The organism is Gracilimonas sp. (assembly GCF_017641085.1).
Taxonomy (GTDB): Bacteria; Bacteroidota; Rhodothermia; order Balneolales; family Balneolaceae; genus Gracilimonas.
In genome coordinates, this window is record NZ_JAEPPI010000001.1 from 807,400 (window position 1) to 865,070 (window position 57,671).

50 protein-coding genes (2 of these 50 only partly in view) are annotated in these 57,671 nt (G+C 44.9%); 27 read left to right on the plus strand and 23 right to left on the minus strand.

The features are described 5' to 3' along the window. Together JJ941_RS03385 and JJ941_RS03390 are read right to left on the minus strand one after the other, a co-directional pair. Window positions 1-2,051 carry the start of a DUF2341 domain-containing protein gene (locus JJ941_RS03385; protein WP_290962276.1) on the minus strand. 5,524 nt of this gene lie to the left of the window's left edge, so the window shows 2,051 of its 7,575 coding nt (coding positions 1-2,051); it begins with the start codon at window positions 2,049-2,051; its stop codon lies off the left edge, out of view. A 113-nt stretch (window positions 2,052-2,164) separates the two neighbouring features. Then, window positions 2,165-7,138 (minus strand): invasin domain 3-containing protein, encoded by a 4,974-nt coding sequence (locus JJ941_RS03390; protein ID WP_290962277.1) that lies wholly within the window; start codon window positions 7,136-7,138, stop codon window positions 2,165-2,167. Window positions 7,139-7,491: 353 nt separating this feature from the next. Between JJ941_RS03390 and JJ941_RS03395 the strand changes: the two genes are divergently transcribed. The 5 genes from JJ941_RS03395 (at window position 7,492) to JJ941_RS03415 (ending at window position 11,165) form a co-directional block, all read left to right on the plus strand. Further along, window positions 7,492-8,193, plus strand: coding sequence for a sugar phosphate nucleotidyltransferase (locus JJ941_RS03395; RefSeq protein ID WP_290962278.1), 702 nt, complete (start codon window positions 7,492-7,494; stop codon window positions 8,191-8,193). 2 nt (window positions 8,194-8,195) lie between these two features. Then, on the plus strand, window positions 8,196-9,059 hold the full coding sequence (gene rfbD / locus JJ941_RS03400; RefSeq protein WP_290962279.1) for a dTDP-4-dehydrorhamnose reductase: 864 nt from the start codon (window positions 8,196-8,198) through the stop codon (window positions 9,057-9,059). After that, a complete protein-coding gene (gene rfbC / locus JJ941_RS03405) occupies window positions 9,056-9,601 on the plus strand; it encodes a dTDP-4-dehydrorhamnose 3,5-epimerase (RefSeq protein ID WP_290962280.1) in 546 nt (181 codons plus the stop codon). Before rfbD ends, rfbC begins: the two co-directional genes overlap by 4 nt. A 1-nt stretch (window position 9,602) precedes the next feature. Then, window positions 9,603-10,610, plus strand: a complete 1,008-nt coding sequence (rfbB, locus tag JJ941_RS03410; RefSeq protein ID WP_290962281.1) for a dTDP-glucose 4,6-dehydratase — start codon at window positions 9,603-9,605, stop codon at window positions 10,608-10,610. An 81-nt stretch (window positions 10,611-10,691) separates the two neighbouring features. Further along, entirely contained in the window at window positions 10,692-11,165 is a 474-nt protein-coding gene (locus JJ941_RS03415; RefSeq protein ID WP_290962282.1) for an EVE domain-containing protein, read from the plus strand. Between the two features lie 29 nt (window positions 11,166-11,194). On the opposite strand, the gene JJ941_RS03420 is transcribed toward JJ941_RS03415, so the two are convergent. Then, window positions 11,195-11,347 carry a hypothetical protein gene (locus tag JJ941_RS03420; RefSeq protein WP_290962283.1) on the minus strand — a complete coding sequence of 51 codons (153 nt, stop codon included), beginning with the start codon at window positions 11,345-11,347 and terminating at the stop codon, window positions 11,195-11,197. A gap of 380 nt (window positions 11,348-11,727) precedes the next feature. Between JJ941_RS03420 and JJ941_RS03425 the strand changes: the two genes are divergently transcribed. Further along, complete coding sequence (locus tag JJ941_RS03425) at window positions 11,728-12,603, plus strand: bacteriorhodopsin (protein WP_290962284.1); 876 nt, start codon at window positions 11,728-11,730, stop codon at window positions 12,601-12,603. Between the two features lie 56 nt (window positions 12,604-12,659). Here JJ941_RS03425 and JJ941_RS03430 read toward each other — a convergent pair whose 3' ends face one another. Next, window positions 12,660-13,589 carry a Brp/Blh family beta-carotene 15,15'-dioxygenase gene (locus JJ941_RS03430; protein WP_290962285.1) on the minus strand — a complete coding sequence of 310 codons (930 nt, stop codon included), beginning with the start codon at window positions 13,587-13,589 and terminating at the stop codon, window positions 12,660-12,662. A gap of 101 nt (window positions 13,590-13,690) precedes the next feature. Between JJ941_RS03430 and JJ941_RS03435 the strand changes: the two genes are divergently transcribed. Continuing rightward, window positions 13,691-14,503, plus strand: a complete 813-nt coding sequence (locus JJ941_RS03435; RefSeq protein ID WP_290962286.1) for an alpha/beta fold hydrolase — start codon at window positions 13,691-13,693, stop codon at window positions 14,501-14,503. Window positions 14,504-14,643: 140 nt separating this feature from the next. Here JJ941_RS03435 and JJ941_RS03440 read toward each other — a convergent pair whose 3' ends face one another. Continuing rightward, window positions 14,644-15,693, minus strand: a complete 1,050-nt coding sequence (locus tag JJ941_RS03440; RefSeq protein ID WP_290962287.1) for a hemolysin family protein — start codon at window positions 15,691-15,693, stop codon at window positions 14,644-14,646. 154 nt (window positions 15,694-15,847) lie between these two features. Here JJ941_RS03440 and rmuC point away from each other — a divergent pair, with 154 nt between their 5' ends. From rmuC to JJ941_RS03455, 4 genes are all read left to right on the plus strand, one after another. Beyond that, on the plus strand, window positions 15,848-17,188 hold the full coding sequence (gene rmuC / locus JJ941_RS03445) for a DNA recombination protein RmuC (protein WP_290962288.1): 1,341 nt from the start codon (window positions 15,848-15,850) through the stop codon (window positions 17,186-17,188). 59 nt (window positions 17,189-17,247) lie between these two features. Beyond that, a complete protein-coding gene (locus JJ941_RS15280) occupies window positions 17,248-17,532 on the plus strand; it encodes a hypothetical protein (protein ID WP_366069222.1) in 285 nt (94 codons plus the stop codon). A gap of 2 nt (window positions 17,533-17,534) precedes the next feature. Next, a complete protein-coding gene (locus JJ941_RS03450) occupies window positions 17,535-18,101 on the plus strand; it encodes a transglycosylase domain-containing protein (protein ID WP_366069223.1) in 567 nt (188 codons plus the stop codon). An 80-nt stretch (window positions 18,102-18,181) separates the two neighbouring features. Continuing rightward, on the plus strand, window positions 18,182-20,041 hold the full coding sequence (locus JJ941_RS03455) for a histidine kinase dimerization/phosphoacceptor domain -containing protein (protein ID WP_290962289.1): 1,860 nt from the start codon (window positions 18,182-18,184) through the stop codon (window positions 20,039-20,041). Between the two features lie 9 nt (window positions 20,042-20,050). Here JJ941_RS03455 and JJ941_RS03460 read toward each other — a convergent pair whose 3' ends face one another. Beyond that, the gene (locus JJ941_RS03460; RefSeq protein ID WP_290962290.1) at window positions 20,051-20,743 is read right to left on the minus strand and encodes a pseudouridine synthase; all 693 of its coding nucleotides are present in this window, start codon (window positions 20,741-20,743) and stop codon (window positions 20,051-20,053) included. 568 nt (window positions 20,744-21,311) lie between these two features. Here JJ941_RS03460 and ppk2 point away from each other — a divergent pair. From ppk2 to tkt, 10 genes are all read left to right on the plus strand, one after another. Beyond that, window positions 21,312-22,133, plus strand: a complete 822-nt coding sequence (gene ppk2, locus JJ941_RS03465) for a polyphosphate kinase 2 (protein ID WP_290962291.1) — start codon at window positions 21,312-21,314, stop codon at window positions 22,131-22,133. A 39-nt stretch (window positions 22,134-22,172) separates the two neighbouring features. Further along, on the plus strand, window positions 22,173-24,014 hold the full coding sequence (gene uvrC / locus JJ941_RS03470; RefSeq protein WP_290962292.1) for an excinuclease ABC subunit UvrC: 1,842 nt from the start codon (window positions 22,173-22,175) through the stop codon (window positions 24,012-24,014). 203 nt (window positions 24,015-24,217) lie between these two features. After that, window positions 24,218-24,859: a sigma-70 family RNA polymerase sigma factor gene (locus JJ941_RS03475; protein WP_255131784.1), complete on the plus strand. Its 642-nt coding sequence runs from the start codon at window positions 24,218-24,220 to the stop codon at window positions 24,857-24,859. Next, the gene (locus JJ941_RS03480; protein ID WP_290962293.1) at window positions 24,846-25,394 is read left to right on the plus strand and encodes a hypothetical protein; all 549 of its coding nucleotides are present in this window, start codon (window positions 24,846-24,848) and stop codon (window positions 25,392-25,394) included. The genes JJ941_RS03475 and JJ941_RS03480 overlap by 14 nt, the downstream gene beginning before the upstream one ends. 140 nt (window positions 25,395-25,534) lie before the next feature. Continuing rightward, entirely contained in the window at window positions 25,535-26,332 is a 798-nt protein-coding gene (locus JJ941_RS03485; RefSeq protein WP_255131781.1) for an AAA family ATPase, read from the plus strand. Between the two features lie 16 nt (window positions 26,333-26,348). Next, the gene (locus JJ941_RS03490; RefSeq protein ID WP_290962294.1) at window positions 26,349-27,269 is read left to right on the plus strand and encodes a ParB/RepB/Spo0J family partition protein; all 921 of its coding nucleotides are present in this window, start codon (window positions 26,349-26,351) and stop codon (window positions 27,267-27,269) included. A 91-nt stretch (window positions 27,270-27,360) separates the two neighbouring features. Then, window positions 27,361-27,876 (plus strand): DUF5683 domain-containing protein, encoded by a 516-nt coding sequence (locus JJ941_RS03495; protein ID WP_290962295.1) that lies wholly within the window; start codon window positions 27,361-27,363, stop codon window positions 27,874-27,876. Between the two features lie 12 nt (window positions 27,877-27,888). Beyond that, entirely contained in the window at window positions 27,889-28,590 is a 702-nt protein-coding gene (locus tag JJ941_RS03500) for a TIGR00730 family Rossman fold protein (RefSeq protein WP_290962296.1), read from the plus strand. 130 nt (window positions 28,591-28,720) lie between these two features. Next, the gene (locus JJ941_RS03505; protein ID WP_290962297.1) at window positions 28,721-29,752 is read left to right on the plus strand and encodes a tetratricopeptide repeat protein; all 1,032 of its coding nucleotides are present in this window, start codon (window positions 28,721-28,723) and stop codon (window positions 29,750-29,752) included. Window positions 29,753-29,925: 173 nt separating this feature from the next. Continuing rightward, entirely contained in the window at window positions 29,926-31,920 is a 1,995-nt protein-coding gene (gene tkt, locus JJ941_RS03510) for a transketolase (RefSeq protein ID WP_290962298.1), read from the plus strand. 26 nt (window positions 31,921-31,946) lie between these two features. Here the strand turns inward: tkt and JJ941_RS03515 are convergent, their stop codons facing one another. The 5 genes from JJ941_RS03515 to deoC all read right to left on the minus strand — a co-directional run bounded on the left by JJ941_RS03515 (window position 31,947) and on the right by deoC (window position 37,078). After that, window positions 31,947-33,089, minus strand: a complete 1,143-nt coding sequence (locus JJ941_RS03515) for a PP2C family protein-serine/threonine phosphatase (protein ID WP_255131769.1) — start codon at window positions 33,087-33,089, stop codon at window positions 31,947-31,949. A 102-nt stretch (window positions 33,090-33,191) separates the two neighbouring features. Beyond that, window positions 33,192-33,737 carry an SPOR domain-containing protein gene (locus JJ941_RS03520; RefSeq protein ID WP_290962299.1) on the minus strand — a complete coding sequence of 182 codons (546 nt, stop codon included), beginning with the start codon at window positions 33,735-33,737 and terminating at the stop codon, window positions 33,192-33,194. A gap of 4 nt (window positions 33,738-33,741) precedes the next feature. Beyond that, window positions 33,742-34,611, minus strand: coding sequence for an aldehyde dehydrogenase family protein (locus tag JJ941_RS03525; RefSeq protein ID WP_290962300.1), 870 nt, complete (start codon window positions 34,609-34,611; stop codon window positions 33,742-33,744). A 17-nt stretch (window positions 34,612-34,628) separates the two neighbouring features. Next, window positions 34,629-36,131 (minus strand): aldehyde dehydrogenase family protein, encoded by a 1,503-nt coding sequence (locus JJ941_RS03530; RefSeq protein WP_290962301.1) that lies wholly within the window; start codon window positions 36,129-36,131, stop codon window positions 34,629-34,631. 47 nt (window positions 36,132-36,178) lie between these two features. Continuing rightward, window positions 36,179-37,078, minus strand: a complete 900-nt coding sequence (gene deoC / locus JJ941_RS03535) for a deoxyribose-phosphate aldolase (RefSeq protein ID WP_290962302.1) — start codon at window positions 37,076-37,078, stop codon at window positions 36,179-36,181. Window positions 37,079-37,297: 219 nt separating this feature from the next. Between deoC and JJ941_RS03540 the strand changes: the two genes are divergently transcribed. After that, window positions 37,298-37,711 carry a DUF1761 domain-containing protein gene (locus JJ941_RS03540; RefSeq protein WP_255131611.1) on the plus strand — a complete coding sequence of 138 codons (414 nt, stop codon included), beginning with the start codon at window positions 37,298-37,300 and terminating at the stop codon, window positions 37,709-37,711. Between the two features lie 116 nt (window positions 37,712-37,827). Here JJ941_RS03540 and JJ941_RS03545 read toward each other — a convergent pair whose 3' ends face one another. The 10 genes from JJ941_RS03545 to JJ941_RS03590 all read right to left on the minus strand — a co-directional run bounded on the left by JJ941_RS03545 (window position 37,828) and on the right by JJ941_RS03590 (window position 49,821). Beyond that, window positions 37,828-39,855, minus strand: a complete 2,028-nt coding sequence (locus JJ941_RS03545) for a monovalent cation:proton antiporter family protein (protein ID WP_290962303.1) — start codon at window positions 39,853-39,855, stop codon at window positions 37,828-37,830. 115 nt (window positions 39,856-39,970) lie between these two features. Then, window positions 39,971-42,013, minus strand: a complete 2,043-nt coding sequence (locus tag JJ941_RS03550) for a S9 family peptidase (RefSeq protein ID WP_290962304.1) — start codon at window positions 42,011-42,013, stop codon at window positions 39,971-39,973. A gap of 71 nt (window positions 42,014-42,084) precedes the next feature. After that, window positions 42,085-42,639: a DUF427 domain-containing protein gene (locus JJ941_RS03555; protein ID WP_290962305.1), complete on the minus strand. Its 555-nt coding sequence runs from the start codon at window positions 42,637-42,639 to the stop codon at window positions 42,085-42,087. Window positions 42,640-42,654: 15 nt separating this feature from the next. Beyond that, window positions 42,655-43,176, minus strand: coding sequence for a TspO/MBR family protein (locus tag JJ941_RS03560; protein ID WP_290962306.1), 522 nt, complete (start codon window positions 43,174-43,176; stop codon window positions 42,655-42,657). 139 nt (window positions 43,177-43,315) lie between these two features. Beyond that, complete coding sequence (locus JJ941_RS03565) at window positions 43,316-44,014, minus strand: hypothetical protein (RefSeq protein WP_290962307.1); 699 nt, start codon at window positions 44,012-44,014, stop codon at window positions 43,316-43,318. A 197-nt stretch (window positions 44,015-44,211) separates the two neighbouring features. Continuing rightward, window positions 44,212-44,337: a hypothetical protein gene (locus tag JJ941_RS03570; RefSeq protein ID WP_290962308.1), complete on the minus strand. Its 126-nt coding sequence runs from the start codon at window positions 44,335-44,337 to the stop codon at window positions 44,212-44,214. A gap of 60 nt (window positions 44,338-44,397) precedes the next feature. Continuing rightward, window positions 44,398-45,441, minus strand: a complete 1,044-nt coding sequence (locus JJ941_RS03575) for a WG repeat-containing protein (RefSeq protein ID WP_290962309.1) — start codon at window positions 45,439-45,441, stop codon at window positions 44,398-44,400. 12 nt (window positions 45,442-45,453) lie between these two features. Then, window positions 45,454-46,518 carry a WG repeat-containing protein gene (locus tag JJ941_RS03580; protein WP_290962310.1) on the minus strand — a complete coding sequence of 355 codons (1,065 nt, stop codon included), beginning with the start codon at window positions 46,516-46,518 and terminating at the stop codon, window positions 45,454-45,456. Further along, the gene (locus tag JJ941_RS03585; RefSeq protein ID WP_290962311.1) at window positions 46,515-48,164 is read right to left on the minus strand and encodes a DUF1501 domain-containing protein; all 1,650 of its coding nucleotides are present in this window, start codon (window positions 48,162-48,164) and stop codon (window positions 46,515-46,517) included. Before JJ941_RS03585 ends, JJ941_RS03580 begins: the two co-directional genes overlap by 4 nt. Window positions 48,165-48,186: 22 nt before the next feature. Beyond that, window positions 48,187-49,821 carry a DUF1800 family protein gene (locus tag JJ941_RS03590; protein ID WP_290962312.1) on the minus strand — a complete coding sequence of 545 codons (1,635 nt, stop codon included), beginning with the start codon at window positions 49,819-49,821 and terminating at the stop codon, window positions 48,187-48,189. Between the two features lie 285 nt (window positions 49,822-50,106). On the opposite strand from JJ941_RS03590, the gene JJ941_RS03595 reads away from it, so the two are divergent. The 5 genes from JJ941_RS03595 (at window position 50,107) to purB (ending at window position 56,111) form a co-directional block, all read left to right on the plus strand. Continuing rightward, window positions 50,107-50,583, plus strand: a complete 477-nt coding sequence (locus tag JJ941_RS03595; protein WP_290962313.1) for a single-stranded DNA-binding protein — start codon at window positions 50,107-50,109, stop codon at window positions 50,581-50,583. A gap of 145 nt (window positions 50,584-50,728) precedes the next feature. Continuing rightward, entirely contained in the window at window positions 50,729-52,120 is a 1,392-nt protein-coding gene (locus JJ941_RS03600) for a CNNM domain-containing protein (protein ID WP_290962314.1), read from the plus strand. 2 nt (window positions 52,121-52,122) lie between these two features. Continuing rightward, window positions 52,123-53,151, plus strand: a complete 1,029-nt coding sequence (gene murB / locus JJ941_RS03605) for a UDP-N-acetylmuramate dehydrogenase (protein ID WP_290962315.1) — start codon at window positions 52,123-52,125, stop codon at window positions 53,149-53,151. Between the two features lie 76 nt (window positions 53,152-53,227). Beyond that, on the plus strand, window positions 53,228-54,718 hold the full coding sequence (locus JJ941_RS03610) for a M48 family metalloprotease (RefSeq protein WP_290962316.1): 1,491 nt from the start codon (window positions 53,228-53,230) through the stop codon (window positions 54,716-54,718). Window positions 54,719-54,815: 97 nt separating this feature from the next. After that, window positions 54,816-56,111 (plus strand): adenylosuccinate lyase, encoded by a 1,296-nt coding sequence (gene purB, locus JJ941_RS03615; protein ID WP_290962317.1) that lies wholly within the window; start codon window positions 54,816-54,818, stop codon window positions 56,109-56,111. Window positions 56,112-56,268: 157 nt separating this feature from the next. Here purB and JJ941_RS03620 read toward each other — a convergent pair whose 3' ends face one another. Next, complete coding sequence (locus JJ941_RS03620) at window positions 56,269-57,345, minus strand: DJ-1/PfpI family protein (RefSeq protein WP_290962318.1); 1,077 nt, start codon at window positions 57,343-57,345, stop codon at window positions 56,269-56,271. A gap of 92 nt (window positions 57,346-57,437) precedes the next feature. Beyond that, a protein-coding gene (locus tag JJ941_RS03625) for a hypothetical protein (protein WP_290962319.1) crosses the window boundary here: on the minus strand, window positions 57,438-57,671 show its final stretch. It continues 1,065 nt past the right edge of the window; the window shows 234 of its 1,299 coding nt (coding positions 1,066-1,299); the start codon falls outside the window, past its right edge; its stop codon occupies window positions 57,438-57,440.

Here is a 57,671-nt window from a genome sequence, read left to right on the forward strand (position 1 = left end):
TGCGCATCCACATTGTTTAAAGTGATGGCGCTGTTATCATTAATTCTGGCCGACCAGGTTCGGTCTATCAGCGCTCCGGCTGTGGCATCGTGGCTTGCAACGATAATGTAACTTTCGTTGGGCTGAACGGCTCCGAGGTTAATTGATTTATACTGATTACCAACACCCCATTCAGCATTATTCCAAACAAAGGCATAGGCGTTGCCATCTTTGATGCTTATCTGATATCCCCGTGTACCCCCACCTTGTTCGTAAATTATCTGTAAGCCGGCCGTAGAGGCTCCTGTTCTGAATACAATGGCAAATGATTTTTCATCATATGTACCGGTGTTCAAAATAGCATTGTTGGGTGGGTCAAGGTTATCATCGGTTCCATCCCAGAGAATTCCGCCTCGCTCCCCAAAATAGTTGGAATCGAAAATAGGCTGTTGGGCTGCTGTTCCGTTTGATGCCGAAATATCGGTTCCGGAGCCAACGGCGTTATCCGACCGGTCTCCCCAGGTAGCAACCGAAGTTCCGTCTCCGGGTTGGTTGCCCAGGTTTAAATCCCCGTTTACATCCAGCGCATCATAATGAAAAACAGGGTTGGCTAAATCGGTGGATAAATCAGAGAGCGTGGTTATGATATTGATGTCCCGAGTCTGAGTATTACTATCATTCGACCCGTCATTTACCGTAAAAGAGATAGTTCGCGTACTTTGGTCAGGGGTTGAACCATTTGTATTCTCATAAGTTACATCGCGCAAAGCCGCCTGATATTGAGCTAGCGTCGCTGAACCTGAAAGTGACAAGATTCCCGTTCCTGAATTCCAGCTGCCGGTAATTCCATTCTGATCGGTGAAATCGAGCACGTCTTCAGAGGCATTATAATTTCCGGTAATTTCAATCTCAGCACTGGAAAGATTTGATGTATATGGGTGATCAATTGTAATTGCAGAGGTGACAAATACCGGTGAGCCTCCTGCAAAAAAGTTCTGGGGAGAAGATTCAATATCGGCAAGGGTGGGGGGATCAGGAATCTCAGAAATAAAGCTTCCCGGAGCGTTCTGGTTATTATACTCGGTGGAAATCCAGTCAGCGGAACGGGCGACGTTCGAAATCCGCACTTCGTCCATCATGCCATCAAACTGGTAACTACCACTGGAGAGGGTGAGGTTGTCGCCATTTGGGGTGAAATTGAAAGCCGTTGCGTTGGTGACGTCCTGGGCACCATCAATATAAATGGTTCTTCCATTAGCAGTGCTGTTGGTGAAAGTGACGTAATAATCCTGCCCGTCGTTCATCGCACTACCATCAAAGGCCGTTCCGTCGTCATTCACGGTAATGTTGTTGAAATAATAGACGGCATAAGAACTGTTGTAAGCGCCTTTGGTCACTAAATCAGGCCCCACAGAATTAAGGTTAGACCCGTTCATCCAAAATGAAATGGTGATGTCATCTGTAATTTCAATGGAGGGGTCGTCGGCTATGGTAATAATATCATTGGCGCTGCCGGCATTAAAATCTCGTCCGTCTCCTATTATACCATTTACCACAGACGTTCCGCTGGTGGTTGCATCATTGCCATTTGAGGTTGCATCACTTAAATCACTGTCGAGATGAAGCACCATTTGGTAACCGGAATTCCAGGTTGTGTTTACGGACTGATCGGTTGTTTGGCTGGAATTGCCGTAGTAAATATAAAATTCGGTATCCGAAGTGGCGTTGAGGGTAGGGAAGCGGACCCAGAACAAAATCTCTCCGGTGGTGGCATTGTAAGATTCCAGTTCATGGTCCAAAATGGTGGAACCGTCGGATGAAGTGAATACAATATCGTACCCGTTTGCATTTTCAACATCACCGCCATTGCCGGTAGTTCTGAAATCGTTGTCGGTAAGAGAAATGAGAACCGGAAAATCAGTCAGATTGGTTGCGCCTGAAACCTGTCCATTGTTTACTGCAAACTTTTTGCGATGGGTATAGCCCGGAACCTGTGCGGATAAACTTTCCACACTGATGAGTGCTATAAGCAGGGTCAATAGTCCGATATGTGTGCTGTGGATGATTTTCACACTTCTTCGCTAGTCTGAATTTGACCGCAAATATAATTATCGAAGAATTAACCACAGTAAGTATTAGCTATTTCTAACCCTTATGAGAAGAATCTATAAATAGAAAGGTGTAGCTATTTTATCAGGGTGAGCTTTTGAGTAAATATCTTGTCAGCAGCTTTGAATAAGGCTATATAAACACCGCTGGAAAACCGTGAGGCATCCCAGGAAACCTGATGATAGCCGGCTGGATAATTCTCGTTGATGAGGGTTGTAACCTTTCTACCTAATATGTCATAAATCTCTAAAGAAACCGGACCTTCCAGGGGAGTAGAAAACTCCAGGGTTGTACTTGGGTTGAATGGATTTGGATAGTTTCTCTGAAGGTTATAAGAGTTTGGTAACCCATCCGCATCAGCACCGGGTTCAATAGTCAGTATATACTGAGCCATTTCCAGATTCTTCATGCTAGCCATATTTGTAAGCTTGAAGTTTGAACGTTTGCTATGATCCGGAAAACTGTCTTTGGCATCAAGTTTTGATTTAATGCTGCTGATTTTTCTTAAGTCTATACGATTATCAGATTGAGATTTTTGCTTCGAATTTTTGGATGAAAGCGTAATATTCCATGCCTCAGGAAGGTTTTTAATGCCCGTCCACGATAAGTTTACCATCCCTTCAATAGGTTCTCCGTCAATGAATCCTCCAAGCTGAATTGGAATCTCAATCGGGATTCCAAAGTTCCTCGGAAGGTTATTAATGGACAATTCGGTACCATCATCCAATAGAGTAAATAATTTCAAATAGGTATCCTGAAGGAAAGGTACGAGCCGGATTGCATCTAACTCATCTTTAGCAGTTTTTCCTCCAACCGAAAATGTAATATGAGTTGTCTTTGAAATCCCTTCAGCTTCCATTTTCAACTCTATGGCAACATCTTCTTTTTGTCGCTTATAAAAACTTCCACCGGTTGTTTTTGAATCTTCATTTACAGCAAGAGTAGGTGCTCCATTTCCATTGGCCTTTACCCAGAACCCTTGAAAAGGTTTAATTTTACCATCACCTAATGACCCGGCAATGCCATTCCAATCCAAATAATCACCGGTTACCGGATCCCAAACGTAGATCACATTATCCATATTGGTTTTAGTCCAGTTGCCATCGTCCCAGTCAATAGTCGCGGTGTAAGGATTCCCTATCAGGTTCCAGCCACTGTCGCCTGCAGCGGTATAAGTGACAGGAAAACTAAATTCCCCAGATGGTCCGGAATTCTCTTCGCCTTTTACTGACAGTGTATCAGGTAACGGGTCGTTATATAAGGGGTCTGTAGCTACGTCATCAAAGAAGTAAATATAATATCCTCTTCCGGCTGTAAAAGCAGAGGAGGTGTCGTTAGGGGCTCTCCATCTTTGATTGTCCGTTCCCTGATGAGTTTCATCGTAGTAAAGAACATTAGGTTGAAGGGTATCGCCCGGTTGGGAACCCGTTGCGTATGTTGCACCGGGAAATCCCTGCGTTAAAATATCATCTGTGAACTGTCCAAATGTGGTACTGAGAGGGTTGGACACCATGCGCCAGCCTCTTGAACCGTTTATTTGACGAAGCATTCGGATATTCTGAGTATTCCCTTGTTTAATATTGCTTACAAAACTATATCCGGAGCCAATGGTGAGAGTACCATCCGTCAAAAAGAGTGTATCTGTTACAACCAAATCATTATTTACCTGAGCTCCGGAAGGGTTATCGAGTGTAAAACTTTTGATTTCCTCTATTCCATTGATCTGCTGTGGCTGAGTTCCATTCAGCGTAACCGATGTATTGGTAAGTGTGAAATTTGAACCATTTATATCACCGCCAAAACGAAAAGCAGAACTATTTCCCACAACCTGTCCGTTAACGGTAATATCTCCCAGCGCTACGAGTTCTGATCCGGATGACATAGTCAGAGTATTTCCGGTTTCTATATTGATGAGATTGAATGCTTCGAGGTAATCGGTTCCTGTTACATCATTTTGAATGTTCAGCGTATCGGCAGTAAAATCGCCTTCTATGGTTTGGGTAGAAGATCCATTTAAATTCACTACCGATGAACCGGAGATAAAATTGCTGATCTTGGAATCTCCGCCAAGATTAATGGTCCCGTTATTACCGGAAAAACTCCCATTTCCAGAAATTTCGTTATTAATTGTCAGTGTTCTTCCAGAGAGTGTTAGTGTTCCCCCACTTTCAATATTGATAAAATCTACGGTCGGGTCTTGTCCGCTGATAATTGGGTAATATGTCCACCCGCTTTCAATGAGAACAACCTGACCGGTTGTAGGAATACTTCCCAGGCTCCAATTGTCTGCATTTCCCCAGTCAGAACGACCAGCAGGATTCCCTCCGCCCGAACCATCCCAAACATTAAACTGTGTTATGGTTATGGTAGCATCATCCGTGATGCTTTGGGCATCAACCGTACCGGTAATAGTTGCAGTTTCAGAAGTAGTACCAGCCGTAAGAGTAGAGGTATATGTCCCGTTTGAATTGTCAGTTACAGCACTTAGCGTTGAGGAACCGGTTACAGATAAATTAACCGTATTGCCTCCGGTGGTTAAGTTATTACCAAACTCATCTTTTAATTGTACAGTAATTTGGGTTTGATCTGCTCCATCATTTTGCAGAAAGCTTTGTGCGGATGTGATGGTCGAAGTGGTTTCATCGGCAGGCCCGGGGTTTACGGTAAAGCTATTACTTGTACCGGTTTCAGTTGACGCCGTTTGTCGTGCAGAAATTGTTGTGGAGCCAACTGAGGTCAGCGTCACGGAATGAGTATTCAAAACCCCTGAAGTAAATGAGGCTGTGGTGCCTCCACCGGATGAAAGAGTGCCGGTTGAAGTTATCTGAACGGTACCTGTAAAGGTAGTAACGGTATTATTGAAGGCATCCTGAGCAGTTATTCTGAGATCAAAGGAAGTGCCGGCAGTTTGAGTGCCAACGGAACCACCTCCGGAAGCCTCAACTAAAAATGTGGAGAGTTCATCAAATGTGTAAGTAATGTCCAGGTCTCCACTTGTTATAGAAGTAGAGTTAACTGTTGCGCTGATCGTGGCACTTCCGACGTTATTTGGTGCCGTTATTGTAGCAGAATAAGTTCCGTCGGAGTTATCTGTAGTGGAGGAAAGGGTACCTGTACCTGTTCGGGATATGACGACATTATCTCCGCCTGAAATTAAATTGTTGCCAAACTCATCTCTCAGCTGAACGAGAATATCAGACTGACTTGACCCGTCCGCAATCAGGGTATCCTGACTGATGGGGATAAGAGAACTATCTGCATTAGCTGCCGCCGGGTTTACCGTAAAGGTATTGCTGCTACCGGATTCACTTCCGGCACTATTGGTCGCCGTTATGGTAATGTTGTCACCGGCTGTAATTAATTCCACGTTATGTGGATCATATACTCCGTTAACAAAAGGCCCCACACTTACAGTCGTAGTTGTACCCGAGAAAGTACTTGTTGTTGTCAGATCAACATTGCCAGTGAAATTATCCCTCCCCATGTTGCCATCGAGAAGAGCACCAACTCCGTCCACGGCTTCAATTCTGATATCAAAAGGAGTACCTGCTGTTTGAGTTCCAATTGCACCTGTTCCTGTTATTTCAACCTCGAAGCCGGCTAAAGAACCTGCATTGGCAATGGTAAAGGTGTTGCTTGCTTCAGAGTTATCCAGGCCGGCAGCTGTGGCAATGATGGTTTTATTACCGGTTTGGTTAAAGGATAAAGAGCTAAATGTAGCGGTACCACTTGCATCTGTATTGGCAGTATTACCACTGATGTTTCCGGTACCACTGTTAATGGATAAAGTAACGCCTGTGCCGGATTGAGAAACATTATTGTTAAACTCATCAACAATCTGGACTTCAACAGGTGGACTCATATTCGTGTTCCTGTTCGCATTTGATGGCTGAACGGTAAAAATCAGGCTATCTGCAGCTGCTGGATTTACCGCAATAGAGTTTGACGTGACGGTAGTAAATCCGGAAGCTGAAAAATCAAGGTCGATAGAATTTGCCACCTGATGATTTAAACCCGAAAATGTAGCCACACCGCTACTTGCTGTCACGGTTGTAGTTCCCTGCAAATCCCCCGCACCTGAACCTCTGATAACCGAAACCTGGGTAAAGTTATCACTGCTTACCACATTGGTATAATCATCCCGAATCTCGATAACCGGTTGGGTAGAGAAAGCCTGTCCGGCAGTAGCTGTCGAAGATGGCTGAGTGGCTATGGCCAGCGTGGTAGCATCGGATGGGATAACAGAAATGGTACCGGATTGAGTTACCGTGAGTCCTCCGGAAGTAGCCCGAATATTAGCTGAACCTACCAGGTTACCCGTAAAAGTAGCACTGGTGCCTGATGCCGATAAATCTCCGGAAACTATTCCTCCGGTAATATTCTGGAGCGACCAGGTAGAACTTTGATTTCTCTTAAAGTTATTGAACTGATCTCTGACGTTGGAATAAACCGTTATTGATGAACCGGCTTCCACATTTTGAGCACTGACTACGGTTCCGCCTGAGTTGGGTGCAGTTTCAACACGAATCTTGTTATCAGCACCGGCCACCATCGAAATACTTCCATAGTTTGCGGTTCCTCCCGGGGCTGCACTACCTGCATTTTGTATTTGTCCGGAGGCCAAAGGGGTTCCCTGTGCAGGTCTGATTCTGAAATTGCTAAACTCAAGACGGTGAGGATTGTTAGGAGGAGAACCCCCACTGTTTCCGGTTAACTGAAAAATAATTTCTGAACTGGTTCGGCTGCTTAGTGTAACCGTTATTCTGTTCCCTTTGGGTTGAGTTACGGTAACAGTTGGTGCTGTCCCACCGGTATCCCAAACAAAGCCGGCAGGTACCTGAAATCTAATATTACCTGTCTGAAGTTGCCCGGGAGCTGTTTCCTGAATAACCGGTCCCGAGAGAGTAGTCCAGGTACCCGATGCAAAATTATCTGCAGAAATACCCGTTCCTCCGGTAGCTGGAGTAATGGTTTGTGCTTTTAGATTCTCCAGTACTCCGAAGACTAAAACTAAAAGCAACGGAAATAAAAATGTCTTAATTGTTTTCATAGCATGTGCTGCAGATAACGAACATTTACGAAAGCTGAAGAAACCTATCTATCATTGCCTCAGAAATATACAGCTTAAACCTGTAAAATGAATATTTGCATAGACCTTAGTAAGAAAGAAATACGAAGAAAAAAGTTAGTCAGATTGATGCTTAGGCCTCTGTTCCGGTAATAATTACAAAGTTGAAACTATCACAGATTTAAATGTACTCTTACTATTAAAGTATCGACTGAAAATAACCTTTGGTTAAGGCTTCAATCAGTTAATTCTCGTTAATTAACAGACTCTAATAATGATTATGCAGATGTAAATTAACTTTTCTTATTTTGGGTAAAATTGAACCAACGTTATCTATGAAAGGAATTATTCTCGCTGGCGGAACCGGATCACGGCTTTACCCTTTAACTAAGGTTACGAACAAACACCTGCTTCCGATTGGTGACAAACCCATGATTTATCATCCAATCGAAAAACTTACCCAGGTGGGGATTGAGGAAATTTTGATTGTAACGGGTACTGAGCACATGGGAGATGTGGTAAACTTACTCGGTTCCGGGAAAGATTTCGGCTGCCGGTTTACCTACAAAGTGCAGGATGAAGCCGGTGGAATTGCACAGGCACTGGGTCTGGCAGAGAATTTTGCCGGGGACGAACCGGTGGTGGTCATTCTGGGAGACAATATTTTCGAAAGGTCACTCCAAAAAGCCGTTGATAATTACGATGGCACCGGCGCACAAATCCTTATCAAGGAAGTGCCCGACCCCAAGCGATATGGAGTGGCTGAACTGAAGGGAGAGGAAGTGCTATCTATTGAAGAGAAGCCGGAAGTGCCCAAATCAAATTATGCAGTAACCGGGGTGTATTTTTATGATTCCAAAGTGTTTGATTGTATTCAAAACCTGGAACCATCGGGAAGAGGAGAACTGGAAATCACTGATGTAAACAACTTCTACATTCAAAAAGGCGAAATGAAAAGTTCGGTAATGGAGGGGTGGTGGACCGATGCCGGCACCCCCGAATCGTACCGGGTTGCGAATGAATTGGTAAGGGGATAACCATGCGGATTTTAATTACGGGCGGAAGCGGTCAGCTTGGACGGGAATGGGTAGATTACCTGAACCGCAAGGAAGTTGAATTTATCTCTCTGCCTTCTGCCGACCTGGATATCACCGATCATGATGATACCAACCGGGTGCTTAGTAACCTTCGCCCGGATTTGATCATAAACTGCGCAGCCTATACCAAGGTAGATCAGGCTGAGGATGAGCCGGAAAAAGCCCATCAGGTAAACAGGGAAGCCGTTAAAAATTTGGCCGATTATTGTGCCAAAAAGAATATTAAGCTTGTTCACTTCTCAACGGATTATGTATTTCCCGGAACGGAAGAAGACATGCAAGAGCTTCCCAACGGCTATACTGAAGATCACCCTACAAACCCGGTTAATGCATACGGCGAATCAAAGTTGGCAGGAGAGAAAGCCATCCGGGAAAGCGGTTGTGACTATCTGTTGATCCGGGTTTCGTGGCTGTGTGGTAAATATGGCAGCAACTTTGTGAAAACCATGCTTAAGCTTGCGGAGGATCGGGATGAACTAAAGGTGGTGAATGATCAGTTTGGCTGCCCCACCTTTACCAAAAATGTGGTGGAGAACAGCTGGGAGCTTATCGATCAAAAGGAAAAAGGGATCTTCCACCTGACTTCCACAGGAAAAATAACCTGGTACGACTTTGCTTCAGAAATTTTTAAACAGGCCGGAGTACGCATCAACCTGCAACCGGTGGATAGTTCTGAATTCCCGACCAAGGCAAAACGTCCGGCATTTTCCCTGTTAAGTACAGAAAAAATTGCTAACATCTCGGGCGTTTCCCTGATTGAATGGGAAGAAGGACTAAAACTAATGTTGGCCGAACTCAAAGTATGAAGATTTCAGAAACTCGTATTCCTGCTGTAAAGATTATAGAGCCTCAGGTTTTTGAAGACGACCGGGGGTATTTTTTTGAAGCGTACCGGAAGTCGGAGCTCAAAAAAGCCGGTATCGATGTAGATTTTGTACAGGATAACGTCTCAAAATCCTATAAAAACACCGTTCGCGGGTTACACTATCAAATCCAGAATCCGCAAGATAAACTGGTGCAGTGCCTGAAGGGATCTATCCTGGATGTGGCCGTGGATCTTCGTCAGGATTCGCCCTCCTTTGGTAATTACGTGGCATTCAAGCTCAGCGATGTGAGCAAACGCATGCTGTTTATACCCAAAGGATTTGCCCATGGTTTTTCAGTGCTATCCGACGAAGCTATTGTAGCTTACAAGTGCTCCGACTATTACAACGCAGAGGGAGAGCGGGGGGTCCGGTGGGACGATCCGCTGATTCGGGTGCACTGGGATGTTACCCGTCCGATACTTTCCGAGAAAGACCGTACGCTGCCTCTGTTTTCATCACTCAAAGAAGAAGACCTATTCTGATATGCGCATAATTGTAACGGGAGGAGCCGGTTTCATCGGTTCGAACCTGATTTTACGACTTACCGAAGACCACCCCGACTGGGAAATTTATAACCTTGATAAGCTGACCTATGCTTCCGATCAATCCTACCTGAAGTCGCTAAAAGATTCAGGCAGGTACTACTTTAAGAAAGTGGATTTGGTGAACCGGAATGAGGTTCATGATATAGTACAGACATTTAAGCCTCAGGGTGTTTTCCACCTGGCAGCCGAATCGCATGTGGATAATTCCATCCAGGGCCCCGAGCCTTTTATTCAGTCCAATATCGTAGGCACCTTCAACATACTTGAAGAATGCCGGCTGCTTTGGAAAGATGATGAAGAGGAGTGGAAGAACAACCGTTTTCTGCACGTATCTACCGATGAAGTGTATGGGGAGCTGGAAGATGAAGACGGTTTTTTCACTGAGGAAACTCCTTACGCTCCCAATTCGCCTTATTCTGCTTCCAAAGCCGGAAGCGATATGATCGTCCGCGCCTATTATCATACTTATGGTATGAATGTGGTGACCACCAATTGCTCCAATAATTACGGGCCTCATCAACATGATGAGAAACTGATCCCAGTTGTTATCCGAAGTGCCATCAACCACGAAAAAATACCCGTATATGGAAAAGGGGAGAACGTTCGGGACTGGCTGTTTGTGCATAATCACTGCGATGCCCTGGATGTAGCGTTCAACAAAGGAAAAGCCGGAGAAACCTACACCATCGGCGGAAATAATGAATGGAAAAACATAGACCTGGTTCGAAAAATTTGTGACATCCTGAATGAGGAAGTTGGAAACGGACCGGATGGAGACTATAAAAACCTCATCACCTTTGTAACCGACCGCTTGGGGCACGACTTCCGCTATGCCATTGATGCTTCAAAAATCAAAAACGAATTGGGCTGGGAACCTTCCCAGGATTTTGACGGAATGCTCCGCAAGACAATTTTGTGGTATGTGAAGAAGTATAATTCAAAATGAATAATTAAAAATTTAAAATTGGCACAGATCTGTTCAATTTTAAATTTTTAATCTATAATTCTTAATTCTAAAGCGAATAAAATGAGCGATAGAAACTATTGGTTAATGAAATCAGAACCGGATGATTACAGCATTGATGACCTGAAGAAAGACGGGGAGACCGAGTGGACGGGCGTCAGAAATTATGCAGCCCGGAATTATATGCGTGATGACATGAAGAAAGGAGATGGCGTTCTCTTCTATCACTCCAACATTTCAACACCGGTAATTGTGGGAACGATGGAGGTGTCAAAAGAATCGCATCCCGATCCCCTTCAATTCGATCCCAATTCTAAATACTTCGATGAAAAGAGTACCGAAAGCGAACCCCGTTGGCAGCTGGTTGACGTCAAGTTCGTTCAGAAATTTGATAAAGAAGTAACCCGGGATCAGCTTAAAGAAGACCCCATATTACAAGACATGGAGCTATTTCGCTTAGCACGGCATTCTATTACCCCGGTCCGGGAAGAAGAATGGAAAAGGCTACACGAACTTGCTGAAGCTGAAGTTAAATAAGCTTCATCGGAGAGTTTTAAGTGCTGGGATCATTTTTTGATCTCAGCATTACTTTCCTCGGGGAATGAATTTGTTTTTCGCTCATCTTCCAGCTCTCTCATTTCCTTGATTGTTAATCCATAGCCAATCAGAAATAAGACGGTCGTAAAAATTCCGCAAAATAGTATAACTGTATTACTCATTGGGACTCCTGTATATATTCTTGATATAAATTCCGAAGCCTAAGAGAGAAGGAACCCAGATACCTACAAAAATTCCTGCTTCAGGGTTAGTGGTAAACCATAAATAAATGGATAGCAGCATCGATAGAAATGCTGAACCCAGAATAAAAACATCAGATAATTTCATAATGAATATTGGTTAATGTTCATCCTTCAAATGCATATGCTTTTTCAATCATTCCGTTAAGCGAATTTGGAACTTTCAAATTGAAGTGAAAGTTGTGTTGGTAACTATTTATCAAATGAGATGTGCTTGAGCTGCAGATTAAGATTACCCACACGGGATAATCATCATGGTTTGTGGCCGGGCTTAACATAAACCACAACCAAATCTATTAACCATGAATGATTTAATTAGCGTGTTGGGTAATTCTACCTTCGAAAACTATGTGGCTCTGGAGTCTGGGTTTTCAGAGATGGCTTATCAGATGTCGGCCCATGTTTTAACTCTGGGTTATGCCGTGATGCTGGCCGGTCTTCTATATTTTGTCCTTACTTTGAAGACGGTAAAAGCAAAATTCCGTATTTCATCGGTACTTTCCGTTGTAGTGATGGTTTCTGCTTTTTTACTGCTTTATGTTCAACAACAAAACTGGACCACCGCACTGGTATATAATGCTGACACAGCGCGATATGTATTGGCCCCCGGTGCCGACCTTTTTAATAACGGCTACCGGTATTTAAACTGGCTGATTGATGTGCCAATGCTTCTGTTCCAGATTCTGTTTGTAGTTACTTTGACAACAAGCAGTTTCAGTTCCATTCGAAATGGCTTCTGGTTTTCCGGAGCCGGTATGATTATTACCGGGTACATTGGCCAGTTTTATGAAGTTTCAAATCCTGTTGTGTTCTTTATCTGGGGATTTATATCCACCGTCTTTTTCATCCATATTCTATACCTGATGAACAAAGTAATTAAAGAGGGACAGGAAGGAATACCCGAAAAAGCCAAAGGATATTTAGGCACCATCTGGAAGCTTTTCTTGTTTTCCTGGTTCCTGTATCCCGGCGCGTACCTTATGCCATATCTGTTCAGCTTTGGACTGGAGCCGGCACTAAGTGAAACGGCGGTGGTTGCACGTCATATTACTTATACCATCGCTGATATAAGTTCTAAAGTGATCTATGGAATTCTGCTTACCCTAGCTGCCCAGGAAATGAGTAAAGCTGAAGGTTACGATTATGATACCTTTGACAGAGAGCTTAACAGCCAATAACAAAAGGCTTAAAGCTGACGATTTAAACCCGGTGAGTAGCATTCCCGGGTTTTTTATTATCTGAATTTTCGGTACATGGTTTCAACAATAAAGATATGGGGAAGAGTGAGAACACTAATCAGAATAAAAAGAAGCCCAACCAAAAGATCTTCATCCCCAAACGCTTGCATGATGAAGTAGAGGGCAGCAAGTGCCGCATAAGAAATAAGGCTGAGAAACAAAGTTTTTCTGTAAAACCAGTTCATCGACACACCCAGATCACGATTGTTCAGATAGTTGAGCATCGTTCTAATGTGATTGTATGAGTGCCAGCCTCCGAAATACACAGAGAAAGCAAATATGGGGTCAGCGATGGCAAACAAGGCTGGTACGATTAGCGCATCAAGTAAATAGATTGCGGGCAGTTCATTTCTCTGTAAAAAGCTGAGTACAAATAAATATCCTATAGGGTAGATGGAAGCAAAAGTAAGTGTAAGAACGGGAATTTCAACATAACCGGAAATAAGACTTAAGCTCGAGAAGCCGGTAATGACTTCAACCACTTCTGAGATATAAACCGGGTCGCTTCCATACAAAATGAGACCTACGATCGTCAAACCACGTGAATACAAAAGGATATTCTTGGGTAGAGAAGGCAACTGAAATCGTTCAGCATCGGCCTGACCAAAATGGTAAAGCGTGATCAACAAAAAGATCAGAAAGCTGAAAAGAGGGAACCAAATCCAAAGCATAGCATAAGCAGCCATCAATGCTGTATAGTATCCATAAAACCAGATCCTTTTTTCTGTTTTATTCTTTTCCGGAAAAGAATGGTAGGCTATGATATGATCCAGTGAGCCGTGGGGCATGCCTACAAGAATGATTACAATGCCAAGCACCCAAAAGCGGATGGCCTCGGTAAACTCCGGGAAAAGCAGATCGGTAATAAGAGCTGCAAACCCAAGGGTAACCTGATGAATAGTTTCTTGATTGTACGTTTTACCCAATAGAAAAATGCGTAATTATATATAGGTTACAGAAAACTTTATCTGCTTTTTAACAGTTCCTTTCAGAACAACAATTATGAAAGAATCAAATTTCCGGACAATTGAAGTATAAAAAGTCTCTCATTTCTGTATCTGCTGTATTGCTGCTTAGCTATATAGGCATCTGCGGCTACTTCTACCTGATTCAAAACACTATCATCTTCAGGCCTTCCCAATCTGATATCAGCGACACCTATTCGTATAATTTCCCCTTCGAGGAGCGCTGGTTTGAGCCGGAAGAAGGGGTTCGGATTCACGCCATTCACGCTTTTGCGGATTCGGATTCAGCAGGCGGACTGGTGATTTACCATCACGGAAACCGTGGAAACAACAGAACCAACCCGGCAAAGTTTGAGCTGTTCCTGAATGCCGGCTACGATGTATTGTACCCGGATTACCGCGAATATGGAAAAAGCTCCGGAGAGCTCTGGAATGAAGAAGACCTGGTGGGGGATATGGCTTACGTTTTTGACCAGATGGAGCAGGAGTATAACGAGGAAAACATCATTGTGATGGGCTACTCACTGGGAGCGGGAGTAGCAGCACAAGTGGCTGCTGCTAACGACCCCAAGATGCTGATTATGTGGACGCCATTTTACAGCATGATTGATATGAAGGATGCTCAATTCGCCTTTCTGCCCGACTTTCTGGTACGATTTCCACTACGAACCGATTTGGCCTTGCAAAAAATTGAAGAGCCGGTCTACATCTTTTATGCGGGGGAGGATCAGGTTTTACCTTTAGAAAGGTCTCTCAGGCTTACTGAACATCTAAAAGAAAGAGATAAATATTTTGTGTTGGAAAACCAGGGGCACGGATGGATTTATCGGAATCAGGAACTGCTACGGGTGATGGAGGAGATACTGAATCGGTAGTAACCTGAATTCGGGGAGCAATGAGAATGGCGCGGGATTGAATATTGAACATTCAATAAAGAACATTGAATATTGAATTTTTGGTCTGGTACTACGTCCGGAAAGACATGATTGTAAGGTAAGTCAGAGTTGCAGGGTTGTTATTCCAATAAATCCAGAGGGTCTTCGGCGCTGCCGATAATGGTTTCAAGGGCATCGGTTAGGGTAACCAGCCCAATAATTTTACCTTCTTCTTCTGTAACCAGCGCCAGTTCCTGGTGCTCTTCCTGAAAGCGATCGATGAGCTTACTTACCGGCAGGTCTTTTCCAATCACCATGCGAGGCCAGTCGAAATCATCCAGCTCTTTGCTGCCCTCCAAAAGTGCTTCTGCATTTGCGGTAATTTGCGGCGTGTATAAAATACCGATGAAGTCATCTATGGAATTACCCACCAGCGGATAACGGGTGTGCATATTCCGGTTCAGGGTGGCTAAATTTTCCCGGAATGTTTTCTCCGTACTCATGGTCACTACATCATCTCTGGGGATCATGATGTCTTTTACGGGTATTTGCTCGATATCCAGAGTGTTGATGATTTCCTCCCGGCGCTCCTCATCCATGTCACCGCTTTTCAGCAGCTCTACCATCTCGGCACGGATGTCTTCGGTGGAAGACGATTCCTGCTGCAGCCAACTTCGCTCCATTTCAATGTTGAACAGCCGGAGGGTAGCCTTGGTGATGCGATCTCCTAAAAGCAGAAAAGGATAAATGACATACGTCCACCAATAGAGAGGAGCCGCACAGTACCGGGCAACCGACTTGGCTCGTTCAACCCCGAGATAAGTGGGCGCCTGTTCTCCCCAAATAGTATGCACGAAGTTTATAAACACCACCGACAGAATAATGGAAATGGTGTGGGTAGAAATACTGCCGATGCTTTCAGCCGTAAAGAACAGTTCGATGAGTTGAGTTACAGCAGGCTCCGCTATAACACCCAAAAGTATACTGGTAGTGGTGATCCCAATCTGGCAGGAGGTGAGGTAGATTTCCAGCGTCTTGGTCATTTCCCAGGCCCGGTTCAACCCCGAACTTTCTTCAAGATTGTCCTGCTTATACTGCCTGAGTCGGGTGAGGGCAAATTCGGTAGCTACAAAAAACGCGTTGAGCAACAGCAGGATGACGCCGCTAAGTAAGCGAATGGTAAGCTCCATGAAAGAAGAACAATTTTAGGGTGCTGAAAGAAAATCCAAAAAGGGTGACAATTCCTGTCGCTGTCCTTTATTATTCTGTACCTTCAAAACTTAGAGGAGTTGGAAAGCATTCCTTTGAGTTGCCATAAGTTACAAGTAATAACAGAGTTTAGACATGGATTACATCTTAGCCATAGCAGGAATCATCATTGGGGGAATTGCGGGGTTTGCCATAGCGCATTTTAAATCAAAATCAGAAAGTTCGCGGCTGGAAGAACGCAATCAGAATCTGGATGAACAACTTTCGGAGACGGAAGAAAAATGGGAGCGTGAGGTTCAGGAATTTGAAACTAAGCTCAATAACCTTCAGCATGAAAAAGATGCTGAGCTTACCGAAGAACGAAACCGGGCTAATGAACTTGATAAACAGCTGGCCGAACGAAATGCGGATTATCGCAATCTTCAGGAGCGACTGAACGAGCAAAAAGAAGAGCTGGCCCAGATGCAGGAACAGCTGACTACTCAGTTTGAGAACCTGGCTAATAAAATCCTGGAAGAAAAATCAGAGAAATTCACCAAACAAAACAAAGAACAGATAGATCAGCTACTGAATCCGCTGGGGGAGAAGCTGGAGTCTTTTAAGAAGAAAGTGGAAGAGACATACAACGAGGAAAATCGTCAGCGCGCTACCCTTAAAGAGCAGATTAAACAGATGGCTGAACTCAACAAAACCATGAGTGAAGATGCCAAAAGCCTGACAAAAGCCCTGAAAGGAGATTCCAAAGCTCAGGGTAATTGGGGGGAGGTAATCTTGCAGCGTATCCTCGAAAAGTCTGGTTTGCGAAAAGGGGAAGAGTATTTTGCGGAGCAAAGTGTGACCATGGAAGATGGCAGAAGGCTGCGCCCGGATGTGGTGGTGCGCTTACCGGAGGAGAAATACTTAGTTATTGATTCCAAAGTATCCCTGACGGGCTATGAGCGCTTTAGTTCAACCGAGGATGAAAAGGAACAGGAAAAAGCCTTGAAGGAACACGTCAATTCCATTCGTGCTCACATCAAAGGGTTAAGTGATAAAAATTATCAGCACATTCACGAGGATAAGAGCCCGGATTTTGTGTTGCTGTTTATTCCTATTGAACCGGCATTTGCTCTTGCCCTGCAGCATGACTCTAACATGTATTATGAGGCTTTTGAAAAGAACATTGTGATCGTGAGTCCGTCCACTTTACTGGCTACACTTGCTACCATAGAAAGCATCTGGAAGCGCGAGAAGCAAAGCATGAACGCCCGCGAAATCGCAAGCCGGGGAGGAGAGTTGTTGGATAAATTCACCTTGTTTGTGGAGAGTTTCGAGAAAATCGGAGAACGAATCGGTCAGGCCCAAAAAAGCTACGACAAAGCACTGGGCCGCTTAAGTGAAGGCCGGGGAAGTCTAATTCGACAAGCCGAAATGCTTAAAGAGCTGGGGGCAGAAAACTCCAAAAAACTACCTTCTCATTTAAACAAGGACGATTAAAATAAGAAACAAAATGCTGCCGTTGATGTATCTGTTGTTAAAATTGATACCTTTGGCTCATGGAAAAGCAATCATCCTTTACATCAAAAAGCTGGCGTTGGTACGGTAAGGTGATTGGCGGTGTACTGCTGGGCTGGTCGTTTTGGTTTTGTTTGCTCATTTTTTTGATGCTTTGGGTCAATCCACCGTTTACCGCCTTTACCCTGCAGGAAAACTGGGAAGAACTTGGCAAGGAAAGATACAACCTGCGCGAAAGTTGGGTGCCTGATGAACAACTGCCCAACCATCTGAAATTAGCGGTGATCGCTTCCGAAGATCAGCGATTCAGGGAGCACTGGGCTTAGACATGGCCGCTATCGATAAAGCGCTGGAAGAGAGAGAACGAAGCGGAAGGGTGCGTGGAGCCAGTACCATCACTCAGCAGGTGGCAAAGAACTTGTTTTTGTCTCCGGCTCAAACTTACCTCAGAAAAGCGGTGGAAGCCGGCATTGCGATACTGATCGAACTTTTCTGGGCCAAAGACCGCATCCTGGAAGTCTATCTGAATATCGCTGAATTTGGTCCGGGTATGTTTGGAGTTGAAAAGGCATCCCAATTCTACTACGGCAGATCGGCATCCCAACTCACCCCAAAGCAATCGGCCCGGATGGCGACCGTGTTGCCAAGCCCAAAGCGTATTGAACCGGAGCCCGCTTCAGATTATGTAGTTCAGCGAAGTCAGTGGATACTCAGAAACATGCAACAGCTGAGCGGGATTCGATACCTGCCTAAGCCAAAGCCTGACTCTATGGACACCCTGAAACCGAAACCCGTTTTCCTGGATTCGGTGGACATGAAAGCCATTCAGGATTCGCTGGGAACCTATCTCGATTCCATACTGATGGAAATACAGCTCGACTCTGTAAATAATTGATAAGAAGGCTTAATTATCCACTTCTGTTGCCGATAAAATAGTAGTTGAAGCAGTAATATTATCCAGATATAAGACCTATTATGTCGCACTTTTCTCCTGAAGCCCTTCGGCTTAACGTACTTCATTCTTATGACATCCTGGATACCCCAGAGACAAAAGAATTTGATAACCTGGTGACATTGGCGGCTCAGATTTGTGAAGTACCTATTGCTAAAATCAACTTTATTGATGATAAACGCACATGGTCTAAGGCAAACTACGGTAATGATTTAAAGGAATCTCCCAGAGAATTTCACTTCTGTAATACTACCATACGGAAGGAAGAGTTTATGATAGTTGAGGATGCATCTGTTGATGACCGTTTCAGTCATTTTGATTTTGTTGCAAACGATCCGAAACTACGATTTTACGCTGGGGTGAACATCCGGAGGGACCAACAAAACCTGGGTACTATTTGTGTACTGGGGCAGGAACCCAAGCAGCTTTCGGAGGACCAACTCAATGCGTTGCGAACCTTGGCAAGTGAAATTGAAGCGCGCCTGGAACTCCATAAAAAGAACCGGGAGCTGGAAACCACGGCAGCTTTTCTGGAAGCATCGGTAGATTTGCTGCTGGTGCTCGATCCGGATACACTTCTGGTAGAAAAGGCAAACAGGAACGGGAGTAATCTGCTTTCTGAGCTAAGCGGGCAAGATTTCTTCAAACCTCTTGACGAGTTGTTCCCCGATTCAGCGTTAATTTCAGAGCTGAGGCACTGGATCAAAAACGGCAGCAATGGCTTTGAATCTGAAACTTCTTTGAAAACGGCTGCCGGAGAAGTTTTTCTGGAACTGAATGGAATTCGTAAAGAAGATAAACTGCTGATTACGGCAAAAGATATAACCCGGCGTAAGCAAGCGGAGAGAGAACTTCGAAAAGAGAAATTGTTTAGTGAAAAGATTATACAATCTCTTCCGCTTAACTTTTTTATGTTTGATGAAAATCAGAATCTCATCAAATGGAGCCGTAATCATGCTACTCACGGGTATTCTGACGAGGAATATGCAGAACGAACGCCCTTGGACTTTTTTGAAGGGGATGATCAGCAATCAATTAGAGAATACATAGAGCAGGTTTTTGCGGGTGATAAATCACAGGGGAGTATCGAAGCTGACCTGATTCAAAAAGATGGTAGCAAGAAACCGTTTCTGTTTAATGCGGTTCGTTTTGAACAGGGAGATAAGAAGTATTTGATAGGCACCAGTCAAAGTATAGAAGCGCAACGAAGGTATCAGGAGAAACTGGAAGGGTTATTGGCGGAAAAAGAAGTGCTTTTGGCCGAGGTCCACCACAGGGTTAAGAATAACCTGGCCGTGATATCGGGCTTCCTGCAAATGCAGGAATTTGTGAGTGAGGACGAGTCGGTAAAATCCGCTCTGTTGACCAATCACATGCGGGTTAAATCTATGGCTCTGATTCATGAAGACCTGTACAACGTAAGCAATTTCAACGGTATTCGATTCGATCATTACCTGGCTCAGCTGTTAGAGTTCATTGAGGATAAGAGAAACCCAAAGAATAAATTTATCAAGCTGAAGAAATCAATTGGCCGGGTTGAAATGAATGTAAATCAGGCTGTGCCGCTGGCCTTGATTGTGAATGAACTGGTATCCAATGCCTACGAGTTTGCTTTCGAAGGCCGGGAAAGCGGAACCATTACCGTTGACCTGAAAGCCGAAAATGATACCGTATCCCTTTCAGTAAAAGATAACGGAATCGGTTTACCGGAAGGTTTTGAGCTGGAAAACAGTCCTACGCTGGGTACTACATTGGTACTTTCCTATTCAGAGCAGATTAATTCGAAAATTGATATCAATACTGGAAAAGAGGGAACGGAATACCGGCTTATGTTCAATCACCTGAAAAATCAAAAAGGATCTACGGCGAACGTGCTGGTTTAATGCCGGAAATTAATATTCGAATTTATTCCAGGGCTGGCCGGTAGGCTTGGGAGCTTTAAAGGTCATAATTTCTTTTTGGGTAGGATGCTCCAGTTCCAGCTTAACGGCCCTGAGTGCAATGTCTTTGCCATGGCTTTCTTCCGGATTTCCATATTTATGATCTCCCCACAGCGGTGTTCCTTCCTTGGCAAACTGAACACGAATTTGATGAGGCCGGCCGGTAATTAAATCAACTTCAACCACACTGAAATTGGCGTTTTGTTTTATGGTGATGAATTTCAGTCTCGACTCTTTGGCCTTGCCTTTGGGTGACTTGTAGGCTTTCACGGTATTGGTGCGCTTGTCTTTGTCCAAAAAGTGAACATGCTCTCCGTAAACAGGTGCCATACCGTGGACCAGGGCCCAGTAGGTTTTCTTCATGGTTCGCTTCCTGATTTGATAGGAGAGACGGGAAGCCGCTTTTGATGTTTTTGCAAGCACCATCACTCCGCTAACCGGACGGTCGAGCCGGTGAACCAGCCCCAGATATACATTTCCCGGTTTGTTGTATTCTTTTTTGATGTATGCCTTACAGAGATTCAAAACATCCGGGTCGCCTGTATGGTCTTCCTGAGAAAGAACACCGGCCGGTTTATCAATCACAAGCAAGTGATTGTCTTCAAAAATAATCGGGATGTTAGGGGAGGTTTTGGTCGTTTTCATAGGCCTGAAAACTAAGAATTCTTTCTTCCATTTGGGATTTAATTTAGAGGAGATTATTGGGAAAGAACGAGCCTTCGCAAATCAGAGCACTTAATTCCATCATTCGGCTCACCTGACACAGGCTTTCGATTGTAATTAAATAAGAGCCGGGTGATGGATGATACAGGTAGGGTTTTAAATAAGGAAATGTTGCCCTTCGCTGTCAGCCCCCTTTCTGTCTTTTCCCTTCGCAATGGGAAAGGACTTTTTTTCCTACTTAGTAGTCGGATATAGGAGATCCCGGATCTCCGTTACACTTCATCCGGGATGACGTTGACGAAAAAGAACGTATTCCCCCTCTTAAAACAAGTGAACGGGTGCAACCCTTCGCTGAGGTAGGGGTATAGGTGGTACAGGAATACACTTTCGCAAATCGGTCATTCGATTCATCGACCATTCGCAAATCTACAGTTATGAATCTTATCCTCGAACTTAGTCTTACCAGATTTGCCCTTTAATTCTTGTTACTGTTCATCCAATTCCTGATTATGGCGCATCAAATAGTTGGATAATCATTTAAAGCGGAAGTATGTATAACAATAATGGAAAGCTGAAATCTGAAGTTTATGAATCAGAATTAGCTTCACTGCAAGCTGAACTGGTAAAATTACAGTACTGGATCAAAGAAAAAGGGTTAAAAGTTTGTGTGATTTTTGAAGGGAGAGATGCTGCCGGCAAAGGAGGGGTGATAAAACGAATTATAGAGCCTTTAAATCCCAGGACGGTGCGCATAGTTGCCCTTCAGAAACCCACCGAGAAAGAGCGAAATCAGTGGTATTTTCAGCGGTATATCGATCAGCTTCCTACAGCAGGAGAAATGGTATTGTTTGATCGCAGCTGGTACAATCGGGCCGGGGTTGAGAAGGTGATGGGTTTTTGCACGGATGAAGAGTACAAGGAATTCCTGCGCACCTGCCCCCAGTTCGAAGATATGATTAAGCGCTCGGGGATTATTCTCATCAAATACTGGTTTTCAATCAGCGATAGAGAACAAAAGAAGCGGTTTATCGCCCGAAACCAAGATCCTATGAAAAGATGGAAGCTAAGTCCTATGGATATCGAAGCAAGAAGGCGCTGGGTGGACTATTCCCGGGCTAAGGACAAAATGTTCAAGCATACAGATACGGAAAACTCACCCTGGTACGTAGTAAATGCAGATATTAAACGACATGCCCGCCTGAACTGCATTTCGCATTTACTGAATCAGATTGATTATGAGGATTTAACTCCGGAGCCGATTGAATTTCCAAAGATAAGCAAGCATCCTGAATACGAACGCCCGCCCATTTCAGAGATGAACTGGGTACCCGCGAAGTTTGGGGAAAACCCGGCAGATGATGAGAGGAGCTAAGCAGGTTAAGAATCATCAAAAAACTGTTATCTTTGCTGCATGAGTAATGAAGGACAAGTACAACTCTCTGAAAAAGTAGCCAATCTTCCCACCTCACCGGGAGTCTATATTTACCGGGATTCTTCCGGAACTGAGCTGTATGTGGGCAAGGCCAAGAAGCTTCGAAACCGGGTGAGATCCTATTTTCAGGATTCCCGGCCACAAGATGGCCGCATAAAAACGATGGTATCAAAAATTGATGATATCGAAGTGGTGGTGACGGATTCAGAGGCTGAAGCCCTCATTCTGGAGAATAACCTCATAAAGCAGTACCAGCCACGATACAACATCATGTATCGGGATGATAAGTCGTACCCCTACATTTGCATCACCGATGATTCCAAGCCCCGTGTATTCCCCACTCGCACGGTGGTAAAAGATGGCAGCAAGTACTACGGTCCTTATGATAGTGTTGGCGCCATGAAGCGGATGCTGGAAACCATTCGGAAGGCTTTTGGGCTTTGCACCTGTGCCGTTTCACAAAAAAACATTGACAAAACTAAAGGGGTGCCGAAGTGGCATTCCTGCTTCGATGATTATTTGCAAAACTGCTCCGGCGATTGGGATGATGAAGTATATCAGGCCACCATCCACAAAGTGGACCGGATGCTGAACGGACAAACTGACCAGCTAATCAGGGAGCTGAAAGATGAGATGCAGATTGCTTCCGATGCCCTGGAATTTGAGCAGGCCGCTCAGCTCCGTGATAGCCTGGAGGCTGTTAAACGCTACAGCCAGAAAATGAAAATGGTGGTCTCTAAGAAAGTGGACCGGGACGTGTTTGCCATCGGCAAGAACGAGGAAATCGGAGAAGCATGCGGGGTGTTGTTTAAGATCAGGGAAGGGAAAATGATCGGGAAATTTCACCGCTTCCTGAAGAATATTGAGGGTCTGGCTATGGGCGAAATGTTGCAATCGTTCGTGGAAGATTATTATACCGGTCAGTACACAGCAGCCATCCCTGACGAGGTTTACCTGAGCCACGAAATGCAGGAAGTGGAACCGCTGGAGCAGTATTTGCATCAGGAAAGAGGAAAGATTGTGCCGGTGCATGTCCCACAGATTGGAGAGAAAAAACAACTGATCAAAATGGCGCTGGCCAACGCCAAACTTCATTTAAACGAACGGGCTCTGGAGAAAGAGAAAGCCGAACGAAACCGGATTCCACATGCGGTTAAAGAGTTGAAAGAACATCTGAAATTGGACCGGCTTCCCCGAAGAATTGAGTGTTTTGATAACTCTAACCTGCAGGGCACTGATCCGGTTGCCTCCATGGTTTGCTTTGTGGATGCAAGGCCCCGCAAAAGCGAGTACAAGCGCTTCAACATAAAAACTGTGGAAGGCCCTGATGATTTTGCTTCGATGAAGGAGGTGCTGACCCGGCGCTATTCCAGGGTTCAAAAAGAAGGCCAGCATATCCCGGATCTTATTATTGTGGATGGTGGAAAGGGTCAGCTGAGTTCTGCCGTGGAGGCTCTTAAAGAAATCGATTTTTACGGTGAGTGTGAGATCATAGGTTTAGCTAAGCGGCTGGAAGAAGTATTTCTGCCGGGAATGTCGGATCCGATTATGATTCCCAAAAAATCTTCGGCCCTTAAATTATTACAGCAGGCCCGGGATGAGGCCCACCGGTTTGCCATCACCTTTCACCGCAAAAAAAGAAGCAAGCGAACCGTTAAAACCGAGCTGTTGGATATTGACGGAGTAGGAGAGAAGACCGCCCAGAAACTGCTCATGGAATTTGGGTCGGTTAAGAAAATCAAGAAAGCAAAAAAAGAAGAATTACAGTTTAATCTCGGTAAGGTGTTGGGTGAAAAAGTGTACAACTATTTTAATAAGTAGCTCGTCCTATCCTTGTAATGTGAGCTTTGAGTAACATTAACATGTTATATGAATCCCGTGCGTAGCATATTAACATAGCCACAGCACCGGAGGAAAGGACTCTGGTACGAAACGCTCTTTTAAAGCAGATGGTTATTGGAACAAACGGTCAGAGTTTCAGTGTACCCGCTCAGAGCATAACCCAAAAAACAGGGTGTATTATTATGAAATTGATTAACAGACATGTTGAGAAACCCAACTACAAAAATTTAAAAGACAGAGAGCTGGTAAAAAAATTCAGAAGAGATGCAGATGAGTCGGCTTTTAATGAATTGATGAACCGGCATCAGCAGAAGATTTATTCCTATATCTACAGCATGGTGATGAACCCCGAAATCGCCAACGATCTGTTTCAAACTACCTTCACCAAAGTCATCACCAAGATGGATGATACCTACAACGAGCAGGGTAAATGGATTGCCTGGGTGATGCGTATTGCACATAATGCAACGATTGATTATCTAAGAAAACAAAAACGATACATCGACGTTAGTGGATGGAGCGACGAGGACTCTAACACCGATTACTTTGATCGGATGGAAGATGAAAGCGTTGTGGACGCAGATGAGCAATTGGTTGAAACTGAGACCCGGGCCAGCCTGATGAAACACATCGCTAAACTTCCCGAAGAGCAACGTTCGGTTGTTTTGCTAAGGCACTATTACGAAATGCCTTTTAAAGAAATTGCAGAACTGACCGATGTATCTATTAATACGGCATTAGGTCGTATGCGATACGCGCTCATTAACCTTCGAAAATATTTTGAAGAAGAACGAGAAGAAGAGCAAAAGCATGCACACGGATGAAAATAAAGCTATTCGTTATCTGATGAAGGAAATGGATCCTTCGGAGGAAATGGAGTTTGAAAAGCTAATGCGGGAGGATGAAGACCTGCTGATCGAAGTTGAAAGTCTGAGAGCTACCAAAAGAAGGCTCTCGGGCCTTCCTCTCAAAACCCCTCCCCAAAAACTAACTCAAAAAATAACGGATGACGCAAAACAGCTACAATCAGATTCACTAAAAAAATCTAAAAACATCACCTTCTTCCTTAAAAGGGGGATAGCAGCTGCAATATTGTTAGCCGCATTCACCGGAGGTGGATACTATTTCTATACCGGAGAAGCAGTTACCTTTCCTGCAACAGCTTCTGACAGCCAGACCATAGAACCTTGGGTTGACAGGAATGAAATTCTTCGGTTTTCGGGAGACCAGCCGGTGAGTCAGTCCGCATCGCTGAAAAGTGATATGGATAAGAGCTACGACAAGCTAGAGCTGGTAAACGACCTGAACGGCAGCAGCAACGCCGGAAGCGGAATTTTACTGACCGGTTCATCTAATTAAATGCAAGGCAGCCAAAAGGTTGCCTGCTCAATGTGGAAAACTTTCCCTTAATATGTGCATAAGTATTTTTGTATAGCAGTGCACCTCGCTTTATATTAGATTTTGTCAATAAAGTATATCAAGCATAAAGCAGGTTTTTAATGGGAAAAGTCATTTCAATTGCCAATCAGAAAGGTGGAGTCGGAAAAACAACCACGGCAATTAATTTAGCTGCAAGTTTAGCCGCCGTAGAGCATCCTACCTTGGTTATTGATATCGATCCGCAGAGTAACACCACCAGTGGGCTTGGTATTGATACGAAGACGGTGACTAACTCGGTATACGAAATCATGATTGGCAGTACTGATATTGAAGATACAATCCGGCAAACGGAATTGGATTTTCTGGATTTAGTGCCCTCTCATATTAACCTGGTGGGTGCCGAAATTGAGATGATTGACCGGGAAGAGCGGGAGCGCATCCTGAAGAAAGCGATCGAAAGCGTTCGCGATAAATATGATTTTGTCATTATTGATTGTCCGCCTTCATTAGGTTTGTTGACGATTAATGCTTTAACGGCTTCCAATTCCATCGTGATTCCCGTTCAGTGCGAGTATTTTGCATTGGAAGGATTAGGTCAGCTTTTAAATACCATCAAAATTGTACGCCAGCACCTGAACCCCGATTTAGACATCGAGGGAGTTCTGCTGACGATGTACGACACCCGAACAAGGCTTTCGAACCAGGTTGCAGATGAGGTTAAACGTTACTTTGACGACCGGGTTTTTAAAGCCGTGATAGCACGAAATATCCGGCTGGCCGAGGCTCCGAGTTTTGGGAAGCCGGCTCTGTTATACGACTCCACAAGTGTGGGAGCCAAGAACTACCTTGCGCTGGCACGAGAAATCATCAAGAGAAATAAGAAACTATTTAAGAACAGCCCGGTTCTTACTGATTAAGACAGAATTTTAGATTATGGCTACCAAAAAAGTTTTAGGCCGAGGATTAGGCGCTTTTTTTCCTGAATACCAGGAAGAAGGCAAAGAAACGGAAAAGAAGGAAGGTGTTGAAAAAAGCATCGTAAAACCGGAAGACCGCGTTAATATCGTTCTTTTTGTTCCGGTCGATCACATCCGGAAGAATCCACATCAGCCGCGCAAAGAGTTTGATGAGGAAAAACTGGATGAACTGGGTGCTTCTATTAAAGAGCACGGCTTAATTCAGCCTATAACCGTTCGGTATATCGGGGAAAAACGATTTGAGCTCATTAGTGGTGAACGCCGTTTACGTGCTGCTAAACTGGCCGGGTTGAAGGAAATTCCCGCTTTCATCAGAGAAGCAGATGATGAGCAAAGCATGGCTTTTGCCCTGATTGAAAATATTCAGAGGGAAGAGTTGAATCCGCTGGAGGTAGCTTTGGGATATAAGCGGCTGCTGGAAGAATTTGACTATACACAGGCCGAAGTGGCCGACCGAGTAGGGAAAAACCGAACAACGGTTACAAATATGTTACGCCTGCTGAACCTGCCTGCTTTCATACAGTCTGCCTTGAAGTCAAATCAGATTTCGATGGGCCATGCCCGGGCTTTAATTACCATTGAAGATGAAGAAGTTCAGCAGAAGATACTCAAAAAGGTAATTGACAAAGGACTTTCGGTAAGGCAGATTGAAGAAGCGGTGCGTGATGTGATGAACCCGTCAACATCGAAAAAGAAATCTTCATCCAAAAAAGAAACATCCAATCCTTTTTATGATGAAATTTCAACTCGCTTGCGACGTACATTCAGTACCAAGGTAAATGTACAACCCAAGAAAAAGGGGGGAGAAATCAGGATTGAATATTATTCCGATGATGACCTTGAACGAATACTGGGTATTTTTGACTCGATCGATTAGCCTGATTTTTCTTATAGGATTGATCCTCGGTGGACAGAGTTTTGCCCAAAGTTTTAGTTCTTACCAAAAATTTGTTCCCCAACATTATTCGTTGAAACAGTCCTTTTCCGACTCAGCAACCGACCAAAATGAATACCCGGAACCTAAGATGGTTCTGCGGAGGTCCCTGATGATTCCCGGCTGGGGACAGGTAACCAATAAGCAGGCATGGAAAGTACCAATTGTGTATGGTTTGTTGGGTGGGCTTACTTACTACAGCATTTATCTGCACAATAATTATAATGACTACCGGGCGGCATATTACAATTTAAACCCGGACACGCCGGATGATAACCGGTTTGGCCCCACACCGGGGTACATTTCTCCAAATTCAAACCTGAGTTCGCTGAGAGAAACCCGGAACTTTTATCGAAATCGCAGGGATTTAGTGTATGTATTTATTGGATTATCATATGCGCTTAACGCAATTGATGCCTACGTTTTTGCACATTTGCGTCCTTTTGATGTATCAGATGACCTGTCGATGAATGCAAGGCTGAAACCGGGGGTACTGGCAGTTCGCAATACAGAGCCGGTACCTGTACTTTCATTGTCCATTAATTTTTAGATGATTACTTATATGAGTGAAGAACAAAGAGAATTTCAAAAAAAGAGCCAGGCGAACGGGTACGACCGTGACATCTGGAGTGTATTTAAAATTATGGGCGAACTTGTGGAGGGCTACGATAAGCTTTTCCAGATAGGCCCTTGCATTTCTATTTTCGGTTCTGCCCGAACCAAATCCGAAAATGAGTATTATCAACTTGCGGTAGAAACGGCGGATAAAATTACCCAGAAAGGTTTCGGTGTAATTACAGGGGGAGGGCCGGGCATCATGGAAGCCGCAAATAAAGGAGCCGAAGTAGGGAAAGGAAAATCAGTTGGGCTGGGAATTAACCTGCCCTTTGAGCAGGGCATAAACCAACATGTGGACCCGGACTTCAGCATCAACTTTAACTACTTTTTTGTACGAAAGGTGATGTTCGTGAAATACGCACAGGGCTTTATTGTATTCCCCGGTGGATTTGGAACCCTTGATGAATTGTTCGAAAGTCTTACACTTATCCAAACCCGCAAGATCGATCAGATTCCGATTGTTCTTTTTGGCAGCGAGTATTGGTCTGGTTTGGTTGACTGGATGGAGAAAACAATGAAAGAGTGGGGTACCATTTCTGATAAGGATACCGACCTGTTTCATGTCACAGATTCAACCGATGAGGCGGTAAAAATAATCTGCGATTTTTACAGCAAAAAAGAGCCTATGCCAAACTTTTACTTTTAATTGGGAACATGACGGTGCTTTGATAAGTTTTATATATACTAATTCATTAGAAAGGCAGTTATAATTTTAATTTCAGCGTCATTTTTTATTAAATTCGGCGCTGCAACTAACGATCACAAATAAAATAGATATGAAGGTTTTTAAAAGAAGTTCAATAGCGATTGTTTTGGCTTTGATGGCAACTACAGTTTTTGCTCAAACTAAAACAGATGCTGTGAAGGCTTACAATGCAGGATATGAAGAAGCCAAATCAGGCAATTATGAAGCTGCTATTGCATCGTACACACAGGCACTGACTATTGCAAGACAACTTGGTCCAGAAGGTGAAGACATTGTGGACAGAGTTGAGCAGCAAATTCCTGCTGCATATTTCAACAAGGCCAGAAGCCAGTATCAGGAGTATCAAAAGAGTAAAAGTCTGGAAGCTTTAGATGCTACCATTGAGGCGTTCCGGGAAGTTGTTGATGTTGGTGAGGAATACAATGACGACCGTGTTACACCAATCGCCAAGCGAAATATTCCGGTTCTGTTATACCAAAAATCTGTAACGCTTTATTCTAACGACGAGCTGGAAAAAGCTAACGAGGCTGTTGAAAAAGCAATAAAAGAAAATTCAAATTATGCGGTAGCTTACTACCAAAAGGCGAAAATCATCAAGAAGCAGAATGATACCGATGGAGATGGTATTATTGACCAAAATGTTGATGAACTGCTTAACTGGTACGACCAAGCTATTGCCAAGGCAGAGGCAACCAACAACTCAGACATTGCTGAGAAAGCCCGAGAAGCTGCCCACGATGAACTGCTTGCTGTTGGAACTCGTCAATCAGAAGCCGGTGACACCAAAACGGCTATGGAAACATTAAACAGAGCTCTCAACTACGACGATGAGTCAGCTGATGTGTATTACCGACTTGCCGAAGCCAGCAACAAAGCAGGAAGTTATGAGCAGGCTGTAGAGTATGCCACAACAGCTTTAGATCATGAAAGTGGTGGTAAAACCGATAAGGCAAAAATCTACTTTGAGTTGGGATATGCCCACCAAACATTAGGTAATAAATCAGTAGCCTGCGACGCATTCACCAATGCTTTATATGGTTCATTCAAATCACCGGCTCAGCATAAAATGGAATATGAGCTTAAGTGTGAAACTGCTCGTTAAGAGTTTTCGAACTTAAAATATTAACCACGCTGTAATAATCAGCGTGGTTTTTTTATGTCATAAATTTCCGTGTAATGAGCAAAAACTCTTGCCTGCTCCTTTTATACATACAAGCCTTTTCCTATCTTCGTGAGGATTTAAAAAACACAATTTTCATTCTACTAAATCATTAAATGCCTGCATCTAAACTAGACCAGCTCTGTGTAAATACAATTCGAACCTTATCTATAGATGCCGTTGAAAAGGCGAATTCCGGTCACCCGGGCATGCCAATGGGCATGGCAGATGCAGCCTATGTACTGTGGACGAAATTTCTAAAGCACAACCCAAAAAATCCGGACTGGTTTGATCGCGATCGCTTTATTCTTTCAGCAGGGCACGGGTCGATGCTTATTTACAGTTTACTGCATCTCACAGGTTATGAAGTAAGCCTCGAAGAGATAAAAAACTTCCGGCAGATGGGAAGTATAACGCCCGGCCACCCTGAATATGGAATGACACCGGGAGTTGAAACTACAACCGGTCCTTTGGGACAGGGTTTTGGAACCGGTGTTGGTATGGCAATGGCAGAGCATTTTATGTCGGCAAAGTTCAACAAAGAAGGGCATAACATTGTAGATCACTACACCTATGCTATTGTTAGTGATGGTGACTTGATGGAGGGAATTTCCCATGAAGCTGCATCGATGGCCGGACACATGGGCCTCGGTAAGTTGATTTACCTGTACGATTCAAACAGCATTTCGATTGAAGGATCTACCGATCTTGCTTTTACCGAAGACGTTCCCAAACGATTTGAATCCTATAACTGGCACGTAGTAGAAATTGATGGGCATAATCATGATGAAATCACAGCAGCAATCGAAGAAGCACAGTCAGTAACTGATAAGCCTTCGATCATTGTTTGTACTACTCACATCGGGTACGGAAGCCCCAATAAGCAGGATAGTGAGTCCTCGCACGGGTCTCCACTGGGTGAGGAAGAAATTAAACTTACCAAAGAAGCGTACGGTTGGGATCCCGAAAAAAAATTCTTCATTCCCGAAGAAGCTCTCGCAAAGTTCAGAGAAGAACAGGAGAAAGGAGAGGAAGCTGAAAACGCCTGGAAAGAGGAAGTAGCTGCCTATGAAAAAGCTTATACCGAGGAAGGAAAGATATTCAAAGCTTGGGTTAACAGAGACCTGTCTTCTGATCTGGAATCGAAGTTGCCGGTATTTGAAGAAGATGCAAAAGGAATGGCAAGTCGTGCGGCTTCCGGCAAAGTGATTAATGCCATCAAAGAAATTGTACCCAACTTATTCGGAGGTTCGGCAGATCTCGGTGGAAGTACCAAAACCGACATTGACGGATACGGATCGTACCTGCCGGGTAACCCAACGGGGAGAACCATTCATTACGGAGTACGGGAACACGCTATGGGAGCAGCTGTAAATGGGATGGCGCTGCACGGTGGACTAGTTCCTTACGGTGCTACCTTTTTTGTGTTTACCGATTATATGCGCCCCGCCATACGTTTAGCCGGCTTGATGAAAGTGCCGTCGATATTTGTGTTAACTCACGACAGTATTGGCCTTGGCGAAGACGGCCCGACTCACCAACCCGTGGAACACCTCGCCAGCCTGAGGGCGATGCCAAATATCACCATTTTACGTCCCGGTGATGCTAATGAGACATCCCATGCATGGAAGGCAGCTTTGGAAAATACGACCGGGCCAACGCTGCTGGTCTTAACCCGACAGAACTTGCCTACATTATCCCGTTCGGATGAGAATTCAGCATCCATGGTTTCTAAAGGTGCTTACATTTATTCGGATGCTGAGAAAGAAATTCCGGATGCCATCCTGATTGGGACCGGATCGGAGCTCCACCTTGCAGTAGAAGCCAAGGCTAAACTGGCAGACAAAGGCATAGACGCACGTGTAGTGAGCATGCCAAGCTGGGAGCTGTTTGAGAGGCAAGACGCCTCATACAAGGAATCTGTGCTTCCAAAGGCTGTTACAAACCGGATTTCCATTGAAGCGGGAGCTACCTTTGGGTGGGAACGCTATATTGGGCCTGAAGGAACGGCTATTGGATTGAACAGTTTTGGAGAGTCAGCTCCTTACGAAGAGCTCTTTGAACATTTTGGCATAACCACAGATGCCATTGTTGAGGCTGCGGCTAAATAAGTCAGCCAGCCACCCGAAAAGTAAAGCTACTTCTCAGGCCGATGTACACAGGTAAAAGTTACATCGTCCAAGGGGCTTACGGAGCCTATAAAGGCCTCCAATGAGGATTGTACTTTGCCGATAATGGTTTTGGCGTGAAGGGAGCCGTAGATTTCCATCAGGGATTCGATGCGCTCTTCTCCGTATTCTTCATCCCGCTCGTTTCGTGATTCATTGAGCCCGTCTGTGTAGAATAGAACAGAGTCGCCGGGTTTAAAATGAAATTTCTTCACTTCGAGGTTCTTATCCAGAAGCTTGGTTGAGGCCATACCCAAAGCAAAACCGTTGGCCTTCAGTTTGAAAGTAGTGTCGCGTTCCTTGTTGTAGTAGATAGGGATGTTATGCCCGGCCCGGATATACTCAAAATGGTCCTCATCGTTGGGGAAGAAGGCGGCACACCCGGTAACAAAGGTTTTATCCTTGCTGTTGCTTTTGATGTAGTTGTTCAGCTGAAGAAAGAGCTCTTTAGGGGATGGATGATCCTTTTCGATAATCAAATTCACCAAGGCCTGTAGCCGAACCATATACAGGGCGGCACTGAGCCCTTTACCTGAAACGTCTGCTATCACAACGTAGGTTCCTTTTTCCGTTTCGATCACATCCAGGTAGTCTCCACCGACCTCCTTGGCCGTATGTGCAAATGAATATACTTCAAGATTATCTTTACTTAGGGATGTTCCCGGAAGCAAGCTAAGCTGAATTTCCCGGGCCAAATCGATCTCTTTTTGCACATCCGATTTCTCCAGAAGCTCAATTAAAAGCAGCATGAACATGCTTAGAAAACTAAAGGGAAGCAGCAGGTCACCAATCAGGAAATACTGTATGATATCCAGGAAGTTGAGCACGTAATAGGCTACAAAACTTACAGAACCCAATCCAAAGATAAGGCGACGTGTGGGGTTGAGGCGTTGGGCGAGATCAGAAAACAACCGCAGCATTTTGATGTGCCCGGGAAGCTGCTGTCCCTGCTGCCGCTCAATGTCTTCGACAGCTTCTTTATAAACCAACTTCAGGCGTTCAGTATCGGCCGTGAGTTCTTTCGAGAATCTTTCCCGACTCATTCCGGAGACATATTCCTGATAAAATTTCTTTGTGCCGTAGCCGGACTGTGCTTCGTTTTTTAAACCCAAGGCAATTACTGATCTGAATTTGTATTTAGCGCTTGTTCGTAATAATAACTAAAAAGTTTAGCATTTGAACAGCATTTATTTGCTACCGAAGATTTGGAGAAGCTATTGGGTTTTAATCTCGGTGGTATCGGCCGGTACGCGGGTGGGATTTACGCGGTCGTAAACCACCCAGGCATCTCTGAAGTATCGTTTTACGATATTGGAAAATAGAATAGCACGGTCCCGTTCATGAAAATCACCTACATGTACTCGATAATAAGGAGTACGGAAGAAGGTATAAGTATCCGGCTGATAACCTACAATAGTGGTATCGGCCCAGGCGCGAAAGTTTGCCGCCATCGTATCTGCCTGTACCACGCTTTGCCCGGAATAAATTTGCACCCGATAGCCTTCGTATAAATCTTTTTCTACTTCTTGCTGAACCTTAATCTGGTTAAAGCCATCCGGAATTTTATTCTCCCGGTATGCATAGGCATCAGAAAGCTGGGTACGATAACTTTCCAGATTGAGGTTAGAGACAAGCTTCTCATTCTCTGACCTGAAATTTTCTCTTGCATTTTCAATGGTATCATTGACAGCCTGCTCGGTAGTAGAGCAGGAGACAACCACAAAAAGTAGCAGTGTAAGAAAGCTGAAGTATTTTATCATAGGTTTAAAATCCAACCGGGTGCCAAGTTGTTTTCGTTTCCTGGAAATTGGTAAGGAAATACGGAGACTGAGCCTCTTCCGAATACCAGTCATCAATAGGTTTATTTACAATACGTTTCACGTTCAGTGAAGCATTTTCATCAATACTCTTCTTCATTTCCTGGGGTAATTTATCAGTATATACCATGGCATTTACATCCATATGGGTACTGAAATGTTCCGATAATTCTTCACGAAATCCGGTAAGTATGTTTACCACACCTCCCGGTACGTCCGAAGAATTCAACACCTCAGCAAAGCTGATGGCGGGAAGGGGATATTCTTCTGAGGCAAGCACTACACATGTATTCCCTCCAACAATGATCGGAGCAATGACGGAAACCAAGCCTAAAAGCGGGCTCTTTTCAGGAGCGAAAGCGGCTACCACACCGGTGGGCTCCAGTAAACTGAAGTTAAAGTGTGAACTCGCAACCGGGTTTATCGAGCCAAAAACCTGCTGATATTTATCGGCCCAGCCGGCATAGTAAATAAGGCGGTCGATGGAGGCATTGATATCAGCTTCAGCCTCGGCCGTTTTAAAACCGATAGGGCCGAGTTCTTTCATGAATTGATCACGACGGTCTTCCAGCATCTCCGCAATGCGGTAGAGAATCTGTCCGCGGTTGTAGGCACTGCGCGAACTCCATCCGTTAAAAGCGCCACGGGCAATCTTTACGGCATCGCGGAAGTCTTTTCTTGAACCCTGACAGGCATTCGCCAGCAGGTTTTTGTCGCCGTCATAAACTTTATAAGTACGACCGGATTCCGAGCGGGGAAAATTTCCGCCCAGATACATCTTATAGGTTTTCTTTACGTCAATTCTTGTGTCAGACATGGTCTAATGCTTAGTAATTAAATTTTTGTGTAGGCTGCTAATCCGTGGAGACCGCCTTCGCGCCCAACTCCGCTTTCTTTGTAACCGCCAAAAGGGGAAGTAGGATCGAATTTGTTGTAGGTATTCGCCCAGATAACACCGGATCTCATCTTGCTTCCCATTTGGAAAATCTTGGAGCCTTTATCGGTCCAAACACCACTTGCAAGTCCATAGGGGGTGTTATTGGCTTTATCGATGCCTTCATCTGCCGTGCGGAATGTTTGCACCGTTAGCACCGGCCCAAAAATTTCTTCCTGAACCACGCGATTCGATTGTGAAACATTGGTGAAAAGGGTAGGGCGTATGAAATAACCGTTTTCGGGGATCTCACATTTACTTTGGTAGATATCAGCACCTTCATCTACTCCGAGTTCCAGGTATTTATTTACCGTCTCAAACTGCTCTTTAGAGTTGATGGCACCAATGTCGGTATTCTTGTCCAGAGGATCACCAACGATCAATGTTTCAAGCCGGTCTTTCAGTTTTTGGATTACTTTATCAGCCACACCTTCCTGAACCAGCAATCGGGAACCGGCACAGCACACGTGCCCCTGGTTAAAGTAAATGGCGTTAATAATACCTTCCACCGCCTGGTCAATCGGGGCATCTTCAAAAATAACCAATGCGCCTTTTCCACCTAATTCAAGGGTGTACTTTTTATCGGTTCCGGCCAGGGACTTTTGAATGATTTTCCCGACTTGGGTTGAGCCGGTAAATGCTACTTTATCAATATCTTTATGATTGACAATTTCTGCCCCGGTTTGTCCTGCACCGGTAACGATATTTACAACGCCGTCAGGCAGCCCGCAATCCCGAACCAGTTCCGCAAACTTAAGCGCTGTCAGTGAGGTAGTCTCGGCAGGTTTAAGAACAACAGTATTTCCACAAGCAAGGGCAGGGGCAATCTTCCAGGCCAGCATCAGCAAGGGGAAATTCCATGGGATAATTTGTCCGCATACGCCAAGGGGTTTGGGTTTTCTTCCCGGGAAGGCATACTCGAGTTTATCTGCCCAGCCGGCATAGTAGAAGAAATAAGCGGCAACTAAAGGAATGTCAACATCCCGGGATTCGCGGATGGGCTTTCCTCCATCCATCGATTCCAGGACGGCAAATTCACGGGCACGCTCCTGTATCATCCGGGCGATACGGTAGATATACTTGCCTCTTTCTTTGGCTGAAATCCTTGACCACTCACCCTCAAAAGCTTTTCGGGCAGCTTTCACGGCTTTGTCCACATCCTTCTGGGTTGCTTCAGCAAATTCTGTGATTTCCTCTTCGGTAGCCGGGTTGGTACTCTTGAAGTATCGGCCTTTGGATGGCTTTACAAATTTCCCGCCAATGAAAAGATCATAGCGCTCCTTTACCTCAACAAAGTCCGAGGTTTGAGGTGCCGGGGCATATTCCCAAACAGACTCAAAATCCAGTTTCGAATTCGGTGAAGTGGGTTTGTAAGGAGCTTCTTTAGTTTCCGTGTCAGACATAGTAGTTGGTACTTAATTCAAGTTCTTTTAAGGCCGTTCAATCCCGATTAATCGTTGCTGAAATAATCCAGTGATTGATAATGGCCTGTTTGTTGCTTTACAATTTGCATCAATAGGTCGTTGGTTAGCGAACTGGCTCCGAAGCGGAAATAATCCTTGTTCAACCAGTCGGCACCCAGTGTTTCTTTTACTATAACTAAATATTGGATGGCTTGTTTCGCGGTTCTGATTCCACCGGCGGGTTTCATGCCGATCATTTTGCCGGTATCGTAGTAGAAATCACGAATGGCTTCCAGCATTACAAGAGTTACGGGCTGTGTTGCTGCCGGACTTGTTTTACCCGTTGAGGTTTTAATGAAGTCGGCACCGGCATGCATAGCAATATCGCTGGCTTTGCGCACATTTTCGTAGGTGTGAAGTTCTCCCGTCTCAAGGATCACTTTCAGGTGCGCTTCTCCGCAAGCTTCTTTTACGGCCGCTATTTCATCAAAAACCAGCTGATACTCTCCATTCAGAAAAGCACCGCGGCTAATGACCATATCAATTTCATCGGCTCCCTCAGAAACAGCAAATTTAGTGTCTTCTAATCTCATGGAAAGGGGAGACTGGCCGCTTGGGAAAGCAGTAGCAACGCTGGCTACATTAATATCGGTTCCCTTGAGGGCATTTTTTGCCACAGAAACCATGCTTGGATATACACAAATGGCAGCTACGGTCGGCAGATCTGGAACAGCCGGGTGGGGCTGCTTCGCTTTTTGACAAAGTTGAATGACTTTGCCGGGTGAATCTTTACCCTCCAGCGTAGTTAAATCAATCATACTGAGCGCCATTTTAAGCGCCTGTATTTTGGAATCTTTCTTGATGCTGCGCTTATTCAACCTGGAAACACGTTCTTCCACACCTACATGATCGATGGGAACGGTTTGGTTGAAATCAGGATACTTCATACTGTTAATTTTGGTCGTTAGTAACTGTGAGGCAGAAGGTAAGAAATCTTAAGCAAAAGCTTGATCCTGTAAAGGTGAATATTCGGGATTTCATTTGTAGGTAAGAATTGTGCCAGAAACATAATTTTTGTTAATTGGCTGAGGCTCATGAGGTAATAGAGAGCCCGGGATAGGTAATAGTCAAAATAACATTAATAAAATGAGGTAGAATAAATGGAAATGTCTGCAATTAATTGGCTGGCTGTAGTAGCCGCCTCACTTGTTGGTTTTGCAATCGGGTTTGTGTGGTATGGACCCTTGTTTGGGAAGAAATGGATGGAAGCAGTCGGTATGACCGAAGAAGATGCTGAAAATGGAAATATGGCTAAAATATTCGGAGTCACGCTGATCTTTCAATTCATTATGGCCTTTTGCCTGGCTATGTTTTTTTACGGAGATCCGGCCTCGGCTGATATGATTAATGGCAGCAATGGAGCTTTTTATGGCTTTTTAACCGGTTTCGGGTGGGTAGCTACCGCATTAGGGGTGAATGCTTTGTATGAGCAAAAATCCTGGACCTACATTTTTATAAATGGCAGTTTCTGGATTGTCGTCTTTACCCTGATGGGCCTGATATTAGGCGCTTGGAAGTAGGGGCTGTTTAAGCTATCAGATTTCAGACTTCAGCTGACAGTGAATTGATAATTTAATTAGTTTAAGCCACTGAAATGAACAAACTCTGATAGCTGATAGCTGATAGCTGAACAACCCTACTCCTCAAATTCCAGTGGGTTTTCCGGCTCCCGGAATATTTCTGCTGCATCTGCAAAACGGGTGGCCAGTCCAACCATAACAAGGCGGTCGCCCGGTTGCAGTTTAAAATCTCCGGACGGATTTCCAACGTTCTTTTCACCGCGATTAACCGTCAATACCGTAATTTCATATTTATTTCTGAGCTTCAGGTCAGCCAGTGTTTTTCCTGCTGCAAAAGAGCCTTCCCGAACTATTACGGCACGAGTATGTAACCCTTCTTCATCGAGTCCCTGAAGTACCATTAAGTGCGCCTCCTGTATGCTCCCGCGCATAATTTCATAATCCTCAGCCCTTAACTCTCTGATGTGCTGCTCAATTTCTTCATCAGGGATCATGTATGCCTTCAATACGTTGGAGAACAGACGTACGGTGGTTTCCATCTCTTCGGGAACAACAATGTCGGCACCGGCTTTTTCAAGGAAATCGGCTTCTGAAAGATATCGGGTTCTCACAATCACCTGAATGGTAGGGTTGATGTAATTCGCCAGCTTGATAATCCGCGGACTGATGGAAGGATCGTTAATAGCTATGACACACAATTTGGCTTTGGAAACCTGAGCATGTTCAAGAATATGAGTACGAGATGCGTCTCCGTAAATAGCCGGGATATCATTATCGTGCATCTCATTTACAGATTTCGGATTCATCTCAATCACAATATAAGGGATGCCGGATTCGCGCAATACACGGGCAAGGTTTCGGCCTGCAGGACCATAACCAACAATGATCACATGGTCTTCCAGGTCAGTGAGATCGTCTTCTTCTGCAGATTCTTTCCTTTTCTGTCCGATATGTTTTAAAGGTGTTTTGGCCAGCAGGTTACCAATATTGGGACTGATGTGAAGAAAGAGCGGTGTGAGGAGCATCAATAAAACAGAAACGGCTATGAAAGTTTGTGAGCCTACCTCACCAAAACCACCGGGAGTAAGACCAGTTACACGTCCGGCTCGTTCCAGAACAAAAGAAAATTCACCGATTTGGGCCAGCACAATACCGGAGGCCGCTGCTATCCGAACGGGATAGCCAAGGGTGAGTAAACTGACAGAACTCAGAATAAATTTCAGCAAAAGAACACCGGCTGCAACACCAAGTAACAGCAATGGATGTTCGATGACAAACTGTAAATCCAGCAGCATCCCTACGGAGACAAAGAAAACCGCATTAAAAATGGTTTTAAGAGGAAGGATCTCGCTAATGGCGTGATCACTGTAATGGCTCTCACTTACTACCAGTCCGGCTAAGAACGCTCCCAGTGCAAGACTGACTTCTGCAAGATTGGTAAGTGCAGCCGTGCCAAAACAAATGGCAATCACGGTGAGCAAAAAGAGTTCTTGACGGCGTGTTTGGGCTACTTTTTCTAATATCCAGGGAACCACTTTTCGAGCCAAGAGAACCACAACGGCAATCAATAAAACAGCTTTTCCGAGAACGAAGAACAGGTCGGTCATAGAATCGCTCTGTCCGGATAGGATAGGGACGAGCAATACCATGGCAATAATAGCCAAATCCTGGAATATCAAAACGGCCAGAGATAACCGTCCTACAGGTGTATCGGTTTTTCCCTGTTCACTGAAAAGCCCGAGGATGATGGCCGTGGAGCTCAAGGCTACGAGACAGCCGGTATAAATGCCTACTTTCCAATCAACCCCAAAAAAGAAAAGGATGCCGACTACAGCCGCTACCGTCAGCAAAACCTGCAGCCCACCACCTACAAAAATTGCGTTCCGAATCCGGGAGAGTTTTTCGAGGCTAAACTCAATCCCGATTGTAAAAAGCAGTAAGATAATCCCAATTTCCGCAAGCATATCCACCAATTCCTGGTCCTGAACCAAGCCAAGGGCATTGGGGCCTATAATCACACCGGCAATCAAAAAACCGGCGATAGGCACCAGCTTTATTCGATAGCATATGTAGGCAATCAATACGCTTACGAGAAAGAGCGCAACGATTTCATTTAGGAAGGGAAGACTTACTGCAAAGAGCATGTATGAAAGACTTTAAAGCTTTTTGAATTGAATGGAACTAAATGTAAAATGAATTTCTGATTATCAGCTGTCAGTTTTAGCACAAAACCAACAGCTGAAATCTGAATGCCGTCAGCTATTCTCTATACTTATCAAACCAGCCAACAATGTATGCTACTTTTCGAAAGAGGTTGCTTGGTTTGGAGGCGATTCCATGGCCTGAGCCCTGAATTCGAACCATGGCGGCATCAACACCCTGTAGTTTTAGGGCAGCGTAGTATTGCTCGGTTTCGCTCATTGGAGTTCGATAGTCCTGCTCGCCGGTAAGCAGCATGGTAGGAGTTGTGACATTGCCCATCAACGAAATAGGAGATCGCTCCAGGTATTGTTCAGGATCTTCCCACGGCTTTTTGGTAAACCAATATTTACTGAAGAAGGGAGATCCGTCCGCTGTAAGAACAAAACTGTACCAGTTTATAACCGGTTTTGCCACCACCGCTGCTTTAAAACGATCTGTTTTACCGATGGCCCATGAGCTAAGTACTCCGCCACCACTTCCTCCGGTGATGAATAAGTTATTTACATTGATATATCCCTGATCGATCACGTAATCTACTGCGTCCATCAAGTCGTTGTGATCTTCACTGGGATAGTTGTGATTGATGTATGCTGCAAATTCTTCGCCGTAACTGGTACTTCCTCGGGGATTGGTGTACACGACTACATACCCACGGCTTGCCATTAACTGTAACTCAGGAGAGAATTGAGGCCCATATGCAGTATGAGGTCCGCCATGAATTTCGAGAATCATTGGGTATTGATCGTTTGGATCAAAGTCAGGAGGGGTAATGATCCATCCCTGAACTCTGAAATCATCTACCGAGGAATTCACCCAAAACTCTTCAACTTGTCCGAGGGTTTTCGATTTCAGGAATTGTGCATTCAAATTAGTGAGGGTACGGTTTTGCATACGGGTTGGAAAGTGACCTACACTAAGTTCTGCGGGCTGAGTTGCGGTTCCGGTGGTAAAGGCAATACGGCCGTTTGTTGCTACAGAGTAAGAGCCTCCGCTGTATGGCCGACCAATGGTTGTGCTGGAAAGGTCAGCTGCTACTGCACTGTAATCTCCATTTAATTTTATGTTTCCAACTTTTGCAACGCCCTCTTCGTTGTACCTGAAAAACAAAGATTTGCTGTCTTTCGCCCATGTAACAGAAGAAATATCATTGGCTACTTTCTGTGAGATTTTTCTCAGGTTTGAGCCGTTTCGATTCATCACATATAAATCAGTAAGCTGGTATCCCAGGAATTTATCTTCAAAGCCGGTATAGGCAATAAGCTTTCCATCCGGAGAAACTTTTGGACTGCTATGTGGACCTCGCTTATCCGTGATCTTTGTCATGGCTCCGGTCTCAATATTCATTTCGTAGATTTGCTCATTGTTGGGATCCAAATCTGCATTTCCTGAACGATCTGCCGTAAAAATGATATTTCCATCTGATGTCCAGGATCCGGAACCGTGATCATAATCTCCTGAAGTTAACTGACGAGGAGCGCCTCCATCAGCTGAGATTACAAAAATGTGGGAATTCCCATCCTTTACATACCCGCCGCCATCTCGTCGGTAGACTACTTTGTCTATAACTTGTGCCGACTGTTCCCACTTTGCTCCGGAAGGTGGAGCAGGGATATCAGTTTTCACCACAGAAGAAGTGCCAGGCACAAATTTAGAAAAAAGAATCATGCTGCCATCGGGCGACCAGCTCAAATTTCCCGGACTCTCAGTCAGGTTAGTGATGGAGGCCGTTTCGCCGGAGTTCATCCAGCGTACAAAAATCTGGTTTGAGCCTTCTTCCGATGACGTATAGGCAATGCGATCTCCGCTTGGCGACCAGGTCACATTCCCGTAAGAACTTGTTCCTGAAGTAAGGGGGTGGTGGTTCTCTCCGGAAAACGAAATACTCCACAGGTTCACAAAACGCCGGTCGCTCATTACATCAAACTGGTGGCGTTCGTAAATGATAGTATTTCCATCAGGGGAAATCGCCGGACTACTGACCATTTGCAGGTCAAATATATCCATATAATCGAAATGAGATTCATCTACCTGAGCGGTAACGGATAAGCTCAGAAAGGAAAAAATAAGCAGTGCAAGGGTGACGGTTCGTTTCATCATCATGGCTGTAATTGGTTATTGGGATGGCGGAAAATAATTGCTTCCGCGCAGTTCTAAAAACATTTGAAAATACTTTACAAATAGGTCTCTTCCGATTCCCCTTTAACCGGTCCGACTATTTCGCGGGTTATCCATCCGCCATAGAATCCTCCGGGCTGTGGCTTTACATGTTCACCATCTACATAACAATGAACTTTGGAGGGGTAAAAAGCCAAATGACTTTTAATTTTGGTGAAGTCGGCGAATGGTTTAGGGTAAGACCAGGCAGCCCGAATAGCCTTCTCATCATCCACAACAACATCCCAGTAAATCGCTTCCCCTTTCCATTCACATTTGGATTCTCCCTTCGCTTTAACCAGGTATTTTGAATTCAGATCGGAGGGAGGGATGTAGAAAGTTGGCGGACTTGCTGTTTCCAAGATCCGGATGGCGCGGGTACTTCGGGCAATGATTTTATTGGCAAAAATGATCAGTACTTCCCGAGAATCAGGGTCGACTTTTGGCGGGCGTGGATAATCCCACACCGATTCTTGTCCTTCTTTGGGTTTATGAGCGAATTCAGGCCGTTTTTGCCCGTAATACTTCCACTGTGATTGCCCCGATTTAGCCCAACTTGGAAGGTCTGTCATTGATTTTTTTAAAAGTTAATTAAGTACAACTATAAAAAGGTTGAGGATAGCAGCAAAAGCCACCCACAGGAGGTAAGGTACTAAAAGCCAACCGGTCCACCATTTTATTTCTCTGAATTTTTTAAAAGTCAGTACAATGAAAAAAAGTAAGAGGATTATCTCGATGAAAGCAATAAGTGGAGATTGGAGACCGAAGAAAAGAAATGACCATAGTCCGTTCAGTAATAGTTGTACTCCAAAAACTGTAAGGGCAGATTTTACGGGCGGTTTTGAAAATCCTTCCTCCCAAACACCTGCGGCCGCCACTCCCATCAAGGTGTAAAGCGTAGTCCACACCGGCCCGAATAACCAATTGGGTGGATTAAAGAAGGGCTTGTTCAGATCTGCATACCAGGTGGTGATTGCCGGTAAGGTTACCCCGCTTGCAGCCAGCCCGACTGCATTACAGGCAAGAATACCGAATATTACTTTGGCCCAGAATGGAATTTTCACAATAATAAATTTAGGTGGCAGGGGAAATTTTTTAACTATAGACATGGAAGAACTCAATTAAGTTCCAACTCGTCTTTTTGTTACTGCCACCAAGTATTGTTCAGAAACCAGTGTTAAGCTAATTGATACTCATTCATCTGAAAAGAAATAAGGGGAGAATAATTCTCCCCTTTTAAAATCAAAACTACAATTGAATCTCTACTTCTGTAGCCAGGTCCAGTCCATCAGCAACAGTATCAAAGATATCGCTGTTGCTGGTTTCACTAATTACAATTACACCAGCATTATTCTTTGTTGCATCTTCCAGCATACCGACACTAACATCGGCAAACCATACGATAGGATCAAAGGTGACTTGTGCAATAACGTTCATGCCGGAATCAAAAGTTACGGTGCCTTCTCTTTCTACTTCAAATGTTTCGCCTGAGTTAAACTCAAATCGGATTGGGTGAGACTCCCCATTACTATCTTCAAAAGTACCTTCAATAACTACTGATGGGTTGTCATTTTCATCAAGAAGTTCAAGTTCAACCCGGCTTTCAACAAAAGTGCCAACGGGCAATTCGAGACTGCTTAAATCAGGAGTTGTTTCTCCTGTAGCAAAATCGATTTCTACTATTTGCTCAATATTTACTTCAACAGAGTCATTTTCATCGCTCTCCACTTCAAACTGAATTTGAGTCAGTGTTATCGTTCCGGTGGAGAATGTGAGAGAGTTTGCGAGGTTTTGAGTTGAGGCTTTAGATAAGCCGGAGGTGCTGGTATTTGTAGTAAAGTTTATGTCAATAGTAGGGGACTTATCGCTATTGTTTGTTGAACATGCCGCTGAGAATAATAGCACGGCCAGAAAAATAGGATGGAAAATAATTTTAAAATTTTTCATAGTAATAGATTTAGATGAGTTTTAAATGCTTTCTTTGTGAGTTAATGTATTGAAACTTCGAAAGAATTAAAATGTTCCTGACGAAGATCAAAGATGTCAAATTAAATAACAGCCCTTCAATATATCCGGTACTACATATGACAAGGATGAGCACAGAGTTCATGAAAACTGCAAGAGAATATCAACCAGTGGTACACTTAGATGGAGAAAAAAACCAAAGCTGCCACCGAAATGAATAAAAGGGCAATTTTAGCTCTCATGATCTTTTCGGTAGTATCACTTTCCTGTTCAGAGTAGTCGGATATTATTTGTTCTGAAATCATGGCTGTTCTTTTTTTATACAGGAGGTTAAAAAGTCCGGTTTGTTACAAAAGAAGCCGAAATTAGCGGGTTGGAAACCAGACATAATCCCCTGATTTGTTGATATATCCGTAATTCTCCTCAATTTCGTCTTCAACCGGAACGTAGATGGTTACTCTTGCCAGTCCATTGTAAAAAGGCTTCACCTCATCAAACTTGGGAGAGGTAATCCGATTACCTGATTTATCGATGAACGTCCATTTGTTGTTGATCATAACCGGGGCGCGTTCTTCGGAGAACGTACCGGCTTGTTCAAATTGTTCCTCAATCACAAATTCCCCGGATTTGTTGATATATCCGAAAGAGTTAGAGCTTGAGCGGGCGGGGGCTAGTCCGTTACCAAAATCGCCCACGCTTATAAACTGAGGGGAAATGGAAACCTCACCGTTGTTGGCAATAAATCCCCAGCGGTCGCTAATTCGGACGGCAGCAAGCTGATTGGAAAAAGGCCGTGCTTCCGCATATTTGAAATCTACGATGGTATTCCCGGATTTATCTATATAGCCGTACAAATCATCATCCCGAACCATGGCGCGGCCATTGCGAAATTCATTTTCTTCCACATAATCCATGTCATCGGGGAGGTCCACCGATTCAATTCGTTCTCCGTTTTCATCGATGTAGTAGAACTCTCTGTAGTCAACGCTGCGTACAAAAGCGCGCCCGTCAGAAAACCGGGAAGCACCACGGAATTTCGGGTTGATCACAAAATTTCCGGATGAGTTTATATATCCCCAGCGACCATCAAACTGAACGGCAGCTTTGCCACCTGAAAAGCGGCGAATGTTATTGAAATTCCCCTCAATTTTAATTTCCCCTTTGGCGTTGATGTATTTCCAGCCCCAGGACTCGCGCACAACAGCAAGGCCTTCATGGAAATCACCCGCATTTTGGAAATCCGGTTCCAGTATAATTTCGCCCTGCTGATTGATATATCCCCAGTCTCCGTCAACCAAAACGGGATATAACTTTACGGCATTATCATCATCGTTGCCGGTTACAGAGTTTACGAGGTCACAGGATGTAAGCGTGATCGCAAATGTGAGCAGTAGTAATAATCGTTTCATGATTTTCTTGATTTATCGGGTTGGGTACCAAATGAATTCGCCTTGCTTGTCGATGTATCCATACCGGATGTTGTCATCGTTACCAATTTGAACGCGGGCAATACCATTGATAAAGCTTTCGGCCTGATCAAAAGGTTCGGTTATGGAAATGAGCTTGCTGCTTTTGTTCAGGTAAAACCAGTCGTTATTCAGCCGTATGGCCGCCATGTTTTCGGAGAATGGTTTTACTTCAGCGAACTGGGGCTCGATTACAATTTCTTCGTCTTTATTGATGAAGCCGATATAATCTCCGTCTCTGAACCAAGCCAATCCCTGTGAAAAGCGTCCGGCTTCTTCAAATTTAGGGGTGATTTCAGGGCTTCCGGATTTATTGATGAATCCCCATCCTTCCGCCGTTTCGATGGGGGCAAGGCCATCTACAAACTCTCCCGCCGTAGAAATCTGGAAGGTGGGATTGATGCTTTCATTGCCTTCTTCATCAATGTAAATCCAGCCGTTAAAGGTTTCCACAGCCGCCAGTCCGTTAGAAAAAGGACGGGCATCGCTGTACTGCGGCTCCACAAGAACACTGCCATCGGAATTGATATATCCCCAAAGTCCGTCTATGCGAACGGCCGCTTTCCCTTCAGAAATGGGCTGGGCAAAATCGTACTGAGCTTCGATTACAAAATTGCCGGTTTCGTCGATAAAACCATACAACTGTCCCGGTAGCTGAACGGGAGCAAGGCCGTCTTGAAAATCACCGGCACTGGTGAATTGAGCCTCTATTACCAACTTGGCAGGATGGGATTGCACATATCCCCAAAGAGTACCTTCTCGTATCGCAGCGAGTCCGTCAGACACATCTCTGGCGAAATCGAACCGGGGTTCCATAACGATGTTACCTGAGGTTGAAATAAATCCCCATTCTCCGTTCAACAATACGGGGTGAATGGTTTTCTGATTGTCATTATCGTCATCATTTCCGACTACTGAATCCGCCAGGTCACAACCGGTCATCAACACAATGCCAAACAAGGCGATAAGCAGCAGCGAAAGTAATTTGGGCTTCAATTGTTGTTTTGCTGAATAGGTCATTTGATTAAGGTCATTTTTTTGGTTTGAGTACCGGATGGTGTTTCAAGTTTATACAGGTAGGTACCGCTGGGCAGGTTGGCAGCATCGAACTGGATGCTGTACTCTCCGGCTGATTTCCTTTCATTTATTATCGTTCGAATCAGGCTTCCCTTAATGTTATAAACACGAAGTTTTACATCAGCAGCTTTTGCCAGCGAGAACGAAAGGGTAGTGGTTGGGTTGAAAGGATTCGGGTAGTTCTGTTCCAGCTTAAATGATGTCGGGCCGTTACCTCTGCTGGTAATTCCGGTAGGAACGGTAGCCGTAGAGTCCACAAAATCAAGCTTGTTAAAAGAGCCGTCAATTACAGCACCTGTTTCTTCATCGGCCAGGCCAAACCAGTCATCCAGAATGGAAGTGTACACCGAACGGTAGTCGGTACTGAATACCGGGTCGCCCGAGTTATCTAAATTGGTTAGATCGGCGTGATTGCCGTAAAGGCCGCCATTAACCGGACCAAACACCATTACCGGGGCTGAAGAGCCATGATCGGTTCCATTGGATGAGTTTTCATCCAGCGTTCGGCCGAACTCGGAAAAAGTCATAGTTAAAGCTTTATTCTGGAGATTATCACTTCCCAGATCCGCATAAAAAGCGTTCACGGAGTTGGCAATATCAGCCAGCAAGTTGGCATGGCCGCCGTCGGTTCCGCCCTGATTATTATGCGTATCAAAACCGCCTTTGGAAACCAGGAAAAGCTTGGTATTTAACCCGCCACGGATTAATCGTGCTACCACCGCCAGACTCTGGGCAAGGGATGAGTTTGGGTACTGCCCCATATTGGATGCATTGTCTGCCGCTTCCTGAATAGATTCGAGATACTTGAAGGAGGAATTGGCAATTTTACGGGCAAAGGAAAGTGAATCACCAAAATCGTTAGAAGGCACGTTGTTTTCATCATAAAAACCGCCCTGCTCAAGGAATTGGGTAAACTGACTGGCACCGCCAAAGGTAACGCCCAGATTTCCGAATTCACTCTGGAAAAGGGTAGCAGAACCTCCAATGCGGACACCCAACGGGAATTCGGGAGGATTCATGATAAAATCAGGGTTGTCTTCCACCAGAAATCGTCCGGCCCAGCCGGTATTCTCCACATCGCTGCTGCCACTACCGGTGGTCCAGATATCGGTTGCCCGGGCGTGGGAGCGGTTGGTGTTCGAATAACCCACATTATTGATTACGGCCATATTGCCATCACCCCAAAACGGCTGAAGGTTGCTCATGGCAGGGTGCATTCCGATATCATCGCTCAGCAGAATAGAGTCCTGCTTACGGATGCCGATTGTGGGACGTTTCTGGTAATAAATATCATTCTCGACCGGGATAATGGTGTTCAGTCCGTCATTTCCTCCGCTTAGTTGAATTAACACGAGTACGCGGTCATTATCGGCTCGGGATAAGCGGTTAAAAAACTTGGAACGGGCAAAGGTACTCACCGGCATTCCTCCCAACATCATAGACGAACCAATGGCGCCAAATCCCAGCGTACTCAGGAAACTTCGCCGGCTCCAGCTCTCATGATCATGTTTGTGAGCTTCCTTGTCTTCAAGGCTGGCTCCTTTACGTTCGTGGGATAACTTTGGATTATGATGATCGTTCTTACACATGCTTCTTGACGATTATTTGAAATTAAATGAGCTGGTAGGCCGGTAGTTGCTGCAAATAGGAAATGTATTGCCGGATGGCCTCGGCAAAGGTCTCTTCGTAGTAAAGGTTTCCATCTTGGTCGCTGTTTGCAGTGAATTCGTACCAGGGAATGGTGCCCAATAGTATTTTGGTCAGGTTTATTTTGTACTCGGGGAACGAGTCAAAACCTGCAACATTGGAACTGGGGTGAAGGGCCGGATTGCCGGCAAAATCTTCATCGATTTTTCGAACGCCTACAGTATCAAGTGGGGGCGCCAATAAATGTTCGGCCAGGTCTTCAGCCAGTGTAAATGGATTTGACGGGTCTGATATTTTCTCAGCCAGCCGGATGGGATTGTACCGGTTGCCGGCGTTGTCGTATCCGTAAATAATATCGGTGAGGTTATCCCAGCGCGATGGCATCAGGTTGGTGTTGAGCCAGGAATAATGCCCAGGTGTTCCGTCAGAATAGGGAGGATTGTAACCGGCCCATCCAAAAACGGTTTCGGGACGAAGAAGCTCCTCATTCAACTCCTGCATCCGCAGCCGTATGTATTCTTTCAGCTGAGAAGTAGGGGTGATTTCCAGCTCTCTCAGGTAACTGATAAAAACTTCGGTAGGACTCTTAATCCGGCAGCCGTAAAACCGCTCTTCATAAAAGTGAGCACTGCTCAGCAGCTTCTTCAGCACTTCACCGATATCAAAATTCTGGGCGATGCAATAATCGGCAAGGTCAGAAATAACCGTTTCGTTGGGTTGGGCGGAAACAAAGAACACGTACAGCTTCTTCGAGATAAAGTAGGCGACTTCCTGCTCTTTCTGGGAGAAAATCAGGTCGATAACAGTGTCCAAATCAAAATTACTGGCTACCCCGAAAATGGTTTTACTGGAACTGTCGAAACGGCTTTCATCAAAATACCCGCTCAAAGTGGCATCATTTACCCGCCACCCGGTAACCGCCCGGGCTACTTCGGCCACATCACTTTCAGAATAATTATCGTTACCATCCTTGTCCTTGGGCCCGAGTGTAAAGAGCTCCATCAGCTCGCGGGCAAAATCTTCGTTAGGCTGGCCTTCACGGTTGTTATAGTTATTGAGGTAATACACCATAGCGGAGTTTTTGCTCATCCGTGTCACAAACTCCTTAAAGTTGCCAAAGCTGTATTCATGAAGCAGCTTCCAGTACTTATACATATGGCTTGCGTAACTGTCGCTGGCTTTATCGGGCAGGGCATTCATGTTGCTGTAAGAAACGGCAAAATGGTTGCTCCAGAACAATTTCATGCGTTCGCGCAGCCCGCCGTTATACATGGCATCCATCCAGCGGAACTGAATATCATACACATCCTGAACATCCCCGGAATTGCTGTTACTGAACCATTGTGGGTCGTCTGGGAGGGGAGTGGAAATAGCGTTATCAACGATGGCTTCTGCAGCATCTGTCGCGTTGCTAAAACTGCGCGCATAATTGAGGTTGTTAATCTTCAACCCAAGATGCGTGCGCCGCACCAAATGAGCAGCCTGAGTTTTACTCCAGGCTCCGGTATAAGCTTCCAGACCTGCCGCTTGTTGATTGCTATTATTCTTTGTTTTGACCGGGGACTCTCTCAAGCCCTCGTTGACCTCTTCACTAATCATATGCTCCGAATTTTCGTCTCTTTTGTACCTATAAGAGAATGGGGAAGTGTTAAGTGTTACAAAATCGTTGCCACTTTTTTTATAGAGGCAAATTCTAAGAAGGTTCCCGATTTCTGCAATTGGATGGTTAACAATGATATCGGGATATTTTTGAGGTTGAAATAAATTTTAATCATTAAGAGAATACTTAATGATTGAGAAGGGTTTTTAAATTTTTTTGTAAGGAATTCTTCTGAACTAACTCTTACATTGCAAACAAAACAGCAAAAAAGAACAGGATACGTTATGAGTTCACTTAATAAAGCAATGTTAATTGGAAATCTTGGTCAAGACCCTGAAGTACGGTACACACAGTCGAATACAGCCGTGGCTACATTAAGTATTGCCACCAGCGAGCGCTTTAAAGACAGCAACGGGGAATACCAGGAACGCACAGAATGGCACCGTGTGGTAGCATGGGGTAGAACAGCTGAAATCTGTCAGCAGTATTTGAGCAAAGGCTCCAAGGTTTATATTGAAGGTCCGATCCAAACCCGACAGTGGGAAGACAAAGACGGACAAAAGCGATACACTACCGAAATCAAAGCTCTGCAAATGGTTATGTTAGACAGTCGCGGAAACTCCGGTGGTGGAAATCAGCCTCAGCAGCGGCCAAACCAAAACCAGAATCAGAACCAGAATCAGGGTGGCGGCAAGCCAATGAGCAGCAATGTGGAATTGGACAGCAACTTTGATGATATGGACGACGATCTTCCATTCTAAATCAACACAGTTTGTTGAGTTTTAAAAGCGACATGAGGAATTCTCGTGTCGTTTTTTTATTTATCGCTCAGTTTAGCTTAAAATCTTTTATTTTTGGGGATAGCGAAGGCATGCTTACATTTAATCAATCATAAATAAACAGTAATTGGATACTATCGAAGATCCTTTCAGTTTGGTTCAAGATTCTCTTATCACGCTTAGTGAAAGTGCCGCTGCCACAGCGCAAGCTTTAGATCCTGTGGTGTTAGGAATTGAGCTCCTCTTTTTATTCCTTGGATTGGCATTTTCGGCTGTATTCTCCGGTTCAGAAGTAGCCCTATTTTCACTCTCGAACCGGATGCAAGATCTGAAGCAAGATGAGACTTTAGGCTCGGCCGACGACCGCATCATAAAAATGCTGGAAAAACCCCGGCGCCTGCTGGCTACCATTCTTATCGGAAATACCTTTGCCAATATTGTGGCTTCTGTTTTAGCGGCTGTTATCACCGGTGATATTGTGGCGGCGTACGGACTTTCAGAAGTGATTGTATATACTATTGAGGTGATTGTACTGACCTTCATGATTTTGATTCTGAGTGAAATCACCCCAAAGATTATCGCTATCAATAACCCGATTAAAGTTTCGCGGGGAAACAGTGCTTTTATTTACAGCTTGTTTATTCTGCTGAAGCCTTTCGCTAAATTGATCGCAGACAGTACCATCAGCCTCGAGCGCTACCTTCCCAAGCCGGCCAGTAAAATGACTTCTGAAGACATTCGAACCATGGCAGAGGTTAGCGAGCAGGAAGGATCTATCAAAGAAGACGAGCGGGAGATTATTGAGAACGTGATTGGGTTTGGGAACATCACCGTGCGGGAGATAATGACCTCCAGGGTGAATATTATAGCCGTGGCTTTGGATGAGTCGCTGCAGGATGTGCTCACCAAGATCCGGGAAAATGGACTTTCCCGAATGCCATTGTTTGAGAATGATCTGGATAACATTGTAGGAGTGCTCTACGCCAAAGATGTGCTTCCCTATCTAAATGCCGATGAAGAAGAGCCATCCCTGAACTGGAAAACTGTTTCAAGAAAAGCTCTTTTCATTCCAGCTACCAAGAAACTGGATGATCTGCTCCGCGATTTCCAGCAGGAAAAAACACATATTGCCATCGTGGTAGATGAGTATGGCGGAACCGAAGGGATCGTTACCATGGACGATATTCTGGAGGAGATTGTGGGTGATATAACCGACGACTCCGGTGACGAAGAAACCTTGTACACCCGTTTCAAAAGCGGGATCTATATTTTTGATGCCAAGATTGATCTGGATGATATGGAAGACATCCTGGAGTCGGAGGTAACTACCGATGAAGACGAATTTGAAACGCTGGGAGGTTTGATTTACCATCTCACCGAAAGCCTGCCGGTGGTGGGAGAACGCCTTACCTATAAAAACCTTGAGCTCACGGTTCACTCCGTAAAAAATAACCGGATCAAAAAGGTGAGAGTGAAAGTAGAAAGCCCTAAAGAAGTTCAAACACCTGCTGAATCGTAGTTATGAGCCAGTCATTTTCCATTCAGGAAAATTTTAACCTTTCCGATTACAATACCATGGGCATAGCGGCAAAGGCCCGCTATTTCTGCTCCGTTCAATCCGTAGAGGAATTACAAAGCCTTTTGGCTGATTCCCGTTTTCAGGATACTCCCAGGTTCATGATGGGTGGTGGAAGCAATGTGTTGTTCATCAGCGATTTTAAAGGACTGGTTATCCATGTGGACATTAAAGGGGTTTCCATTGATCGGGAGGATGAGGGAGAGGTAATCCTGAATGTGGGAGCCGGGGAAAACTGGCACGAACTGGTGGTGCATTGCGTGGAAAAAGGATGGGGCGGAATCGAGAATCTGTCCCTTATTCCCGGCTCCGTTGGTGCGGCTCCTATACAGAACATAGGAGCATATGGAGTTGAGCTGGAAGAAGTTTTTGAATCCCTGGAAGCGGTTGAAATAAAAACAGGAGAGTTGAAATCATTCACCAAAGAAGAATGCCGTTTTGGCTATCGCGACAGCTTATTTAAAAATGAGCTGAAAGGACTCTTTGTGATAACGGGTGTGAAATTGAGGCTTCAAAAATTACCGAAGGTAAATACCTCCTACCGTGCACTTTCCGAAAAGCTGGAAGAGAAGGGGATCAAGAGTCCATCCATAAAAGACATTAGCGAGGCGGTTATTGAGATCCGCAAAAGCAAGTTGCCCGATCCGGCTGAAATTGGGAATACCGGCAGCTTTTTTAAAAACCCGATGATTACCAAGAAGCAATTTGAGGAGCTGCAATCTCAATTCCCGGATATTCCTTCATACCCTGCGGGGGAAAAGGTAAAAGTGCCGGCTGCGTGGCTGATCGATCAGTGCGGATGGAAGGGGAAACGTTTTGGTGATGCCGGCGTTCATAAGATGCAGGCATTGGTTATTGTAAATTACGGGAATGCTACCGGAGAAGAGATATGGAATCTGGCACAAAAAATTCAGGTTTCAGTAAAAGATCGCTTTGGTGTTTCGCTGGCACCGGAAGTTAATATCGTTTCCTGATCAGCTTCCGGGAAACATTGTGTGCTTACTTTTACTTAGATCTATTGAAATAAAGAGTTAAATCATTATGAAATTCATGAAAACAAGATCTTTTATAATCACGCTGCTGTTATCCTTCGCGGTAATTGGAAGCGGATGTGTGACCCTTGAGCAAAACCCCGTTTCAGGTAACAAACGCGCCTTCGGTTACAGTTGGGAAGAGGAAGAAAAGCTCGGGGCTAATGCAGATAAGGAAATTGTGGCCCAATACGGACTCTATCAAAATGAAGAGCTATCGAATTATGTATCTGACCTTGGGCAGTCGTTGCTGGAAGTTAGTCACCTGAGAAGGGAAGACACTCCAAAGAAATTTCGGGAAACCGAGTTTACTTTTCGGGTACTCGACAGCCCTGTGGTGAACGCTTTCGCTTTACCCGGCGGATATATATACGTGACTCGCGGACTTTTGGCGCACTTGAATAATGAAGCACAGCTTGCTGTTGTTTTAGGTCACGAGATTGGCCATGTAGCTGCCCGTCATGCATCTCAAAGAGCTGTCGAACAGCAAATCGGTCAAATAGCCATCATGGGAGGTGCTGTTTTAGGGGAATCGCTAGGTTATGATGGCGGGAGTATTCTTCAGTTGAGCAGCCAGACGGCCCAGCTTATGTTTTTGAAATATGGTAGAGATGATGAGCGCGAATCGGACGCCTTGGGTGTAGAGTATTCTGCGATGAAGAATTACAAAGCAGCTGAAGGAGCTGAGTTTTTCAACTCTCTGGAACGGATTTCAGAAAATCAGGGAGGGGGAGTTCCTACCTTGCTTTCCAGTCACCCCGATCCCGGTGAGCGGGAGAAAACCATCCCCGAGTTGGCTCAAAAATGGGAAGAACGCGGCTATGAGCAAACCATCCTGGATGATGAAGAGTTTTTGAATATGATCGAGGGCATGGTGTTTGGGAATAATCCTCGTCATGGTTTTGAGAGAAACGGAACCTTCTACCACCCCGACCTGAAGTTTCAATTTCCGGTTCCGGCGGGATTGCAAGTTTATAACCAACCGGCTGCAGTTATAATGGTGAATGAGGAGCAAACAGCCATCACTCAGTTTACCATCGATTCTGAAAGTAATTCAGCGGAAAGCTCGGTGAACTCATTTCTAAACAGAGAAGGAATTACCACGATCGATCAGTATCAATACACCGAAAATGGTCTGGACGGCTATCAGGCTTTTGCAACCGCTCTTGCTCAAGACAGTACCGAACTGCGGATTCAGGTCACAGCCATTGAGTTTCAGGGGAATATTTACAACTTCCTGAGTTACACATCAGCTTCAGACTTCCCCATTTATGAAGCTCAGTTTGCTGCTATACCGGCCGGCTTCCGGGAGCTTAATGACGCCTCCATCTTGGGGATCGATCCCGTCAGAATTGATTTAAAGCCTGCGGCCCGAACTGCTCCTTTTGCAGAATTCTTACCGGCCGACCTGCCCATGGATATCCAACCGCTGGATGTGGCGATCATCAATCAGGTGAAACAGGATGAAACGATCCAACAGGGGACGATCCTCAAAATTCCGGTTCAGTAACAATAATTTTAGAGTTTTTTGCCGGAATCCTTTTTTAAACCTGAAAAAGAAAAGCATTATCTTTGACGGGTAATTTTCATTTCAAACAAACTATCGCATGATCGCTCGCTATTCCCGCAAGGAAATGTCTGACCTCTGGACGGATGAACAACAATTTCAAGCCTGGCTGGAGGTTGAACTTGCGGCCTGTTGGGCATGGGCCAGGTTGGGCAAAATACCCATGGAAGACGTGGATAGGCTGTACGAAAATGCTTCTTTTGATGTCGACCGCATCAAAGAAATCGAAGCCAAAACCCGCCATGATGTGGTTGCCTTTACCCGAGCCGTTTCCGAAACCCTTGGGGATGAAAAGAAATGGGTGCACTACGGACTGACCTCCACCGACGTAGTGGATACCGCCTGGGGAGTACGCCTTAAGAAAGCCAACGTTATTCTGCTGGAAGGGCTTGAGCGTATTGTAAATGTACTGGCTGAAAAAGCGAAAAAACACAAGTACACAGTAATGATGGGGCGCACCCACGGCATCCACGCCGAACCAACTACTTTTGGGCTCAAATGCGCTTTATGGTATGCCGAGATGGAGCGAAACCTGGAGCGATTTAAGAAGGCCGCAGCTGATGTGGAGTTTGGAAAGTTATCCGGTTCCGTAGGAACTTTTGCCAACATTCCGCCTGAAGTTGAGGAATATACCTGCGAGAAATTAGGACTTCAGCCGGCGCCTATTTCCACCCAAACCCTGCAGCGCGACCGGCATGCGTACTACCTGTCCACCTTGGCTTTGATTGGCTCAACGATGGAGAAGATGGCTGTGGAAGTACGGCACTTACAACGCAGTGAACTTAGAGAAGCTGAGGAAGCGTTCCGGAAAGGGCAGAAGGGGTCATCCTCTATGCCGCATAAGCGAAATCCGGTGAGCTCTGAAAATATCTCTGGTTGTGCCCGGGTACTTCGGGGTTATATGGTTACCGCTTACGAGAACATTCCGTTGTGGCATGAACGTGATATCTCTCACTCTTCCGCCGAGCGTATTATCCTTCCCGATGCCACCACCTTACTGGATTATATGCTGAACCGCTTTGCCGGTGTCATTGAAAACCTGGTGGTTTTTGAAGACAATATGGAATCCAACATCTGGAAGACCCAAGGACTGGTATTTTCTCAGCGCCTGTTGCACAAGCTTATCGATAAGGGGATGCCTCGGGAAAAAGCCTATGATACCGTTCAGCCGCTGGCAATGAAATCCTGGGAAGAACAAACACTTTTCAAGCCTATCGTTGAAGCTGATGAAACGATTACAGAAGCTCTTTCCCAGGAAGAAATCGATGAGGCTTTTGACCTGAATCACCACACCCGTAACGTGGATGTGATTTTTGAGCGGGTTGGGCTGAAATAAGTTTTCAATTCTTACTTGGTGCATAGTAGGTTCCCAGTCCCCGGGTTGGGAACGCTACTGGGAATCTCCGGTTCCCGATTGGTATATTAAGGTCAGGTAATGAGTGATATTCATTCGGACTGAGTAGTACGGGCTGTCAGTACGAAATAAATTAAACCTAATTGACTTGTTGAGCCTTGACGCTCATGTTGAGATCGATTTTTTCCGAATGCTTTTGGAGTCGAATGATACCTTTCCAGTAAGAATCGCTATTATCTTCAATAGTCCAATTACTTTTCCATTCGTCTGTTGTTGTAGTATCACTGACAAAAGTCCAGCCCCTCTCAGAGTACAGTGAGTTTTTAAAGCCTGCAATCAGTGAATCGAGGGATTTTTGGGAATTAAATGCCCAGGCCATGGTCCATTGATGACGATCACCTTTGTAGCTTTTTAATTCAGCTTCTCTCCACGGGAATGCAGCATAGATGCCGCTAGGGAGCTTTAAATCTGCCAGTTTCGCTCGAGGGATATGGTGTTGTTGCGGGATAGATTCATGTTCCATATTAAGGCGGACGACCTCAGCCCAAGCCTCACCATGCAGACGGGCGAGTACGCGAAGTGACCCATCGATTCCAAGGCCGGCTGAACTAACTAACTTCCCGCTCTCAACGACAACCCGGTCAGTTACTACTTCTGCGTCCGGAGTAATGCGCTGTAGTTCCTCTTGTCTGTCGTACCATGTTGTGACCTGCTTTCCGCTAAGAATATCGTTATCGGTCAGAAAGAAAATTCCGGTGCACACGGTCAGAATGTGGTCGGACTCCTCAACCATCAGGTTAATCCATCTTTTAACTTCTTCATTATTTTGAGCCTCACCTGCATCGCCACCGGGTAGTACAAGTACATCGGGGGTAGGGGCGTTTGTAAACGAATAGTTTGGCACCACTTTCATCCCCATATATGTAGTAACAGGGAGGCTGTCTTGTGATACAAGATAGACATTATTGAGTGAGAACTGACCGAATACCTCGAACGGAATTGCATGATCAATGACTTGTACACCATCGTAAACCAAAATGGCTACATTAGGTTTTGCTGACTGGCCAAATGCGAATAGAGGAACTGCCAGAAATAGGATGATAACCTGTTTTCGGATTATCGTTAGTAAGCTCAACCAATTCCTGAAATAACCATTCATAACTCTGCTCCTTGGGGACTGTTTTGAATTGAAGTAAAGTATAACGACCCAGCACATAACAGTTGCGCTGATTATGAATTAATTAACGGTGATAATTTTCAACAAGCAACACTGTTAACTGAAGCCACGACTTCGACGCTATCTGCGGATCAGAATCGATCCCGGTTGCCGATGCCTCCGAAGCGCGGATTGACGACATTGTTGAGAAGCGAGCCGAAACGGTAGCGGAATCCGAAGCTGAGGCCCGCCTCATAGTTGGTTTCGAGCTGTCTGCGTCGCAGGAGTACATCTTCAAGGTCTGCGTTACCCTTTGGAAGGTTAATCTGATCGTGGATGAGCTCGAGGAAGCCGCCAATCTCTACGGAAAGCCCTCTGGTGATTCG

Coding starts and splice junctions, on each gene's coding strand:
- JJ941_RS03390 (WP_290962277.1), bottom strand. CDS start 7,138: ATGAAAACAATTAAGACATTTTTATTTCCGTTGCTTTTAGTTTTAGTC.
- JJ941_RS03395 (WP_290962278.1), top strand. CDS start 7,492: ATGAAAGGAATTATTCTCGCTGGCGGAACCGGATCACGGCTTTACCCT.
- rfbD (WP_290962279.1), top strand. CDS start 8,196: ATGCGGATTTTAATTACGGGCGGAAGCGGTCAGCTTGGACGGGAATGG.
- rfbC (WP_290962280.1), top strand. CDS start 9,056: ATGAAGATTTCAGAAACTCGTATTCCTGCTGTAAAGATTATAGAGCCT.
- rfbB (WP_290962281.1), top strand. CDS start 9,603: ATGCGCATAATTGTAACGGGAGGAGCCGGTTTCATCGGTTCGAACCTG.
- JJ941_RS03415 (WP_290962282.1), top strand. CDS start 10,692: ATGAGCGATAGAAACTATTGGTTAATGAAATCAGAACCGGATGATTAC.
- JJ941_RS03420 (WP_290962283.1), bottom strand. CDS start 11,347: ATGAGTAATACAGTTATACTATTTTGCGGAATTTTTACGACCGTCTTA.
- JJ941_RS03425 (WP_290962284.1), top strand. CDS start 11,728: ATGAATGATTTAATTAGCGTGTTGGGTAATTCTACCTTCGAAAACTAT.
- JJ941_RS03440 (WP_290962287.1), bottom strand. CDS start 15,693: ATGGAGCTTACCATTCGCTTACTTAGCGGCGTCATCCTGCTGTTGCTC.
- rmuC (WP_290962288.1), top strand. CDS start 15,848: ATGGATTACATCTTAGCCATAGCAGGAATCATCATTGGGGGAATTGCG.
- JJ941_RS15280 (WP_366069222.1), top strand. CDS start 17,248: ATGGAAAAGCAATCATCCTTTACATCAAAAAGCTGGCGTTGGTACGGT.
- JJ941_RS03450 (WP_366069223.1), top strand. CDS start 17,535: ATGGCCGCTATCGATAAAGCGCTGGAAGAGAGAGAACGAAGCGGAAGG.
- JJ941_RS03455 (WP_290962289.1), top strand. CDS start 18,182: ATGTCGCACTTTTCTCCTGAAGCCCTTCGGCTTAACGTACTTCATTCT.
- JJ941_RS03460 (WP_290962290.1), bottom strand. CDS start 20,743: ATGAAAACGACCAAAACCTCCCCTAACATCCCGATTATTTTTGAAGAC.
- ppk2 (WP_290962291.1), top strand. CDS start 21,312: ATGTATAACAATAATGGAAAGCTGAAATCTGAAGTTTATGAATCAGAA.
- uvrC (WP_290962292.1), top strand. CDS start 22,173: ATGAGTAATGAAGGACAAGTACAACTCTCTGAAAAAGTAGCCAATCTT.
- JJ941_RS03475 (WP_255131784.1), top strand. CDS start 24,218: ATGAAATTGATTAACAGACATGTTGAGAAACCCAACTACAAAAATTTA.
- JJ941_RS03480 (WP_290962293.1), top strand. CDS start 24,846: ATGCACACGGATGAAAATAAAGCTATTCGTTATCTGATGAAGGAAATG.
- JJ941_RS03485 (WP_255131781.1), top strand. CDS start 25,535: ATGGGAAAAGTCATTTCAATTGCCAATCAGAAAGGTGGAGTCGGAAAA.
- JJ941_RS03490 (WP_290962294.1), top strand. CDS start 26,349: ATGGCTACCAAAAAAGTTTTAGGCCGAGGATTAGGCGCTTTTTTTCCT.
- JJ941_RS03500 (WP_290962296.1), top strand. CDS start 27,889: ATGAGTGAAGAACAAAGAGAATTTCAAAAAAAGAGCCAGGCGAACGGG.
- JJ941_RS03505 (WP_290962297.1), top strand. CDS start 28,721: ATGAAGGTTTTTAAAAGAAGTTCAATAGCGATTGTTTTGGCTTTGATG.
- tkt (WP_290962298.1), top strand. CDS start 29,926: ATGCCTGCATCTAAACTAGACCAGCTCTGTGTAAATACAATTCGAACC.
- JJ941_RS03520 (WP_290962299.1), bottom strand. CDS start 33,737: ATGATAAAATACTTCAGCTTTCTTACACTGCTACTTTTTGTGGTTGTC.
- JJ941_RS03525 (WP_290962300.1), bottom strand. CDS start 34,611: ATGTCTGACACAAGAATTGACGTAAAGAAAACCTATAAGATGTATCTG.
- JJ941_RS03530 (WP_290962301.1), bottom strand. CDS start 36,131: ATGTCTGACACGGAAACTAAAGAAGCTCCTTACAAACCCACTTCACCG.
- deoC (WP_290962302.1), bottom strand. CDS start 37,078: ATGAAGTATCCTGATTTCAACCAAACCGTTCCCATCGATCATGTAGGT.
- JJ941_RS03540 (WP_255131611.1), top strand. CDS start 37,298: ATGTCTGCAATTAATTGGCTGGCTGTAGTAGCCGCCTCACTTGTTGGT.
- JJ941_RS03545 (WP_290962303.1), bottom strand. CDS start 39,855: ATGCTCTTTGCAGTAAGTCTTCCCTTCCTAAATGAAATCGTTGCGCTC.
- JJ941_RS03550 (WP_290962304.1), bottom strand. CDS start 42,013: ATGATGATGAAACGAACCGTCACCCTTGCACTGCTTATTTTTTCCTTT.
- JJ941_RS03555 (WP_290962305.1), bottom strand. CDS start 42,639: ATGACAGACCTTCCAAGTTGGGCTAAATCGGGGCAATCACAGTGGAAG.
- JJ941_RS03560 (WP_290962306.1), bottom strand. CDS start 43,176: ATGTCTATAGTTAAAAAATTTCCCCTGCCACCTAAATTTATTATTGTG.
- JJ941_RS03565 (WP_290962307.1), bottom strand. CDS start 44,014: ATGAAAAATTTTAAAATTATTTTCCATCCTATTTTTCTGGCCGTGCTA.
- JJ941_RS03570 (WP_290962308.1), bottom strand. CDS start 44,337: ATGATTTCAGAACAAATAATATCCGACTACTCTGAACAGGAAAGTGAT.
- JJ941_RS03575 (WP_290962309.1), bottom strand. CDS start 45,441: ATGAAACGATTATTACTACTGCTCACATTTGCGATCACGCTTACATCC.
- JJ941_RS03580 (WP_290962310.1), bottom strand. CDS start 46,518: ATGACCTATTCAGCAAAACAACAATTGAAGCCCAAATTACTTTCGCTG.
- JJ941_RS03585 (WP_290962311.1), bottom strand. CDS start 48,164: ATGTGTAAGAACGATCATCATAATCCAAAGTTATCCCACGAACGTAAA.
- JJ941_RS03590 (WP_290962312.1), bottom strand. CDS start 49,821: ATGATTAGTGAAGAGGTCAACGAGGGCTTGAGAGAGTCCCCGGTCAAA.
- JJ941_RS03595 (WP_290962313.1), top strand. CDS start 50,107: ATGAGTTCACTTAATAAAGCAATGTTAATTGGAAATCTTGGTCAAGAC.
- murB (WP_290962315.1), top strand. CDS start 52,123: ATGAGCCAGTCATTTTCCATTCAGGAAAATTTTAACCTTTCCGATTAC.
- JJ941_RS03610 (WP_290962316.1), top strand. CDS start 53,228: ATGAAAACAAGATCTTTTATAATCACGCTGCTGTTATCCTTCGCGGTA.
- purB (WP_290962317.1), top strand. CDS start 54,816: ATGATCGCTCGCTATTCCCGCAAGGAAATGTCTGACCTCTGGACGGAT.
- JJ941_RS03620 (WP_290962318.1), bottom strand. CDS start 57,345: ATGTGCTGGGTCGTTATACTTTACTTCAATTCAAAACAGTCCCCAAGG.